61 protein-coding genes and 1 riboswitch (2 of these 62 cut by a window edge) are annotated in these 57,671 nt (G+C 34.6%); of the genes, 40 read left to right on the top strand and 21 right to left on the bottom strand.

The window, feature by feature from the left end; translation table 11 throughout:
- From glgB to ACSVDA_RS08795, 6 genes are all read left to right on the top strand, one after another.
- Nucleotides 1-851: the end of a 1,4-alpha-glucan branching protein GlgB gene (glgB, locus tag ACSVDA_RS08820; protein ID WP_485882503.1), read on the top strand. The gene continues 1,114 nt to the left of window position 1, outside the view; the window shows 851 of its 1,965 coding nt (coding positions 1,115-1,965); its start codon lies beyond the left edge, outside the window; its stop codon occupies nucleotides 849-851.
- Nucleotides 802-1,926, top strand: a complete 1,125-nt coding sequence (locus ACSVDA_RS08815; protein ID WP_485882484.1) for a glucose-1-phosphate adenylyltransferase — start codon at nucleotides 802-804, stop codon at nucleotides 1,924-1,926. Before glgB ends, ACSVDA_RS08815 begins: the two co-directional genes overlap by 50 nt.
- Before the next feature lie 85 nt (nucleotides 1,927-2,011).
- Nucleotides 2,012-3,037 (top strand): GlgC family sugar phosphate nucleotidyltransferase, encoded by a 1,026-nt coding sequence (locus ACSVDA_RS08810; RefSeq protein WP_485882482.1) that lies wholly within the window; start codon nucleotides 2,012-2,014, stop codon nucleotides 3,035-3,037.
- On the top strand, nucleotides 3,034-4,488 hold the full coding sequence (gene glgA, locus ACSVDA_RS08805) for a glycogen synthase GlgA (RefSeq protein WP_485882480.1): 1,455 nt from the start codon (nucleotides 3,034-3,036) through the stop codon (nucleotides 4,486-4,488). Before ACSVDA_RS08810 ends, glgA begins: the two co-directional genes overlap by 4 nt.
- Nucleotides 4,478-6,886, top strand: coding sequence for a glycogen/starch/alpha-glucan phosphorylase (locus tag ACSVDA_RS08800; protein ID WP_485882478.1), 2,409 nt, complete (start codon nucleotides 4,478-4,480; stop codon nucleotides 6,884-6,886). Before glgA ends, ACSVDA_RS08800 begins: the two co-directional genes overlap by 11 nt.
- A gap of 325 nt (nucleotides 6,887-7,211) precedes the next feature.
- Nucleotides 7,212-9,176, top strand: a complete 1,965-nt coding sequence (locus ACSVDA_RS08795) for a methyl-accepting chemotaxis protein (RefSeq protein ID WP_485882476.1) — start codon at nucleotides 7,212-7,214, stop codon at nucleotides 9,174-9,176.
- Nucleotides 9,177-9,282: 106 nt separating this feature from the next.
- Here the strand turns inward: ACSVDA_RS08795 and ACSVDA_RS08790 are convergent, their stop codons facing one another.
- Nucleotides 9,283-10,080, bottom strand: coding sequence for a TIGR00266 family protein (locus tag ACSVDA_RS08790; RefSeq protein ID WP_214483744.1), 798 nt, complete (start codon nucleotides 10,078-10,080; stop codon nucleotides 9,283-9,285).
- A 453-nt stretch (nucleotides 10,081-10,533) separates the two neighbouring features.
- Between ACSVDA_RS08790 and ACSVDA_RS08785 the strand changes: the two genes are divergently transcribed.
- Nucleotides 10,534-10,734 (top strand): cold-shock protein, encoded by a 201-nt coding sequence (locus ACSVDA_RS08785; RefSeq protein ID WP_320210957.1) that lies wholly within the window; start codon nucleotides 10,534-10,536, stop codon nucleotides 10,732-10,734.
- 147 nt (nucleotides 10,735-10,881) lie between these two features.
- On the opposite strand, the gene ACSVDA_RS08780 is transcribed toward ACSVDA_RS08785, so the two are convergent.
- Nucleotides 10,882-11,640 (bottom strand): yteA family sporulation protein, encoded by a 759-nt coding sequence (locus ACSVDA_RS08780; protein WP_485882501.1) that lies wholly within the window; start codon nucleotides 11,638-11,640, stop codon nucleotides 10,882-10,884.
- 351 nt (nucleotides 11,641-11,991) lie between these two features.
- Here ACSVDA_RS08780 and ACSVDA_RS08775 point away from each other — a divergent pair, with 351 nt between their 5' ends.
- On the top strand, nucleotides 11,992-12,630 hold the full coding sequence (locus ACSVDA_RS08775) for a DUF3885 domain-containing protein (protein ID WP_485882474.1): 639 nt from the start codon (nucleotides 11,992-11,994) through the stop codon (nucleotides 12,628-12,630).
- Between the two features lie 103 nt (nucleotides 12,631-12,733).
- Here ACSVDA_RS08775 and ACSVDA_RS08770 read toward each other — a convergent pair whose 3' ends face one another.
- Nucleotides 12,734-13,672: a 1,4-dihydroxy-2-naphthoate polyprenyltransferase gene (locus ACSVDA_RS08770; RefSeq protein ID WP_485882472.1), complete on the bottom strand. Its 939-nt coding sequence runs from the start codon at nucleotides 13,670-13,672 to the stop codon at nucleotides 12,734-12,736.
- A 530-nt stretch (nucleotides 13,673-14,202) separates the two neighbouring features.
- Between ACSVDA_RS08770 and ACSVDA_RS08765 the strand changes: the two genes are divergently transcribed.
- The 10 genes from ACSVDA_RS08765 to ACSVDA_RS08720 all read left to right on the top strand — a co-directional run bounded on the left by ACSVDA_RS08765 (nucleotide 14,203) and on the right by ACSVDA_RS08720 (nucleotide 23,679).
- Complete coding sequence (locus tag ACSVDA_RS08765; protein ID WP_485882471.1) at nucleotides 14,203-15,624, top strand: isochorismate synthase; 1,422 nt, start codon at nucleotides 14,203-14,205, stop codon at nucleotides 15,622-15,624.
- Entirely contained in the window at nucleotides 15,614-17,362 is a 1,749-nt protein-coding gene (menD, locus tag ACSVDA_RS08760; RefSeq protein ID WP_485882499.1) for a 2-succinyl-5-enolpyruvyl-6-hydroxy-3-cyclohexene-1-carboxylic-acid synthase, read from the top strand. Before ACSVDA_RS08765 ends, menD begins: the two co-directional genes overlap by 11 nt.
- Nucleotides 17,352-18,152 carry a 2-succinyl-6-hydroxy-2,4-cyclohexadiene-1-carboxylate synthase gene (gene menH / locus ACSVDA_RS08755; protein WP_485882470.1) on the top strand — a complete coding sequence of 267 codons (801 nt, stop codon included), beginning with the start codon at nucleotides 17,352-17,354 and terminating at the stop codon, nucleotides 18,150-18,152. The genes menD and menH overlap by 11 nt, the downstream gene beginning before the upstream one ends.
- Before the next feature lie 35 nt (nucleotides 18,153-18,187).
- Nucleotides 18,188-19,006: a 1,4-dihydroxy-2-naphthoyl-CoA synthase gene (gene menB / locus ACSVDA_RS08750; RefSeq protein WP_320210963.1), complete on the top strand. Its 819-nt coding sequence runs from the start codon at nucleotides 18,188-18,190 to the stop codon at nucleotides 19,004-19,006.
- Nucleotides 19,007-19,138: 132 nt separating this feature from the next.
- Nucleotides 19,139-20,617 (top strand): o-succinylbenzoate--CoA ligase, encoded by a 1,479-nt coding sequence (locus ACSVDA_RS08745; RefSeq protein WP_485882497.1) that lies wholly within the window; start codon nucleotides 19,139-19,141, stop codon nucleotides 20,615-20,617.
- Between the two features lie 36 nt (nucleotides 20,618-20,653).
- Entirely contained in the window at nucleotides 20,654-21,763 is a 1,110-nt protein-coding gene (menC, locus tag ACSVDA_RS08740; protein WP_485882495.1) for an o-succinylbenzoate synthase, read from the top strand.
- A gap of 93 nt (nucleotides 21,764-21,856) precedes the next feature.
- On the top strand, nucleotides 21,857-22,204 hold the full coding sequence (locus ACSVDA_RS08735; RefSeq protein WP_485882468.1) for a sulfurtransferase: 348 nt from the start codon (nucleotides 21,857-21,859) through the stop codon (nucleotides 22,202-22,204).
- A 25-nt stretch (nucleotides 22,205-22,229) separates the two neighbouring features.
- The gene (locus tag ACSVDA_RS08730; protein ID WP_214483736.1) at nucleotides 22,230-22,490 is read left to right on the top strand and encodes a metal-sensitive transcriptional regulator; all 261 of its coding nucleotides are present in this window, start codon (nucleotides 22,230-22,232) and stop codon (nucleotides 22,488-22,490) included.
- Nucleotides 22,491-22,678: 188 nt separating this feature from the next.
- A complete protein-coding gene (locus tag ACSVDA_RS08725) occupies nucleotides 22,679-22,993 on the top strand; it encodes a rhodanese-like domain-containing protein (protein WP_485882466.1) in 315 nt (104 codons plus the stop codon).
- Nucleotides 22,994-23,094: 101 nt separating this feature from the next.
- Nucleotides 23,095-23,679, top strand: coding sequence for a nitrous oxide reductase accessory protein NosL (locus ACSVDA_RS08720; protein ID WP_485882465.1), 585 nt, complete (start codon nucleotides 23,095-23,097; stop codon nucleotides 23,677-23,679).
- Nucleotides 23,680-24,250: 571 nt separating this feature from the next.
- On the opposite strand, the gene ACSVDA_RS08715 is transcribed toward ACSVDA_RS08720, so the two are convergent.
- The 4 genes from ACSVDA_RS08715 to nosD are packed head-to-tail and all read right to left on the bottom strand — an operon-like array spanning nucleotide 24,251 to nucleotide 27,597.
- Entirely contained in the window at nucleotides 24,251-24,982 is a 732-nt protein-coding gene (locus tag ACSVDA_RS08715; protein ID WP_485882463.1) for an ABC transporter ATP-binding protein, read from the bottom strand.
- Nucleotides 24,975-25,802, bottom strand: coding sequence for an ABC transporter permease (locus ACSVDA_RS08710; RefSeq protein WP_485882461.1), 828 nt, complete (start codon nucleotides 25,800-25,802; stop codon nucleotides 24,975-24,977). Before ACSVDA_RS08710 ends, ACSVDA_RS08715 begins: the two co-directional genes overlap by 8 nt.
- A 2-nt stretch (nucleotides 25,803-25,804) precedes the next feature.
- A complete protein-coding gene (locus ACSVDA_RS08705; RefSeq protein ID WP_485882459.1) occupies nucleotides 25,805-26,269 on the bottom strand; it encodes a nitrous oxide reductase accessory protein NosL in 465 nt (154 codons plus the stop codon).
- Nucleotides 26,270-26,271: 2 nt separating this feature from the next.
- On the bottom strand, nucleotides 26,272-27,597 hold the full coding sequence (gene nosD / locus ACSVDA_RS08700) for a nitrous oxide reductase family maturation protein NosD (protein ID WP_485882457.1): 1,326 nt from the start codon (nucleotides 27,595-27,597) through the stop codon (nucleotides 26,272-26,274).
- Between the two features lie 258 nt (nucleotides 27,598-27,855).
- Between nosD and ACSVDA_RS08695 the strand changes: the two genes are divergently transcribed.
- The 10 genes from ACSVDA_RS08695 to ACSVDA_RS08650 all read left to right on the top strand — a co-directional run bounded on the left by ACSVDA_RS08695 (nucleotide 27,856) and on the right by ACSVDA_RS08650 (nucleotide 36,209).
- Nucleotides 27,856-28,335 (top strand): DsrE/DsrF/DrsH-like family protein, encoded by a 480-nt coding sequence (locus tag ACSVDA_RS08695; RefSeq protein ID WP_320210971.1) that lies wholly within the window; start codon nucleotides 27,856-27,858, stop codon nucleotides 28,333-28,335.
- A gap of 159 nt (nucleotides 28,336-28,494) precedes the next feature.
- Nucleotides 28,495-28,722, top strand: coding sequence for a sulfurtransferase TusA family protein (locus ACSVDA_RS08690; RefSeq protein WP_485882455.1), 228 nt, complete (start codon nucleotides 28,495-28,497; stop codon nucleotides 28,720-28,722).
- 45 nt (nucleotides 28,723-28,767) lie between these two features.
- Entirely contained in the window at nucleotides 28,768-29,340 is a 573-nt protein-coding gene (locus ACSVDA_RS08685; protein WP_485882453.1) for a sulfurtransferase TusA family protein, read from the top strand.
- 17 nt (nucleotides 29,341-29,357) lie between these two features.
- Nucleotides 29,358-29,603, top strand: a complete 246-nt coding sequence (locus ACSVDA_RS08680) for a glutaredoxin family protein (protein ID WP_485882452.1) — start codon at nucleotides 29,358-29,360, stop codon at nucleotides 29,601-29,603.
- 36 nt (nucleotides 29,604-29,639) lie between these two features.
- Nucleotides 29,640-30,035, top strand: a complete 396-nt coding sequence (locus tag ACSVDA_RS08675; protein WP_320210973.1) for a DsrE/DsrF/DrsH-like family protein — start codon at nucleotides 29,640-29,642, stop codon at nucleotides 30,033-30,035.
- Between the two features lie 18 nt (nucleotides 30,036-30,053).
- Entirely contained in the window at nucleotides 30,054-31,187 is a 1,134-nt protein-coding gene (locus ACSVDA_RS08670; protein WP_485882450.1) for an MBL fold metallo-hydrolase, read from the top strand.
- A 417-nt stretch (nucleotides 31,188-31,604) separates the two neighbouring features.
- Complete coding sequence (locus tag ACSVDA_RS08665) at nucleotides 31,605-33,260, top strand: SulP family inorganic anion transporter (protein ID WP_485882448.1); 1,656 nt, start codon at nucleotides 31,605-31,607, stop codon at nucleotides 33,258-33,260.
- A 21-nt stretch (nucleotides 33,261-33,281) separates the two neighbouring features.
- On the top strand, nucleotides 33,282-33,827 hold the full coding sequence (locus ACSVDA_RS08660; RefSeq protein ID WP_410627683.1) for a carbonic anhydrase: 546 nt from the start codon (nucleotides 33,282-33,284) through the stop codon (nucleotides 33,825-33,827).
- 354 nt (nucleotides 33,828-34,181) lie between these two features.
- The gene (locus ACSVDA_RS08655) at nucleotides 34,182-34,535 is read left to right on the top strand and encodes a YidH family protein (RefSeq protein WP_485882447.1); all 354 of its coding nucleotides are present in this window, start codon (nucleotides 34,182-34,184) and stop codon (nucleotides 34,533-34,535) included.
- A 153-nt stretch (nucleotides 34,536-34,688) separates the two neighbouring features.
- Nucleotides 34,689-36,209: a cobyric acid synthase gene (locus ACSVDA_RS08650; protein WP_485882445.1), complete on the top strand. Its 1,521-nt coding sequence runs from the start codon at nucleotides 34,689-34,691 to the stop codon at nucleotides 36,207-36,209.
- Between the two features lie 229 nt (nucleotides 36,210-36,438).
- Here ACSVDA_RS08650 and ACSVDA_RS08645 read toward each other — a convergent pair whose 3' ends face one another.
- On the bottom strand, nucleotides 36,439-36,909 hold the full coding sequence (locus ACSVDA_RS08645; RefSeq protein ID WP_410627686.1) for an S-ribosylhomocysteine lyase: 471 nt from the start codon (nucleotides 36,907-36,909) through the stop codon (nucleotides 36,439-36,441).
- Nucleotides 36,910-37,253: 344 nt separating this feature from the next.
- On the opposite strand from ACSVDA_RS08645, the gene yidD reads away from it, so the two are divergent.
- The 3 genes from yidD to ACSVDA_RS08630 all read left to right on the top strand — a co-directional run bounded on the left by yidD (nucleotide 37,254) and on the right by ACSVDA_RS08630 (nucleotide 38,191).
- A complete protein-coding gene (gene yidD, locus ACSVDA_RS08640; RefSeq protein WP_485882444.1) occupies nucleotides 37,254-37,505 on the top strand; it encodes a membrane protein insertion efficiency factor YidD in 252 nt (83 codons plus the stop codon).
- A 254-nt stretch (nucleotides 37,506-37,759) separates the two neighbouring features.
- Nucleotides 37,760-37,912, top strand: a complete 153-nt coding sequence (locus ACSVDA_RS08635; RefSeq protein WP_320210980.1) for a DUF1540 domain-containing protein — start codon at nucleotides 37,760-37,762, stop codon at nucleotides 37,910-37,912.
- An 84-nt stretch (nucleotides 37,913-37,996) separates the two neighbouring features.
- Nucleotides 37,997-38,191 (top strand): hypothetical protein, encoded by a 195-nt coding sequence (locus ACSVDA_RS08630; protein WP_485882442.1) that lies wholly within the window; start codon nucleotides 37,997-37,999, stop codon nucleotides 38,189-38,191.
- Nucleotides 38,192-38,422: 231 nt separating this feature from the next.
- On the opposite strand, the gene ytzI is transcribed toward ACSVDA_RS08630, so the two are convergent.
- On the bottom strand, nucleotides 38,423-38,572 hold the full coding sequence (ytzI, locus tag ACSVDA_RS08625) for a YtzI protein (protein ID WP_485882441.1): 150 nt from the start codon (nucleotides 38,570-38,572) through the stop codon (nucleotides 38,423-38,425).
- A gap of 222 nt (nucleotides 38,573-38,794) precedes the next feature.
- The gene (locus ACSVDA_RS08620; RefSeq protein WP_214483716.1) at nucleotides 38,795-39,055 is read right to left on the bottom strand and encodes a DUF6154 family protein; all 261 of its coding nucleotides are present in this window, start codon (nucleotides 39,053-39,055) and stop codon (nucleotides 38,795-38,797) included.
- A 189-nt stretch (nucleotides 39,056-39,244) separates the two neighbouring features.
- Here ACSVDA_RS08620 and ACSVDA_RS08615 point away from each other — a divergent pair, with 189 nt between their 5' ends.
- Together ACSVDA_RS08615 and ACSVDA_RS08610 are read left to right on the top strand one after the other, a co-directional pair.
- On the top strand, nucleotides 39,245-39,643 hold the full coding sequence (locus ACSVDA_RS08615) for a phage holin family protein (RefSeq protein ID WP_214483715.1): 399 nt from the start codon (nucleotides 39,245-39,247) through the stop codon (nucleotides 39,641-39,643).
- Nucleotides 39,644-39,722: 79 nt separating this feature from the next.
- Entirely contained in the window at nucleotides 39,723-40,061 is a 339-nt protein-coding gene (locus ACSVDA_RS08610) for a hydrolase (RefSeq protein ID WP_485882438.1), read from the top strand.
- Nucleotides 40,062-40,244: 183 nt separating this feature from the next.
- On the opposite strand, the gene ACSVDA_RS08605 is transcribed toward ACSVDA_RS08610, so the two are convergent.
- Nucleotides 40,245-41,048, bottom strand: a complete 804-nt coding sequence (locus tag ACSVDA_RS08605; RefSeq protein ID WP_485882437.1) for a DUF6612 family protein — start codon at nucleotides 41,046-41,048, stop codon at nucleotides 40,245-40,247.
- Nucleotides 41,049-41,292: 244 nt separating this feature from the next.
- Here ACSVDA_RS08605 and ytkD point away from each other — a divergent pair, with 244 nt between their 5' ends.
- Nucleotides 41,293-41,769 (top strand): RNA deprotection pyrophosphohydrolase, encoded by a 477-nt coding sequence (gene ytkD, locus ACSVDA_RS08600; RefSeq protein ID WP_485882436.1) that lies wholly within the window; start codon nucleotides 41,293-41,295, stop codon nucleotides 41,767-41,769.
- A gap of 113 nt (nucleotides 41,770-41,882) precedes the next feature.
- Here ytkD and ACSVDA_RS08595 read toward each other — a convergent pair whose 3' ends face one another.
- Genes ACSVDA_RS08595 through ACSVDA_RS08585 form a run of 3 tightly spaced genes read right to left on the bottom strand, consistent with a single transcriptional unit; the run spans nucleotide 41,883 to nucleotide 44,452 of the window.
- Nucleotides 41,883-42,689 (bottom strand): ABC transporter permease, encoded by an 807-nt coding sequence (locus ACSVDA_RS08595; RefSeq protein ID WP_485882434.1) that lies wholly within the window; start codon nucleotides 42,687-42,689, stop codon nucleotides 41,883-41,885.
- Entirely contained in the window at nucleotides 42,667-43,446 is a 780-nt protein-coding gene (locus ACSVDA_RS08590) for an ABC transporter ATP-binding protein (RefSeq protein WP_485882433.1), read from the bottom strand. The genes ACSVDA_RS08595 and ACSVDA_RS08590 overlap by 23 nt, the downstream gene beginning before the upstream one ends.
- Before the next feature lie 13 nt (nucleotides 43,447-43,459).
- Nucleotides 43,460-44,452 (bottom strand): ABC transporter substrate-binding protein, encoded by a 993-nt coding sequence (locus tag ACSVDA_RS08585; RefSeq protein WP_485882431.1) that lies wholly within the window; start codon nucleotides 44,450-44,452, stop codon nucleotides 43,460-43,462.
- A gap of 389 nt (nucleotides 44,453-44,841) precedes the next feature.
- Here ACSVDA_RS08585 and ACSVDA_RS08580 point away from each other — a divergent pair, with 389 nt between their 5' ends.
- Both ACSVDA_RS08580 and ACSVDA_RS08575 read left to right on the top strand, forming a co-directional pair.
- Nucleotides 44,842-45,630 carry an alpha/beta hydrolase family protein gene (locus ACSVDA_RS08580; RefSeq protein WP_485882429.1) on the top strand — a complete coding sequence of 263 codons (789 nt, stop codon included), beginning with the start codon at nucleotides 44,842-44,844 and terminating at the stop codon, nucleotides 45,628-45,630.
- 53 nt (nucleotides 45,631-45,683) lie between these two features.
- Entirely contained in the window at nucleotides 45,684-45,926 is a 243-nt protein-coding gene (locus ACSVDA_RS08575) for a DUF2584 domain-containing protein (protein ID WP_485882427.1), read from the top strand.
- Between the two features lie 234 nt (nucleotides 45,927-46,160).
- Here ACSVDA_RS08575 and pckA read toward each other — a convergent pair whose 3' ends face one another.
- The gene (pckA, locus tag ACSVDA_RS08570; RefSeq protein WP_485882426.1) at nucleotides 46,161-47,756 is read right to left on the bottom strand and encodes a phosphoenolpyruvate carboxykinase (ATP); all 1,596 of its coding nucleotides are present in this window, start codon (nucleotides 47,754-47,756) and stop codon (nucleotides 46,161-46,163) included.
- A gap of 235 nt (nucleotides 47,757-47,991) precedes the next feature.
- Nucleotides 47,992-48,138: riboswitch (SAM riboswitch) on the top strand.
- A 164-nt stretch (nucleotides 48,139-48,302) separates the two neighbouring features.
- On the opposite strand from pckA, the gene metK reads away from it, so the two are divergent.
- Nucleotides 48,303-49,511, top strand: a complete 1,209-nt coding sequence (gene metK, locus ACSVDA_RS08565) for a methionine adenosyltransferase (RefSeq protein ID WP_320256617.1) — start codon at nucleotides 48,303-48,305, stop codon at nucleotides 49,509-49,511.
- A 192-nt stretch (nucleotides 49,512-49,703) separates the two neighbouring features.
- On the opposite strand, the gene ACSVDA_RS08560 is transcribed toward metK, so the two are convergent.
- Complete coding sequence (locus tag ACSVDA_RS08560) at nucleotides 49,704-49,910, bottom strand: hypothetical protein (RefSeq protein WP_410627704.1); 207 nt, start codon at nucleotides 49,908-49,910, stop codon at nucleotides 49,704-49,706.
- 436 nt (nucleotides 49,911-50,346) lie between these two features.
- On the opposite strand from ACSVDA_RS08560, the gene asnB reads away from it, so the two are divergent.
- Entirely contained in the window at nucleotides 50,347-52,242 is a 1,896-nt protein-coding gene (gene asnB / locus ACSVDA_RS08555) for an asparagine synthase (glutamine-hydrolyzing) (protein WP_485882424.1), read from the top strand.
- A gap of 291 nt (nucleotides 52,243-52,533) precedes the next feature.
- On the opposite strand, the gene ACSVDA_RS08550 is transcribed toward asnB, so the two are convergent.
- From ACSVDA_RS08550 to ACSVDA_RS08540, 3 genes are all read right to left on the bottom strand, one after another.
- The gene (locus ACSVDA_RS08550) at nucleotides 52,534-53,232 is read right to left on the bottom strand and encodes a C39 family peptidase (RefSeq protein WP_485882422.1); all 699 of its coding nucleotides are present in this window, start codon (nucleotides 53,230-53,232) and stop codon (nucleotides 52,534-52,536) included.
- A gap of 282 nt (nucleotides 53,233-53,514) precedes the next feature.
- Nucleotides 53,515-54,033: a gamma carbonic anhydrase gene (locus tag ACSVDA_RS08545; protein WP_485882493.1), complete on the bottom strand. Its 519-nt coding sequence runs from the start codon at nucleotides 54,031-54,033 to the stop codon at nucleotides 53,515-53,517.
- A 59-nt stretch (nucleotides 54,034-54,092) separates the two neighbouring features.
- Nucleotides 54,093-54,239: a hypothetical protein gene (locus ACSVDA_RS08540; protein WP_485882420.1), complete on the bottom strand. Its 147-nt coding sequence runs from the start codon at nucleotides 54,237-54,239 to the stop codon at nucleotides 54,093-54,095.
- 165 nt (nucleotides 54,240-54,404) lie between these two features.
- Between ACSVDA_RS08540 and ACSVDA_RS08535 the strand changes: the two genes are divergently transcribed.
- Together ACSVDA_RS08535 and ACSVDA_RS08530 are read left to right on the top strand one after the other, a co-directional pair.
- A complete protein-coding gene (locus ACSVDA_RS08535) occupies nucleotides 54,405-55,205 on the top strand; it encodes a lysophospholipase (protein ID WP_485882418.1) in 801 nt (266 codons plus the stop codon).
- A gap of 17 nt (nucleotides 55,206-55,222) precedes the next feature.
- Nucleotides 55,223-56,320, top strand: coding sequence for a tetraprenyl-beta-curcumene synthase family protein (locus ACSVDA_RS08530; protein WP_485882416.1), 1,098 nt, complete (start codon nucleotides 55,223-55,225; stop codon nucleotides 56,318-56,320).
- 77 nt (nucleotides 56,321-56,397) lie between these two features.
- Here ACSVDA_RS08530 and mnmM read toward each other — a convergent pair whose 3' ends face one another.
- The gene (gene mnmM / locus ACSVDA_RS08525) at nucleotides 56,398-56,970 is read right to left on the bottom strand and encodes a tRNA 5-(aminomethyl)-2-thiouridylate-methyltransferase MnmM (RefSeq protein WP_485882414.1); all 573 of its coding nucleotides are present in this window, start codon (nucleotides 56,968-56,970) and stop codon (nucleotides 56,398-56,400) included.
- A protein-coding gene (gene mnmL / locus ACSVDA_RS08520; protein ID WP_485882412.1) for a tRNA modification radical SAM protein MnmL/YtqA crosses the window boundary here: on the bottom strand, nucleotides 56,967-57,671 show its 3' portion. It continues 258 nt past the right edge of the window; 705 of the gene's 963 nt are visible here — the last part of the coding sequence; its start codon lies off the right edge, out of view; it ends in the stop codon at nucleotides 56,967-56,969. Before mnmL ends, mnmM begins: the two co-directional genes overlap by 4 nt.

Raw genomic sequence — 57,671 nt, 5'->3', positions numbered from 1 at the left:
AAAGTGTACCGGCAGGAGGGTTAGGATTTAGTTACAAATGGAATATGGGTTGGATGAATGATATCTTGACTTACATGAAGGCTGAATTCAGTGACCGGCAATATTTACATGACAAAGTAACGTTCTCACTTCTATATGCATTTTCAGAGAAATTTGTATTACCACTATCGCATGACGAGGTTGTTCATGGTAAGAAATCATTGTTAAGTAAAATGCCTGGTGACTATTGGCAGAAATTTGCCCAGCTTCGCCTTTTATACGGCTATTTAATAGCACACCCTGGAAAGAAATTGTTATTTATGGGTGGAGAATTTGGTCAATTTGATGAATGGAAAGATCAAGAACAATTAGATTGGAACTTGCAAGATTTTGTCATGCATCAAAAACTTCATGCATATGTTAAAGAGTTACTTAAAATTTATAAAAGAAATAAAGCTTTATATGAAATTGATGATACTCATGATGGTTTCGAATGGATTGATGTAAACAATCATGAGCAATCAATATTTTCATTTATTAGAAAAGGAAAAAATGAAGAGGACTTTTTAATTATCGTGTGTAATTTCACTGCTACAGTTTACCATGATTATATAGTTGGTGTTCCGGGCAAAGGTGAATATCGGGAAATTCTAAATAGTGACGAAATGGATTTTGGAGGTGCTGGAAATAGAAATAGCAAAAAAATAATTAGTAACGAAGGAACATATCATGGGAAGCCATATCACTTAGCAGTTACAATTCCTCCATTAGGAATATCGATTATACGTCCTATTAAAAAAAGAAAGGAGAGGAAGAGAACTGATGGGCAAAAAAAAATGCATAGCAATGATCTTGGCAGGAGGAAAAGGTAGCCGATTACGGTCATTAACAAAAGAGATAGCTAAACCAGCAGTGCCATTCGGAGGTAAATATCGAATTATTGACTTTGCGTTAAGTAATTGTACAAATTCAGGAATTGATACTGTTGGAATTCTTACTCAATATCAGCCATTAGAATTACATGATTACATTGGTATAGGTAGTGCTTGGGATCTTGATCGAAAAAATGGTGGCGTAACTTTATTACCTCCGTACATTGCGGAAGCAGGTATGAAATGGTATACGGGGACATCTTCAGCAATATACCAAAATATTAATTACATTAAACAATATAACCCTGAATATGTACTTATTTTGTCTGGAGATCATATTTATAAAATGGATTATGCGTATATGCTTGATTATCATATTCAAAAACAGGCAGACGTATCTATTTCTGTCATCGAAGTACCGTGGGAAGAAGCAAGCCGCTTTGGCATTATGAATACCGACGAAAGCATGAATATTACTGATTTTGAAGAGAAACCAGCAAATCCTAAAAACAACCTTGCTTCAATGGGGATTTATATTTTTAATACATCTATTTTACTTGATGTATTAGAAAGAGATGAACTTAATCCTGAATCAACGCATGATTTCGGCAAAGATATTATTCCTTTATTACTCGATGAACAAAAAAAATTAACCGCTTATCCTTTTCAAGGCTATTGGAAAGATGTGGGTACTGTTAATAGTTTATGGGAAGCCAATATGGACTTATTACACAATGATACAGACTTAAATATATATGATCATTCATGGCGAATTTATTCAGTAAATCCTAATCATCCTCCACAATATATAGCCCCAACTGGAGACATAAGAGAGTCCATTGTATGTGAAGGGTGTATCGTAGAAGGAGAGATTGATCAATCTGTTCTCTTCCAAGGTGTACATATTATGGAGGGAGCAGTTGTTAAAAATGCCGTTATTATGCCTGGTGCGACTATTGGTAAAAATGCTTATATAGATAACGCCATTATTTCTTCAGGAGTTAATATATGTGATGACATGATTATACGTAAAAAGGAAGAAAGTGATGAAATCATTTTGGTTAGTGAGGAATAATCTGCATTATAAGAACATATGAAAATTATATTACTTATTTCACATATGTTTGTTCATAAATGAACAAGGAAAGGATGGCGAATAAATGAATCAAACGATGCTTGGGATCATTGATGCAACACAAAGCTTTGACTCTATACAACAACTAACTATCAATCGATCAGTACCTGCAATCCCATTTGCTGGGAGATATAGATTAATTGATTTTGTACTTTCCAATATGGTGAACTCTGGAATTACTAGTGTCGCTATTTTTCCGAAAGATCAATATCGTTCACTTATGGATCATATTGAATATGGCCAGCAGTGGGATTTAAATCGTAAAAGGGATGGATTATTCTTTTTTCCTTCTGCGATTGGTTCACAGAGTGAGGAATTCAATGTTTTCCGGCAGTATAAGAACAACATCGATTATTTTCTTCGAAGCAAACAGCAATACGTATTAATCTCAAATTGTTATACAGTTTGCAATATTGACTATCAAGCTATTTTACAACAACATATAGAATCACAATGTGATATTACTGAAATTGCACATAACGGCAAACCTATGGGTATGTACATCTTTAATTTTTCTCTATTGTTTGACTTAATAACTAACTATGAAAAGTTTGGATATACGACGATTCAAGACGTGGTATTAGACCCTTCACATCATTTACAAATATGTAGATATGAATATGAGGGATATGTTGCAAAAATAAACACCATAAAAGATTACTATACACATAGTCTAGAATTATTAAAACCTCAAGTGTGGAAAGAGTTATTTAACCAAATTAATCCCATTTATACTAAAGTGAAAGATGAACCCCCTACAAAATATATGAATGGCTCGATGATAAAAAATTCATTTATTGCAAATGGATGTAAAATTGAAGGTGAAGTTGAAAATAGTATCATCTTTCGTTCGGTTAACATAAGTAAAGGGACAGTAGTAAAAGACAGTATTATTATGCAAAAGAGTCAAATAGGTGAAAATTGTGTATTAAACGGTGTCATTTTAGATAAAGATGTTAAAGTAGAAAATAATGTCATACTTACAGGTGATTACACGACACCATATATAGTTCCAAAGGGAACAATTCAAGGAGCGTTGATGAATACATGAAAGTTTTATTTGCTGTTTCAGAATGTGTACCATTTGCAAAAACAGGCGGACTAGGTGATGTAGCAGGAGCGTTACCGAAAGAACTTAAACAACTCGGTACAGATATTAGAGTGATCTTACCAAAATACGGAACGATTCCTGTCCAGTATAGAGATAAAATGAAAAAAGAAGCGAATATAACTGTTCAAGTCGGTTGGAGACAGCAGTATTGTGGAATTGAGTCATTAGAGCAAGATGGAGTCACATTTTATTTTATCGATAATGAATATTATTTTAAACGTGATTTTATCTTATATGGTCATTATGATGATGGTGAACGTTTTTCATTTTTTTGCCAGGCAGTATTAGCATCGTTACCCGTCTTAGACTTTAAGCCAGATGTCATACATGCTCATGATTGGCATACCGGAATGATTAGTTATTTGTTAAAAGAAAAGTATAGTAAAGTACCCTTTTATGAAAAAATAAAAACTGTTTTTACTATTCATAACCTTCAGTATCAAGGTGTATATCCGAAAGAAATTTTACCAGAATTATTCGGTTTAAATGAACAATCATTTGCATCAACTAGTCTGGAGTTTTATGGGAATGTAAACTTTATGAAAGCAGGCATAGTTACTTCAAATGTTGTTACAACGGTAAGTCCCACATACAAACATGAAGTTCAGACACCTTATTATGGTGAGAAATTAGATGGGGTTCTTAGAGATAGAAAACAGTCGCTCGTTGGAATACTAAATGGCATAGATGATCAATCGTATAACCCCAAAAATGACCCATATATTACTAAGAATTTCGATAGAACCTCTATAGATTCAAAAGTATTGAATAAACAACATCTACAAGAACATTTTTCATTACCAATTAGTAAAAAAACACCAATTATTGCAATGGTAACAAGGTTAACCCAACAAAAAGGTATTGATTTACTTATTAATATTTTCCATGAACTTATGCAAGAGGATATACAATTGATTGTCATTGGGTCTGGAGAACATCGATATGAATCATTCTTTAATGAAATGGTAAATCATTATCCAGAAAAGTGTAAAGCATACATCGGTTTTCACGAAGAGTTAGCCAGGATGATATATGCAGGAGCAGATCTTTTCCTCATGCCTTCCTTATTTGAACCGTGTGGATTAGGTCAATTAATAGCAATGAGATACGGTGTTATTCCTATTGTAAGAGAAACAGGTGGCTTAAATGATACGGTTGAATCATTTAATGAAGAGACAATGACTGGAAATGGTTTTACATTTACCAATTATAATGCTCACGATATGCTGTATACAATTAGAAGGGCATTATCCTATTATCATAAAACTAATTTGTGGAATAAGCTGATTATAGAAGTGATGAATCGTGATTTTAGTTGGGCACAATCAGCTTTTAAATACAATCAGCTGTATGCTGATTTGATGACTCGGAGTGGTAATCGTGTTCTCTAACAAGGAGACGTTCAAAGAAGCGTTTATCAAAAAGTATGAGACCTTATATGGAAAGGGGTTTCGTTATTCTACTATACGCGATCAGTATTTTACGCTAGGAAATATGGTAAGAGAACATATAAGTACTAAATGGATCGAAACAAATGAAAGAAACCGCCTGAATGAAAATAAACAGGTATATTATTTATCAATTGAATTTTTACTAGGAAGATTACTTGGTAATAATTTAATTAATTTAGAAATTAGAGAAGTTGTTGAGGAAGGATTAGCGGAACTTGGTATTAGTCTAACTGAAATTGAGGAAAGTGAAGCAGATGCTGGTCTAGGTAACGGAGGATTAGGACGTCTTGCAGCATGTTTTCTCGATTCATTAGCTTCTTTAAATCTTCCGGGACATGGATTTGGTATTAGATATAAGCATGGGTTGTTTGATCAAAAAATAGTTGATGGATATCAAGTGGAACTACCTGAACAATGGTTGCGACATGGAAACGTTTGGGAGGTTCGGAGACCAGATGAAGCAGTAGAGGTCCGGTTTTGGGGTGAGGTTGAAACAACTAATAAAAATAATTATTTATCATTTCGACATGTTGAAACGGAAATAGTGATGGCTGTGCCATACGATATACCAATTATAGGTTACGGCTTACATTCAGTTAATACGCTTCGAATTTGGAGCGCGGAAGTGTCTCCTCATGCTGTTCGTAAAAATATGATGGATTATAAAAGTGAAACTGAAGCAATTTCTGAATTTTTATATCCAGATGATACCCATGTTGAAGGAAAGTTACTAAGGCTAAAACAGCAGTACTTTCTAGTATCTTCTAGTCTACAAAGTATTGTTCGTTCATATAAGCTTAATCACAGTAGTTTAAGAGATTTTCACGAACATATTTCTATTCATATTAACGATACTCATCCTGTATTAGCTATTCCTGAATTAATGAGGATTTTACTTGATGAGGAGCGTATGAACTGGGATGAAGCATGGAATATAACTACAAATACAATTTCATATACGAATCATACAACATTAACAGAAGCACTGGAGAAATGGCCAATTGACATTTTTCAACCACTTCTTCCGAGAATTTATATGATAGTTGAAGAAATTAACGAGCGCTTTTGTAGAGACTTGTGGCAAAGGTATCCTAATGACTGGGAACGAATCGAAAGTATGGCTATTATTGCTCATGATGTTGTAAAGATGGCACATCTCGCTATTGTAGGCAGCCATAGTGTAAATGGGGTAGCTAAATTGCATTCTGAAATATTAAAGAAGCGAGAAATGAAGTTATTTCATGATGTTTTTACCGATAAATTTAATAACAAAACAAATGGCATAGCGCATAGAAGATGGTTATTAAAGGCAAACCCCCAGCTAACAATGCTATTAAATGAAACAATAGGAGATTCATGGATTTCAGAACCTGAAAAACTAATTGAAGTCCAAAAATATTGCGAGGACTCAATCTTTCAGAAACAGTTGTATCATGTGAAACAGGATAGAAAAAAAATACTAGCGCGCAGGATAAAGGATCAAACTGGCCTTGTCGTTGATACACATTCTATATTTGACGTTCAAGTTAAGAGACTTCATGCATATAAGAGGCAATTGTTAAATGTACTACACATTATGTACTTATATAACAGGCTTAAAGAAGATAGAAGTTTCATTGTTTTCCCAAGAACTTTTATCTTTGGTGCAAAAGCATCACCAGGATATTTTTATGCAAAAAAAATAATTAAATTAATAAATTCAGTTGCCGACATTGTAAATAATGATCCGGATATAAACGACATGATAAAGGTAGTTTTTTTAGAAAATTATAAGGTTTCACTTGCTGAAGAGATCTTTCCTGCTACAGATGTTAGTGAACAAATATCGACAGCGAGTAAGGAAGCCTCTGGAACAGGAAATATGAAATTTATGATGAATGGTGCTATTACGATTGGAACACTTGATGGAGCTAATGTAGAAATGAATGAGCGGATTGGTCAAGAAAATATGTTTACATTCGGCCTTTCGGCAAACGAAGTCATCCAATACTATGAACATGGAGGTTATCAATCTACTGAATACTACCATCATGACGAACGAATTAAACAAATAATTAATCAATTAATAAATGGTTTTTTCCCACATGTGTTAGATGAGTTTGAGGTCATTTATGACTCTTTACTTATGCAAAATGACCATTATTTTGTTCTTCGAGACTTTGATTCTTATGTTTGTACACAGGAGAAGATAGGAGTTTCCTATCAAATTAGGGACGAATGGTTAAAAAAGAGTGCTATAAATATTGCACATTCTGGCTATTTTTCTAGCGATAGAACGATACAACAATATGCAGACAGCGTTTGGAAAATAACTGCTGGTTTATTAGAAAAAAACTGATCTAATATTTATATGTTCATATTAAGGGTGGTGAACGATCATTTGAAAGCCACTCTCTTTTGAATTTTTTTACAGAGTTCAAACCCCGCCTCTTTAGGCGGGGTTTTGCAATTAGGTGGGAGTGATTCTGAACCTGCTTACCCAAAAAGTAAAGCTTACATAGGTTAAATATATTATTTCTATGGGTATAGTGTAATTTAATGTTTGTGTACATAATGAATTATGTTAAACTTTGAAAGGTGTGGAAAAAAAACAAAAATTATACAGCAGGATGGTGAAATAGAGATTGTTTACATCAATTAAGAGGAAGCTTCTAGTGTTATTTATGCTATTAATGATAGGTACGTTATTATTCGTTGCTTTGTTTTTGCAATATCAAACGGAGCAACAAATTGAAAAAGACGTCAAAACTCAGGCTGAAAACCTTGTGGAGCAAATAAATAACTACGTAGATTCATTTGTTGAGAAATATGCGATTAGCATTGAAGAGATTAGTAGAGAAAAAGACTTTGAGACATATGTATTAGCTATGTTATCTGACGATAAAAATGACATAAAGGAATTAGACCCTATTATTTTGGACAGATTTAATAATTACTTAGATCTTTATTCCGATGCGTATTTAATTTATGTTGCTGCTCGAAATGACACATTGAAAATCCAGCCACCAGTAGTAGATTTAGACGAGGACTTTAGTGTACTTGATAGACCTTGGTATACGTTAGCAGAGCAATCCCAGGATAAGGCTGTATGGACAGAACCTTACCTTAGTGAAGACGGTGAATATGTAGTCACAGTGTCAAAAGCAATCGTAATTGACAACGAGTTTAAAGGAGTCATTGCTACAGATCTTAAGCTTGAACAATTAGAATCAGTTATGCAAAATATTGATCTAACGAATAACGGTTACCCTTTTATACTTGATAAAAGTAAAAATGCCGTTGTGCATCCGACAGAGAGAGGGAACAACTTATCTGATCTTGATTTTATAGACAAGATGTACGGAGATAATGAACAGGGTTTTTTTCATTATGATTTCAAAGGTGAAGAGAAGGTACTTGCATTTGAAACAGTTGACCAAACGGGTTGGAAACTTGGGACGTCTTATACATATAAAGATTTAATGGCCAGTTCAAATAAATTGCGTAGTTGGATTATGGTTATTTCATTGACAGCTGTAGTGATATCTTTAATTATCATTTATATTGTAACAAATCGTATTTTAAATCCACTCATACATTTGAAGAAAGATGTAATGAAGGTGACAGCTGGGGATTTAACTGTAAAGGCACAACAAAAAACAAAAGATGAAATAGGTGATTTGACTATTCACTTTAATGACATGGTTAAAAATATGCACCACTTAATTATAGCTATTGAACAATCTAACGACCATGTATTTGAATCGGTTCAGGGATTAAGTGCTGTCTCAGAAGAAACAAATGCTTCAAGCGAAGAAATTGCCAAAGCGATAAATGAAATTGCAGTTGGTACAGCACGTTCAGCGGAGGATATAGAGAAATCCAATCAATTAATGGGTGTATTATCTTCTCAAATAAAGAATGTTACGTCTCTTACTGATAAGATGTCATTGCTATCGGTTGATGCCGAGAACGCCAATGAAAATGGATTTGAGAAAATTGAAGAATTAAAAACTATTTTTTCAAAGACTGAAGCGAATTTTAATACAGTTGATGAAATTATCGTTAATTTAGAACAAAAAATAACTGAAATTGAATCTGTTATGAAAGCTATTAATGACTTTTCTGAACAAACAAATTTATTGTCTTTAAATGCAAGTATTGAGGCTGCAAGAGCTGGGGAACATGGTAAAGGATTTGCAGTAGTAGCAAATGAGGTTCGGAAATTAGCAGAACAATCTACTGTTGCTACTGATCAGGTTCGAAGAACAATTCAAAGTATTCAATTAGAATCGAAGCGAACTGTAAATGAAATGGCGAATACAAAAAGATATTATAAAGAACAAGCTCTAGTCGTGAATGATACTGAACAAGCGTTTAATACAACTTCAAGAATTGTAAGTCAATTAAAGAGCTCAATAGATGATGTGCAAGAAGATATGATGAATATTCATAATCATCGTCAAGAAGTTTCGCAATCGATTGAAAATATTGCTGCAATGTCACAACAGGCAGTTGCTGCATGTGAAGAAGTGAGTGCTTCAACTGATGAGCAAACAATAGCATTTAATTCGGTTACAAAAGTAGCAGAAGATTTATTAGAGTCAAGTGAAGAATTAACAGATAGGATTAGCAGATTTAAAGTATAGGAAAGGAGTATATTTTATGTGACTTGGATGACTGGCAAGCGCTAAAGTATGGTAGCTTGCCGAGTCACCCTGATATTTTATATATAATTTTGACAGATTGTGCTTATTAGTTATCTCCGTCAAGGAAGTTACCTAAACCGCCTAAAATGCTACCTTCTCCTGTTGTTTTACCTGGAGTTTGAGGGGCACTAGCAAAAATACGATCAGCCAAGCGACTAAATGGCAATGATTGTACCCATACCGTGCCTGGACCTCTGACAGTAGCAAAGAATAAGCCTTCACCACCAAAAAAAGCTGTTTTTACTTTTCCAACAAACTCAATATCATAATCTACTTCTTTTGTCATGGCAACTAAACAGCCAGTATCAATACGCAACATCTCCCCAGGCTGAAGCTCGCGACGATGGATCGTACCACCAGCATGTAAGAATGCCATTCCATCTCCCTCTAGTTTTTGCATTATAAAGCCTTCGCCCCCAAAGAATCCTGCACCAAGCTTGCGCTGGAATTCAACTCCAACAGATACACCTTTAGCAGCACATAAAAAAGCATCTTTTTGGCAAATTACTTTACCATCTAAATCACTTAAGTCAATAGGAATAATTTTACCTGGATAAGGTGCAGCGAATGAAACGTGTTTTTTTTCGTTCCCTTCATTAGTAAATACAGTCATAAATAAACTTTCCCCAGTAATAACGCGTTTTCCTGCACCCATTAGTTTACCAAACAATCCAGATCCACCGCGCTTTGAACCATCCCCAAAGATTGTTTCCATTTCAATTCTATCTTCCATCATCATCATTGCACCTGCTTCTGCAATGGTACTTTCACCAGGGTCTAGTTCAATTTCTACAAATTGCATGTCGTCTCCGTATAATTTGTACTCAATTTCATGTGCGTTCACGATAATCACCTCAATAAATTTTGTATCATTACATATATTAAATTCGATGTAAATAATGAATCTCCCTGTCTATTGTATAAGATTGTTTCAATTTATCAAATAAAAAGTGATGTTTTAATGTAGCAATGTGAAGAGTTTTGTAATATTATGTATAGTCGTACAAATTTGTTTAATTAAGATAATCATTTTGTAGAAAAAACACTTAGGAAATATGCTAGAAACATGTAGAATATCAGTGTTTTATCGTGTTTGACTTAAGTTTAGATGGTATGCTATTGTAATCTTACTATTGATTATAAAAGGGCGAAAGTAAGGCTGACAATAGACTTTTAAAGAAGTGTGAGTTATATTCATTACACAATCTTGAAGTATTCTTTTTAACCATCATCTTTTGCAATCGGTAGGAATCTTGTTTTACACGATTTGAGTGTATATTTAGGAGGAAAAAGATTAATGCAAAACGGTACAGTAAAATGGTTTGATAAAGAAAAGGGTTATGGGTTTATTGCAGTTGATGACGGTGGAGATGTATTTGTACATTACAGTGCAATTGCAGGAGAAGGATTTAAAACTTTAGAAGAAGGCGAAAAAGTTAGTTTTGAGGTAGTTGAAGGAGCTCGCGGCCCACAAGCTTCAAACGTCGAAAAGCAATAGCATTTGCTTTCTTTTTGATTGACCTCTTTCTATAGAGGTTATTTTTTATTGCTAATGGTATATAGCTGTTATTTATTGGCATACATAAAAAAAGCCATTCTTGTTTCGACAAGTGGCTTTAAGTTCAGTATTTGGTAGGAAAGATATTTAATCTTCTAAAGATTCTTCTGTATACGGGTTTTTTTCGTACGGTAGTAAATCACCAAATGGTGTCATCATACCTTCCTCGTCTAGCAATTGTTCATATTTTTCATGCTGTATATTAGGATATACCTTTACATTTTTTCCTTCGATATCTGTTCCCGCAAAGTTCTCATAGTCCTCTACATAACCTAAGTTTTCATCCGATTCAATATACATATCATTATAGTGGTCTGGTGGATTAACGAGATCAGATGGTGATTCTGAAGTGCCAAAACGTGCTACTTCCTGCCATGAATCTTCAGCATCAAAACTTACAGCATCCTTATCATCATTATTAAACTTCCCATACGGAGGTAATAATACCCCCTCTTCAATAGGTCTGTTGTGAGATACAGCCTGATCAGGACTATGTTCTTTGCAATGTAATGCGGTAGGCAGAGCTTGTAAACGTTCAATCGGTATATCCTTTCCACAAACTATGCAAGTGCCATATGTTCCATTGTCTATTGCATCAAGAGCATTTTCGATGTCAGTTATTTCTTTTTCAACGTGTTCTAACAGTGATATATCCTTTTCACGTTCATATAACTCTGTCCCTAAGTCACCTGGATGGTTGTCATAGCTTGATAATTCACCAACTGAATCATGTGCGTCAGAAAGCTTCAGGTTAAAATGATTATTTGCTTCTAGTTGGGACTTAAGTTGGTTCCTAGTAGTAATCAAACTTGAACGGAAGGCTGAAGATTGGTCTTTTGTTAGCATAGCTAGTCTCCTTCCTGTATAGTCAATAATCGAAACGACAGTGCCTGCTTGGATATCCAAGGCATACTTTCAATGTCTAGCTCCAGTGTCAATCGCGTCGAGTTGTAGTTAATTGAGAAGCCTGCATTGGTGATAACAGGGCACTTACGTATTATTATGTCTAGCTCAACATCGTAGCCTCTTTAGGTTACTTGCCATACCATTTCAAAACAAAAGCTCATTCAAATGATTATGCCTTAAATGCTTGGCGAGACTAACCTAGTAGGCTCTACTTTTCTTATTGTTTACTTATTGCGGAAAAAAATGATTAAAAATTGTCTTTTTTGCAGATTAATTTTATGAGGTGTTGGAATGAAATTAAACGATTTTATGCAGGAAACATTCCCTAATTTAGAGCTAAGACCACCTTTGTTTTATAGTTGGGATACTGGTATACGGTTTGAACTTGGGGTAGACTGGAAAAAGGAGTATGATTATCTAAATAATCCATATGTATTGGGGTGCTATCAAAGAGCAATTACATTATTTGAAGCTCTACATTCTTCTACGGACGATATATTTGTAGTGATGGATGTAAATGATTTTAATCAAGGTAAAAACATTAAACGGCAATTAACAAACTTTTCACCCTATGTTAAGAAGTCGTTACTGTATACGTTAAAGCACCAAATAATACCCTATATTTTCCCTGAAGATGATGAAGAAGGAACATATAGAACACATAGATTTACTCTAAAGTGTAAATTTACAGAATTTAAATACAAACGTTTGTTAATGGCATTATGCAATCATGAATTAGGAATAAAACCAAGTATTTATCATAGGGTTTATTTCATAAATATTAACAAGAAAACGATCTATCACGTTTACGATGACAGAGGTTGTGATTTATTGGCAACTTCACCTGAAACTATAAGAGGTATGTATAACAGGTATAATAATTGGATTTTGGATTATGACAAACCTGAAATTAACAAGGTTTTTAATTGAAATAATGTGAGGGAAACACCGTAGCCGGTGTTTCCCTCACATATTTAAAATCAACTTAAAAACATGAATCGATGTGAGTAAAAAACACGACGATGTGCCGTGTTTAAAACCAGTAACTTAATAGTAAGCCAAGTGAGAGTAAAAAACCAAAATGAGTATTTGTTTTGGCTGTAGCCTTCATAGCGGGCATCATTTGTATCGGAATGTTTTTTCCAACGAAGCCCTTTGTAGCTTTAATTGCACTTGGAATACTTATCAATACTAACAAAACCCATGGTGAAGAAATATTAGCTAACACTAAGATAACAACCCAGCTATATGAGATGATAAACATACCAGCTAATAATTTTATTGCATTGGGTCTACCTAGAATAATAGCTAATGTATTTCGCCCATTTTCTTTATCACCATCTAAGTCACGAATATTATTTGCCAACAAAATAGCTCCAACTAATATTGAGACGGGTATAGATACAAGTATACTTGCTGTTGAAACCGTATCAGTTTGAATAAAATAGGAAAGTAAAATGATAATTAGCCCCATAAATGTGCCAGCAACTATTTCTCCAAAGGGTGTGTACGCAATCGGGATAGGCCCGCCTGTATAATAATATCCAGCTAGCATACAAATTGTCCCAATAAGTGCTAACCACCAGCTACTATTCAAGCATATATATATACCTAAAAATGTTGCGGTAGTAAATAAAAGAAAAGCGGCTATTAGGACAGTCTTTGGCTTTACTCCATCTCTTACTATTGCTCCTCCAATTCCGACTGACTCTTCATTGTCCAATCCCCGTTTAAAATCGAAATATTCATTAATCATATTTGTTGCTGCTTGAATGAGTATACAAGCAATTAACATGACTATAAATAGCGGCATATTTATCTGGGTTTGCTCTAAAGCAAGTGCTGTGCCGATAAATACAGGGACGAAGGCAGCAGTAAGTGTATGTGGTCTTGTTAAATTCCACCACACCTTCCATCCTTTATTTTGTTTGGGCATTATGGATTTTTGTTTCATATTTATTTGTGACTCCATAATTTCTCCTCCCCTCTTAAAGAGAAATTTAACATAAAAAAGGCTGTTTTCATATCGATTGTTGTTTATAAATTAAAGCACGAATAGAACGAGGATGTGGTGCTAAAGTTGTGTTAAAAAGTTCCAACTTCAAAAGACCTCATCTAGCTATGCTTTAGTAAAATAGCAACAATGTTAACGAAAAGAGCTATAAAAAATTATGAATACAAATTAAGTGTAGAAAAAGGGTAACACCCTGTCAATCATTTTAGGGGATTTTGACAAATACTTTTGCTGTTAACTTTTAGGTAAAGAAAATTGTATGTCATTTTAGTTTTCTTATTTTAAAAAGAGTAATATAATAATGAATGGATTCGTATAGAAAATTTGATATGAAGTATGAAGAAATGTAGCGGATATATCTTAGAAATTGCCAATATTGACAGTGTATATGACTAAGTGTATCTTAAAATGTGTGTTTGTTAAAGTAGAAAGAGAATTAAGCATTTATTATATATAAGAATAACGTTTCATCATTCGGGGGGATTATTGTGGTTGCAGTACAACAAACTGCTGCGTATGAACAACTATTACAAGGAATTAGTAGATCGAAAAAACATACAAAGCCTATACTAACAAGTATAGTAAAAAAAACTCCATATAAAGATCCCCTGTTATTTTATGAGGCTGCGAAACAATCCTATGAAGGAGAACGCTTTTTTTGGACAGACCCTAGTGATGAAATCATTTTAGTCGGGCTAGGTACCGTATTTTCAATAGTAGCCCAAGAGCATAGATTTGAGACTGTTGAAAAAGAATGGGAACGCTTTTTAACTAATTGTGTTAAGCAAGAACAAACTTGTCCGTTTGGGACTGGGCCCATTCTGTTAGGTGGTTTTTCCTTTGATCCACTAAAACAATCAACTTCTTTATGGAGTAAATATCCCCCTGCGAAATTTATATTGCCAGAGCTCATGCTCACGATAAATAAAGGGGATGCTTGGATAACTTCTAATATCATTTGTCAACACTCATCTGATCCTATAGAAATATTAAAGGATTTGGAAAATAAAATGGAACATATTCTACAAGCAGAATGGTCTTGGCAGCCTAATGATAAATGGAAACATTCATATCGTCAAACTGAAATTGAACCTGAACTTTGGATAGATTCTGTTGACAATGTAACCCAAGATATTAAACAAGGTGAGCTAGATAAAGTTGTGTTAGCAAGGGAGACAAGACTTCATTTTGACAGTAAAGTAAACCTGACGTCTGTACTAAATAATCTTCGAGCTGAGCAGCCTATGAGTTATATATTTGCTTTCGAAAGTGGTGAAGATTGTTTTATTGGTGCCTCTCCCGAAAGATTAATAAAAAAAGAAAATAGTAAGGTATTATCTACATGTTTAGCAGGCTCTATCAAAAGAGGGAAAACATTGAACGAGGATAAAATGCTCGGTAATTCCTTATTATGTGATAAAAAGAATTTACATGAACATGAGCTTGTCGTCCAAATGATCAAAAAAGCAATGTTAAATTTCTGTAATACAATAGAATCTCCTAGTCACCCAACATTGCTTAAAATGCGTCATATTCAGCATTTATATACACCTGTTATATGTACGGTAAAAGATCATATTTCGTTTTTATCTATGGTGGAAAAGCTTCACCCAACCCCTGCATTGGGAGGGTTTCCAACAGATAAAGCTATTAAGAAAATAAGAGAAGTTGAACAATTAGATAGAGGATGGTATGCAGCTCCTATCGGCTGGATTGACGCTAATAATAGTGGAGAATTTGCAGTAGCTATTCGATCAGCTCTTTTTCAGGGACAGGAAGCTTCGCTATTCGCTGGTTGTGGGATTGTAGCTGATTCCGATCCACAAAGTGAATATGAAGAAACTAAATTAAAACTGAAGCCTATGCTCTCAGCAATAGGGGGTATGAGTCATGAAGAAAATGAACAATAATAATTCTTTAACTGCTTTTGTGTTGGCTTTTGTAGATGAATTAATAAAAGTCAATGTCACAGATGTTGTGATTAGTCCTGGATCTCGTTCCACACCTATGGCTATGATAATGGCTGAGCACCCAATGATGAATGTTTATGTAAACATTGATGAGCGCTCAGCCGCTTTTTTTGCTTTAGGTATAGCTAAGTCGAAAAGAAAGCCAGTAGCCATATTATGTACATCAGGAACAGCAGCTGCTAATTATATGCCTGCCATTGTCGAGGCATATTATTCAAGAGTTCCCTTAATCGTACTTACAGCAGATCGACCACATGAATTACGTGATATCGGTGCACCACAAGCTATAAATCAAATTGGAATATTTGGAGAGTATACGAAATGGTTCGCTGAGATGGCAATACCTGAAGATACACCTGAAATGCTTAATTATGTAAGAACCTTTGCAAGTCGAGCATCAGGAACAGCTATGCAAGCTCCAAAAGGTCCTGTTCATTTAAATTTTCCATTTAGAGAACCGCTTGTACCTTTAATAGAAGCAATTGAACATAATGATCAAGACAGCTATGTGAATGTTACAATAGGCGCGCCTAGCTTAACAACAAATCAATACCACAGTTTTTACGATCGTATATCGAAGAAGAAGAAGGGGTTAATTATTTGTGGCGCCATTGATGATCCATCCTTTGCTGAAGCGGTAATAGAGTTAGCTGATAAATTGCAATATCCAATATTCGCTGACCCGTTGTCTCAACTTAGAAGTGGTCACCATACTAAAGAACTAATTATTGATAGTTATGATACGATCTTAAAAAATAAACAAATTCTTCAATTGTATAAACCTGAGGTTATTATTCGATTTGGTGAAATGCCAGTTTCAAAAGCATTAACATTATACATAAAACAGCTTGATCATATTGATCATATAGTCATTGATGGCGGAGGGGGCTGGAGAGAGCCAACTTTATCTGCTTCAGACATGATTCATTGTGATGAAGTGAATTTTTGTAGTGGGCTTAGTGATGTTATTAAAGAACTTAATAAAAAATCGCATTGGGTAACACAGTGGGTAGAAATGAATGCGATGATAAAATCAATATGGAATGGTTTAGAATATGAAGAGGACTTGTTTGAAGGAAAAGTATTTTCTGAATTAACAAAAACACTTCCTTATAACACTACATTATTTGTAGGAAATAGTATGCCAATAAGAGACCTAGACTCCTTTTTTCTTACAAATGATAAATCAATTAGAGTATTGGCAAACAGGGGAGCTAACGGAATAGATGGTATTGTTTCTACGGCACTCGGTGCTAGTATAAATTGCTCACCTCTAGTACTTGTCATTGGAGATCTGTCATTCTATCATGATTTAAATGGATTGTTGGCAGCGAAAATGCACAAACTTAATATGACAATTATTGTTATAAATAATGATGGTGGTGGTATTTTTTCATTTTTACCACAGGCTCAACACCAAAATCATTTTGAGACTTTATTTGGAACACCTTTGGGTCTTGATTATGAGTATGTTGTTAATATGTATGGTGGTGAATTTAACCGTGTTACTAAGTGGAACGACTTTCGAGAAAAGGTTCAACAGTCTATTCACGCTGATGGATTATCTGTTATTGAATTAACAACTGATAGAACTACGAATGTGGAAATGCATCGCTCCCTATGGAACATGGCAATCGCTGAAATTGATGCCTTTTTAGGTGTAGATGATGAAAATTGAATTAAACAATGTACTCTATAATATTGAAATTGTCGGTGAAGGTCCACCATTAATACTGTTACATGGCTTTACAGGCTCTATCAAGAGTTGGCAACCATTTATTCGTAAGTGGGGAGCTAAGTCAACTCTGTATTTAATAGATATAATAGGTCATGGAGATACAGTATCACCCTTAGATAGTAATAGATACAATATGGAATCTATTGTGTTAGATTTGGTTCAACTTCTAAACAATTTTCACATAACAAAAGCGAATGTTCTCGGCTATTCAATGGGTGGTAGAATTGCATTATCACTAGCAATGTTATACCCTGAACGAGTAGATAAGTTAATATTAGAGAGCAGTTCACCAGGCTTAGCAACAGAACAAGAACGACTACTCCGAAAACAGTCTGATGAACAATTAGCTGATGCGATCGAACAATATGGAATGGAATGGTTTGTAGATAAATGGACAAACCTCCCACTTTTTCATAATATGAAGCAACTACCTGTTCAAACCCAGGAGCTGATTCGTCAACAACGTCTAGAAAACAATCCAATTGGCTTAGCTAATAGCCTTAGAGGATTTGGAACAGGTGTTCAGTCATCATGGTGGGACAAATTGTCTTCGTTTCCTCATCAAACCTTATTAATAACAGGTATGGATGATACGAAGTTTCACAATATCGCGAAAAAAATGGTAAAATTATTACCATATGTTAAGTGGGAGAAAATTAATCTTGCTGGTCATACAATTCATGTGGAACAACCACGAATTTTTGGTAAAATAGTATATGAGTTTTTGTAAGCGTAAACTACATAAATATAAGGGGGATTACGTAAGTGGGAAGAGAGTGGGTTTCTGAGAGAAAGTACGAAGATATTTTATATGAGACTTATAATGGCATTGCAAAGGTAACGATTAATCGTCCTGAAGTACGCAATGCATTCCGTCCAAAAACTGTAATGGAGTTGATAGATGCTTTTGCATATGCTAGAGACGATGCTAACATTGGTGTCATTGTTTTAGCTGGTGCAGGTGACGAAGCGTTTTGCGCAGGTGGAGACCAAAAGGTTCGTGGGCATGGAGGCTATGTAGGTGAAGATGAAATTCCTCGTTTAAATGTATTAGACCTTCAGCGTTTAATTCGTGTCATTCCAAAGCCAGTAGTTGCGATGGTATCTGGATATGCAATTGGTGGAGGACATGTATTACATGTTGTGTGTGATTTGACAATTGCAGCAGAAAATGCTGTTTTTGGTCAAACAGGACCTAAAGTTGGTAGCTTTGACGCTGGCTATGGATCTGGCTACCTAGCTAGAATTGTTGGACATAAAAAAGCTCGTGAAATATGGTATTTATGTCGTCAATATAGTGCACAAGAAGCGATGGATATGGGATTAGTAAATACTGTTGTTCCTCTAGAACAACTTGAAGACGAAACGGTACAGTGGTGTGAAGAAATGCTTGAGAAAAGTCCAACAGCTCTTCGCTTCTTAAAAGCAGCATTTAATGCTGACACAGATGGCTTAGCAGGCATCCAGCAATTTGCAGGAGATGCAACTTTATTGTACTATACGACTGAAGAGGCAAAAGAAGGTCGTGACGCATTTAAAGAAAAACGTAGCCCTGACTTTAAACAGTTTCCACGTTTTCCTTAATATGAGCAATTAAATACGATTTTTAATCCTTTATAATAAATAGGATAAGTGTAAAAGACAGCTTGGTGGGTAACTTCATCAAGCTGTTTTACTATCGTTATAAGGACATCTTGTGAGGTGGTTTTCATGGGTATGCAACAAGTCATTCCAAACTTTTTACTACAACGGGCTAAATTAACTCCTAACCGTATTGCCTTTACTTATCATAAAGAGCAAATTACCTTTTTAAATTTACACGAACGGGCTATAACGAAGGCAAGAAAGTTACACTCTTTTGGTGTGAAAAAGGATGATACAGTAGCAATATTAATGAATAATAGTATAGAATTTATCGAAATCATCCATGCGTTAAAACATATTGGTGCCATTACTGTTTTCCTTAATACTCGGCTAACTGAGGCAGAAATTGCATGGCAAATTGTTGATGCTAGAGTAGATTATTTTATTACTGAGGATGCATTTTCTAACATTTCTAAAGGAATAGCTAATGAAAATCCTTTATTGAATATAGTAAGTGTGAAACAACTTGATCGTTTACAAGAAACGGAATTTTCGTTAATTGAAGAATTTCCTTTACATGAAATCGATACAATCATGTATACATCAGGAACGACTGGCAAACCGAAAGGTGTTATTCAAACATACGGTAATCATTGGTGGAGTGCTGTTGGCTCTGCTTTGAATTTAGGTTTACATGAGAAGGATCGTTGGTTGTTGGCGGTTCCTATATTTCATATAAGTGGATTATCAATTTTGATGAGGAGTGTTATATATGGAATGACTGTCATACTTCATGACCGGTTTATTCCATCACAAATAAATCAATCGATCATGCGTGATGGAGTAACAATTGTTTCTGTCGTAGCTGTTATGCTTCAAAAAATGATAGATGAGCTAGAAGATCATTCTTACCCGCCCTATTTTCGATGCATGTTAACAGGTGGTGGTCCTGTGCCAACACCATTACTTAAAAAGTGTAAGGAAAGAGCCATACCGGTTTTTCAAACATATGGTATGACCGAAACAGCATCGCAAATCGTTACACTCACACCTGAAGATAGCCTCAACAAGATCGGGTCGGCGGGAAAACCAATATTCCCTGCTCAAATACGAATTGAAAAAGACGGAGACATAGTTGCAGCAAACGAAATTGGTGAAATTGTTGTAAAAGGTCCAAATGTAACAAGCGGTTATTTATTTCAAGAAGAAATTACTAGAAAAGCACTTAATAACGATTGGTTTTATACAGGAGATATAGGCTATATTGATGATGATGGATTTTTGTATGTACTCGATCGACGATCTGACCTCATTATATCTGGTGGGGAAAATATCTATCCAGCAGAAATAGAATCCGTTCTACTTTCACATCAGGATATTGACGAAGCGGGAGTAATAGGAGTGTTTGATAAAACGTGGGGACAAGTACCTTGTGCTTTTATCAAATGTAAAAATGATGTAGATGTTTCAGAAAGTGAGCTTATTCAATATTGTTCCACAAGGCTTGCGAAGTATAAAGTTCCTAATAAAATTGTGTTTGTTCAGGAGCTACCAAGAAACGCAAGCAATAAACTATTACGTAGGAAACTATATGAGTATATAGAAAATTAATTATCGTGTGTGCTTAAGAGAGGGGGGAAGGAGAAGCTGGATATACATACTATTACGCTCCATGTAACTAAAATGAAATTAATATCCCCATTTGTGTCACGCTTGGAAACTGTTCAAAATAGGGAATCAGTATTAATTGAAATAAAAGATCGTGAAGGTTTCATTGGGTGGGGGGAAGTAGTTGCGTTCTCTTCACCATGGTATACAGAGGAAACGATTAAAACGTCGCTACATATGTTAGAAGATTTTTTAATTCCAAAGCTTTTTGCAGAGCCTATTACACATCCGTCCGATGTATTTGGTGTGTTATCTTATGTAAAACGAAATAGAATGGCCAAAGCAGGTTTGGAAACAGCAGTATGGGATTTATATGCGAAAAGGCAAAATGTTTCACTAGCTAGCCTGCTCGGCGGTAAGAAGAAGTCTGTTGATGCTGGGGTTGTAGTTGGGTTGGATAGCACGAAAAACATGCTGAAAACTATAGAAAGAAGATTAATAGAAGGGTACCAAAGAATAAAAATAAAAATTGCGCCTGGTGAAGATTTGGAAATTATTAAGGAGATTAAAAAAGAATTTCCTAAGATTCCTTTAATGGTAGACGCCAATTCAGCTTACAACCTAGCTGACATAGATCGATTAAAGGCTTTAGATGAATATGAATTATTGATGATTGAGCAGCCCCTTGCCTCTGATGATATTATCGACCATGCTAAAGTTCAACGTGTGCTCAAAACACCAATTTGTTTGGATGAGAGTATAACGTCATATGATGATGCCAGAAAAGCAATCGAGCTAGGCAGCTGTCAAATTATGAATGTGAAAATTGGTCGTGTAGGTGGTTTATATGAAGCTATCCGGATTCATGATATTTGTAAATTAAATAATATACCTGTGTGGTGTGGTGGCATGCTTGAAACAGGAATATCCAGGGCACATAATATAGCTTTAGCTTCTTTAGAAAACTTTTCTATTCCTGGAGATATTTCAGCTTCATCGAGGTATTGGGAACGAGATGTCATTATTCCTGAAGTTACTGTTAATCGCGGACAAGTGGATGTTCCAAATAAGCCAGGGATTGGTTTCGATATAAATTATAAGTTGCTTGAAGAAATTACGATAACTAAAAAGCAGTTCCTGAGGAAATAGTCTACAAACAGAAATCGTAATGTGAATCTCTTGACATTATACCCTCTCAGGTATAGAATGAGTATAATTTTATAAGAGTGAGGGGGATGATGATTGAATTATCTCTTAATAATTATACTGATTAGCTTAACTTATTTATTTTATACAAGATATTTCCCTATAATCGGTGTACGATGTGTAGATGTAAAGCGAAGCGATAACCATCAAGAAAAGTTTACATTAGTAGACATTAGAGATTATAATGTTTCGCATAAGTTACCATATAAAAATGCTGTTAACGTACCTATGGCTTACTTGAAGCGAAATTATAATGACTTACCTAAAAATGATGTTCATATTATCGCCTCAGACAAAATAGAAAAAAACATGGGTATCCGTTTTTTACGTAGTAAAGGATATAAAATAATTAGTTATACAATGACTGAATGCACTTGTAAATAATTATAAGTTTTTAGGTGGTGTAAAAATGGAATACAATAATCAAGTGAAAAATAGAGTAAAAAGAACTGAAGGGCAAATTAGAGGAGTCTTAAAAATGATGGAGGAAGACAAAGACTGTAAAGAGGTAATTACACAATTATCAGCAGCACGAGCTGCAATTGATCGTACAATTGGTGTAATCGTTAGCTCTAATTTAGTTGAGTGTGTCGAAAACGCTGATGAAAAGGGCTATAAAAAAGAAGAAATAGTGAAAGAAGCAGTAAATTTATTAGTTAAAAGTAGATAATTAATTTTTGAATGAGGACTCTTTGCTAAGATTTGCAATTGATATTGATGATACTATAAACAGTTGGATACGTGAAATATCTTAGTACAAATACCAATAATCTATGTGAGATAGTGTAAGTAAAAGGGTTTAGACCCTTTTTTTAGAACAAAATATACCCTTGTGGGTAAAAAGACTGGAGAATGAAGATGAAGCAGATAACTAGTATAGAAGTTGAGGAAACGTTAAGAAATGATGAAACCTTGAATATCATTGATGTTCGTGAAGTAGATGAGGTAAGGACAGGGATCATTCCAAATGCGATTCATATACCATTAGGTTTATTAGAATTTCGGTTACATGAATTAGACAAATCTAAGGAATATATAATAGTATGTCGCTCAGGAAATAGAAGTGGTCTTGCTACACGCTTCTTAGAAGGACAAGGTTTTAGAGCGATAAATATGATTGGGGGTATGCTCTCTTGGAAGGGAGAAATAGGATATCATGATTTAGTCGGATAAAAATGACAATATAGTGAAGAAAATACTTTTAAATAATTTTCTCATAGTTTCCTCACAATTAGTTGCTAAGCTAACTTAGAAAATATTAAGGGGGGATACATATGAGGAAATTTTTTATTTTCACGGTTTTTCTTACGATTAGTTTAGGAGCATTGGTAGGGTGTAGCAATACCGAAAATGGCACTGAGAAAGCTTCGGAAGCGGTTAGTGATGAGCTATCCTCACAACAAAATATTGATGCTCATGAAGTTGTTGCTGTTGAACCAACTGATGAACATAAGTGTGCGTTCTGTGATATGAAGGTATATGGAATGGAAGAAGAAATGGGGGTATTTACAGCACAAATTCAAATGGAAAATGGTGAGCATTATTTTTTTGATGATATTGGCTGTTTACTTAATTATGAAAGAGACAAGGATGAACAAGCAATTGCAAAATGGGTGAGAGATTACAATTCATCAGAGTGGATTGACCTGGATGGTTCAGTTCCGGTAAAAGCGGATATCATAACGCCTATGAAATATGGTTACGCACTATTTAGCTCAGAAAAAGCAGCTCAAACCTTTGTTGATGAGCGTAAAGACATCAATGCTGTTATCTCATCTTGGGATGAAATTGATCAGGTGTCTCATGAACGTTACATGAAAAAAATGGGGCAAAACGAAGAAGGCCATGATGGGAATTAAGCAGTAATAATAGATCATTACTTATACAAAACAATTGGTTGAAAAAAGATGATGCCGTATATAGCTATCCAGAACGTACGATTCGAAATAGATCCATGAAATTGTAATCCTTGTTAACGATGTAAAGCTGTTAATAACTTTAATTGATTTGTGTTTTTATACGTAGGTTCTTTTCGTAAATAAATAAATTGAAATTATCGAGGGTCATAATTTAAAAGTAGCAATGATGCTGAGAATGCGATTTGTGTAAGTGTTTATTTTTGAAACGAATAACAACATAGACACTAAATTAGCCTAGAGAAAAGACTGTACGAGATCATTAATTTGCTTGGAAACAATAATCTATGCAAAAAGAGCTTTACTAAAAACACCTTCCAATTTTTGAATTCTGGTCGGTGTTTTTTAGTATGGCTCTTTTCGTAAACATTGTTGCTATTGTTATCAAATTAGTCCAATAAAAAGTGGTTTTATAATGTTAGTCACTGTTGTACAGAAGAAAAGATGCCACGAACTCTACTTATGTACGTGTTTACTTTCTTAATACGAAAAGCAACAATCAATGTTGCGCTTATTATACACTGGAGTGAACTGAATGAAAGAAAACTTCTTCAAGAGATCGATACTCCCCATCTACACTACATAAATTGTGAATTGAATCATTGATTAGCATTTGACCTTGATTAATAAAAACAACTGTATCTGCAAGATCTTCAACAACTGAAAGGACATGAGATGAAAAAATGATCGTTTTGCCTTTCTCTTGTTCATGTTTGATAATTTGTTTAAAGCGACGTACCCAGTATGGGTCTAGTCCGTTAGTTGGTTCATCTAATACGAGTATAGGTGATTCAGATAACAAAGCTTGAGCGAGTGCAAGTCTTTGCTGCATTCCCTTTGAATATTCTTTTACTTTTTTATGTTGGTCGTTCTCTAACCCGACTATGCGAATAAGTTCTGTTACTTGTTTGAGTGGTAATTTATCTAGCTTTGCAAAAAAAGTGAGTACTTCATATCCTGTTAAAGTTTTAGGGAAAACGATGCTGTCCGGCATATAAGAAAACATTGATTTATAAAAGGTGTTTTTAGGTGAAACTTTATGTTTATTCAAATATATTTCTCCAGATGTGGGAGTAATAATGCCGATTAGCATCTTTATAATAGTGCTTTTCCCAGCACCATTACTGCCACAAAGAGCAAGACATGTTCCTTTTTGAACTGTAAAATCGATATTTTGTACTTGATTATTGTTACCATAAATTTTTGTTGCATTATGACATTCTATCACAATATCCAGTTCACTCATTTCTAATCCCCTTCTTCACAAATAGGTTTGCTAGTATTAATGGCGATATTATCCATAAGGTCGTTGCTGAAGAAAAAGCAATATTTCCTATCATTCCTTGTGCCCACACTGTGAAATCATACAATGTGGGTCCAAATATTTCTCCGCTATTCATCATCAATATTGTCCACACTCTAATAATTTCTACTGGATTGAATAATATAGATACCGTAATGATTGGTAAAACAAATGAACGATCAACAAATGTAATTAAACCTATAACGCCAAATTCATAAAACAGCACGAGTGTAGCCCAAACTACTAGACTAAATCCTAATGCTTGAAAACGATTAGTAGATACAACTCCGATGCATATTGCAATGGCTAAAAACATCATCGTTAATAGTAATGTAAAAAATACGAATAACAAAAATAATGTAGTTGTTATACTACCATGCTGTAATAATAGTATCACTCCAGCTAAGCCATATCCTAGGAAAATAACAGAAGCTAGAGCAATCAACATGCCAACATATTTCCCAATTAATATCTTTCGAGGCGGTAGAGCGTATGTTAATAACAAAGAAAAACCACCGTCTTCCTTTTCCCCAGCAATAAAAGAGCTCCCTGTTAATAGAGTGACTAAAGGAATAAGAAATAAAGACAGATTTAAAAGACTACCAGTCATTCTAGTAAAGCCATCGTAGCCCGCTTCGGTATTCATTCCACTAAAATAAACGATAGTAACTGCTAAGGTCGTAAATAACAAAGCAAAACTGGGGATCCATCTACTTCTCATCATAAGCTTTAATTCTTGTTTCGCTATAATCCATATGCTCATCATTAAAATCCGTCCCAATTATGATTGAGCAAATCAACATATTCTAGCAGCTCACCTTTTTTTTCTTCTTCAATATAAACCTCGGCTTGTTGTTTCGTGGCAAAAGATATAACTCCATAAGCCATGGGTGTCCAAAATTCTCGATGATAGGCAAAGTGAGCATCTTGTAATTCAATCCATTCGTTAGATTTAATATCGCGAACATATGATTTGTTGATTGCTGTATTATTTTCTTCACTTCTTTCTATGTATTCAATCATACAACCAATATCATCGAAAGTTAGTATTTCACCATTATCTAATATGACCTCTGTTGCATGATCTATATGTGCAACACTCATATTACAAATCGTACAAATATCTATATCTGGATTAATTTCTCGTGGTTCATAAGCAATCTCTTTACTACAAGATGATAATAGGATTGTAATCATTATTGTAGAAAGCAGTACATAATTTCGTTGCATCACTACATCCTCCCAAAATAAAATATAAAGCTACTTATAAGTAGAAATAATATTGCAATAAAGCCAATGGCTATATTTCTTTCATGCATTTCAGTGGTGTCGGTCGAAATAGAAATTGGTTCCACAAGTGGAAATGGATCAACAATGTTTGCAACGCTTAATGATGGTACCATTGATTCAACGGTAGTCCACATTTTAATAGCAGGACTTTCAAAATAGAACTGAATATAAGGCTCTTTACTTAGTATTTCGTTATACATTGAACCTGTTTTATATGGTAGTTCTCCTATGCCATCCCCGCTTAAATCAAATGAGCGATAATCATCCCAATAGTTGTTGTAAAATCCCTTTTCTTCTGTGATCAATTTGATTTGAGCTACGTTTCCCATAAAGTTATTGTTAGTAATCCTACAATCTTCATTGTTAGCTAAAATACTTATACCTACATGATTTCCTGCAACGACATTATGATTGACTTCACATTGACGTGCATTTTGTAGAGCTATACCGTTACTATTTTGTATTATTTTGTTGTCCATTAAGGTAATATTTTCGGAATCATAAATAAGTGCTCCGTACCCATGATAGCTAAGTTGCTTTGCAAAAGTATTGGCATATATGTGAATTCTTTCGGATGCCATAATCATTAATCCATTAATGTTGGACACTAAATAATTCCCCTGTACAATCCCACCTTCACCATACATAAAATGTACAGCATAACGTGATTGAGTGATTTCATTATTAATAACTTTACTATTTGTTGCAAAATCGATATACACGCCATCTTGGACTTTGTTAATTGTATTTTCTTTCACAACATTGTTATTACCAGAAAACAGGTGAACACCGTTACCACGTTTTGCAAAATGTACAGGGTAGCTCGTGATAAAATTATTAACAATGAGGTTGTCATTTCCTTCAACGTAAATACCAAAATGAACATCAGTAAATGTATTAGATTTAATTTTCACGTTAGAGGACTTGACGAAGATACCTGCATCATTGGCATCTCTTCCGCTTTGAGTAATGTGAAAACCTTCTACAATAACCTCTGGTGATTTGATTGTAATAACTGAACCACTGTTATTTCCGTGTAGGACTACCCCTTCTTCAGCAATTAAGTAAATAGGTTTTTCGATAAAGATGTTTTCCACGTATACTCCTTTTGTTATAACGACTTTTCCTCCTTCTGGTGCTTTGTTTATAACCTGTTGAATAGAAGTACCAGGCATTACGACCAATAATTGGTCCTGTTGAGCGTTTGACTCAATTGGAAACATAGTAAAATTAATAAACAATGTGAAGGTAATCACTTTTTTTATCATTGATCTCCACCTTAGAACACTTTTTTATCGGTAGTATACTTAAGAATTGTGAAAAAACAAGAAAGTTTCAGTGACATACCGTTGACAAATACGTGTTTTTAAAAAAAATTCATAAATAAGATTTATTTGTTGATAAAAAATAAAATATATAATAAAATACTCATAGGGGTAAAGGTAATAAGTCGAAACGTTAAATATGCTATCTAAATTTTTTTGCTAGATAATATACCCTTAGGGGTAAAAGAGAGGGGTGAAGCAATGGGAGAAGTAAAAAAGACAACAATTGTCTTATTCAGTGGTGATTATGATAAGGCAATGGCAGCTTATATTATTGCGAATGGTGCCGCAGCATATGATCATGAAGTTACTATTTTTCATACTTTTTGGGGCTTAAATGCTTTAAGAAAGGATCAGTCAGTTCATGTGAAAAAAGGCTTTGTTGAAAAAATGTTTGGCAAAATGATGCCTAGAGGTGCAGATAGAATGGGACTATCCAGGATGAACTTTGGAGGAATGGGTCCAAAACTAATAAAAAATATTATTAAAAAGCATAATGCTGTGCCTGTTCCGCAGTTGATAGATATGGCGAAGGAGCAAGAAATAAAACTGGTAGCTTGTCAAATGACTGTAGACTTATTAGGGCTTAAAAAGGAAGAAATTATCGATGGCGTAGAGTTTGCTGGAGTTGGAGCTTATTTAGCGGATGCAGAGGATGGAAATGTGAACCTGTTTATCTGAGCCTATTTGCGTATATTGCTCGTAGTTCTAGCCGTTTGTAACAGCTGAGTTAATACCCCGAATTTATATTGAAAAAACTATTTAATTACACATGATCATATTGAATATAAAAATTTTATATATAGAAATACCCTAATGGGTATATAAGGAGGAGACAAATTGATTTCAAATAAAGTACTAGACACAAAAGGCTTATCATGTCCAATGCCGATTGTAAAAACAAAGAGAGCAATTAATGAAATGATTTCAGGTGAAATTCTAGAAATACACGCTACTGACAAAGGTGCAACAAAAGATCTTACAGCATGGGCGAATGCTACAGGCCATGAATTGTTGAAAGCGACTGAAGAAAACAACGTTTTTAAATTTTGGATTAAAAAAGGGTAGATGTGAGTAAGTGATTCAGAAATTATTATTTTGGAGGTATTTCAAGTGAACTCGATTAAAACAGATCATGTTTTAGATGCAAAAAATTTATCATGTCCAATGCCTATCGTGAAAACAAAAAAAGCAATGAATGACATACAGCCAGGTCAAGTACTAGAAATTCAAGCAACAGATAAAGGCTCTACAGCAGACCTTAAGGCTTGGTCAGAAAATACAGGAAATCAATATTTAGGAACGATAGAAGAAGGGGCCATCATAAGACACTATTTACGTAAATCTGCTGATGAAGAATTAGTTGAAACAAAGCATCCCATTGTAATAAACAATGAAGAGTTATTAACAAAAATAAATACAGCTGAGGATATTGTAATCCTGGACGTAAGAGAACCATCTGAATTTGTCTTTAATCATATTCCAGGTTCAGTATCAATTCCGTTTGGTGAATTAGCAAGCCGCATTCATGAAGTAAATGAAGATGATGATATTTATGTAATATGTCGAACTGGAAGTAGGAGTGATTTAGCAGCACAGCAATTAACAAAAAAAGGATTTAAAGAAGTTACTAATGTCGTTCCTGGTATGAGTACGTGGAAGGGTGAAACTACTAAATTAATTTAATGAAAGGGGGGGTGGTCATGGCAAATGTAACTGTCTATACGACATCTACATGTCCTTATTGTACTAAAATGAAGAATTTTTTAGCCTATAAAGGAATTCCATATCAAGAGGTTAACCTTGAGAGTAATCAACAAGCAGTAGAAAAAATTCTTGCTGCAACTGGACATATGGGTGTTCCTCAAACAGAAGTAAATGGAAAATGGGTATTAGGATACGATCCAAACAAATTGATGGAATTGGTAGAACCTTTAATAAACAATTAATAAACAAATTTAATAAATGATACGGAGGAGAAAAAGATGTCAAACAAAGTAGCAATCATCGCATCCAATGGAGGATTATTTGATGCTTATAAAGTGTTTAATATAGCCACTGCTTCAGCTGCAACTGACGCAGAGGTTGGTATTTTCTTCACCTTTGAAGGGCTTAACTTGATTCACAAGGAAGCACATAAGAATCTTCCGCTTCCACAAGGCAAGGAGCATTTTCAAGAAGGTTTTACAGCTGCTAAAGTACCACCGATTGCAGAGTTAGTTCAAATGGCAACAGATTTAGGTGTGAAAATGATTGCTTGTCAAATGACAATGGATGTTATGCAATTACAAAAAGAGGATTTTGTTGAAGGTATTGATGTCGGCGGTGCGGTGACGTTTTTAGATTTTGCTAAGGATGCAAATGTATCACTAACATTTTAATGAAAGAAGGGAAAATACATGAGTGTAAGAGAAATTACAAGCGTTGAAATATTAGAGAATATTCTTGAACGAGAACAAGTATTTATTCTTGACGTGCGAAATGAGAGCGACTTTAAAGATTGGAAAATTGAAGGGGTGAACATTGACCATTTAAACATACCTTATTTTGAACTGTTAGATGGTGTTGAAGATATAATTGAGCAATTACCAAAAGATAAAGAAATACTTGTTGTTTGTGCCAAAGAGGGATCTTCGAAAATGGTAGCTGAAATGCTCAGTGAGGAAGGGTTAGCTGCTTCTTATTTAAAAGGTGGTATGAAGTCGTGGAGTGAATATTTGTATAAAACAGAAGTTTATCGTGATAAAGATATGAAAGTATATCAGTTTATTAGAGTTGGTAAAGGGTGTCTATCATATATGATCGTTTCTGGAGAAGAAGTGTTAATTGTAGATCCTGCACGTTTTACTAATATTTATAAACAAATAGCGGATGATGAAGGGGCTACAATTACGCATGTTGTTGACTCTCACCTCCATGCTGACCATATATCAGGTGGACGCCAACTTGCAGAAGAAACAGGTGCTAAATACTATGTCATGAAAAGTGAAGGCGCAGTGTTCGATCATGAACCGTTTGAGGAGCACGAAATAATTGAGTTTGAAAAAGTTACTCTTGAAGTCATTGCTATTAAAACGCCTGGACATACCCCGGGGAGTGTTTCTTTCTTTGTCAATGACAAGTTACTCTTTTCAGGAGATACAATTTTTGTAAGTGGATTAGGACGACCAGATTTAGGTGGTAAGGTAAGAGAATGGGCGAAGGACTTATATACGACTGTATACGATAAAGTAGCTAAAATTGCTGATGATGTAATTGTACTACCAGCACATTATGCTGACTTTGATGATGAAGTCAATCAACAAGGTTATATAGGTGAGAAATTAGGAACCATTCGCGAGCAAAATGAAGTGATGTTAAATCAAAAAGAAGATGACTTTGTTGAATTTGTAGCACAATCTGCAAGTACAGAAACTCCACCAAACTTTGAAGAAATCATAGCGATTAATCGTGGAGTTGAGGAAGTATCAGTAGAGAAGCAACAAGAATTAGAAATTGGACCTAATCGCTGTGCAGTTCATCATACACATTAATAAGTAATAAAAGGTTATTTTTGTATGGATAGTTGTTTTTCAAAGGCGCTATTCTTATACTTTGTTGCTTTTTTCACTTAAATTGGAGCCACTGATGTGTATTTTATGATTTTTATAGTCTTAGATCTATTCGTGTCTTGCTTTATTACGAAAAGCAACAATTAATGCGAAAATAGTCTTTTCGAAATGCACACAAAGAGAGTACGAGGCAACTTTTCTTTTTCAAGGGGATAAAGCGCCCCTTTTACTGTTGTAATTCAGTTTCAAATAGCATCAGAATTAACAAAAGAGAATTTATAATAAGATAAATTTTTTGGACAATGTTCATGTAAGTGACATTGTCCGAAACACCCTTTTGTTACACCCAAATTAAACATTTTATACAATAATTATGATAAAATGAAGGAATGATTAAAGATGTTAAAGAACCTTATCCCTGCTGTTGATTGGATGAAGAGTTATAAAGGGTCATATCTTAAGGGAGATTTATCTGCTGGTCTTATCGTTGCTATCATGTTAATTCCTCAAGGTATGGCATATGCAATGCTCGCAGGCTTACCTCCTGTGATAGGACTTTATGCCTCTACTATCCCCTTAATCATTTATGCTTTATTTGGATCTTCAAAACAATTAGCAGTAGGCCCTGTAGCAATGGTGTCTTTACTTGTATTTTCAGGTGTATCAACATTGGCTGAACCAGGATCAAGTGAATACTTGTCTTATGCATTATTGCTCTCACTCATGGTTGGGGTAATTCAGTTCGGAATGGGTATATTTCGACTCGGGTTCATCGTTAACTTTTTGTCACATGCAGTTATTAGTGGATTTACATCTGCAGCAGCACTAATTATAGGTTTAAGTCAGCTAAAGCATTTATTAGGAGTTGATATCGCAAGGGGAAGTGTATTCGAAGTATTATATGGTGCAATTGTTCAAATTGGAAATGTCAATTTTATCACTTTAGCAATAGGGGCATTAAGCATTGCGATTTTACTTTACTTTAAGAAAAACTATCCTCGTTTCCCTGCAGCATTAATTGTTGTAGTCGGTGGATCATTACTTGTATACTTCTTAAACCTTCAAGAGTTAGGTGTAAGTATTGTTGGAGAAGTCCCTAGAGGGATACCATCAATATCATTACCTGCATTTGACATCGGCTCGATCACAAGCTTGCTTCCGATTGCTTTGACTATTTCATTTGTTGGTTTTATGGAATCAATTGCAGTTGCAAAAGCAATTGCAGCGAAGGAAAATGATAAAATAAACTCTAATCAAGAATTATCAGGTTTAGGACTAGCTAATATTGTCGGTTCTTTCTTTTCAGCATACCCAGTGACGGGTGGATTTTCGAGATCAGCAGTTAACTATCAAGCAGGTGCTAAAACTGGATTAGCTTCAATCATTACCGCGGTTTTAATTATTATCTCATTGTTATTTTTTACACCATTATTTTACTATTTGCCTAACGTCGTGTTAGCGGCGATTATTATGGTAGCTGTCTTTGGCTTAATTGATGTGAAAGAAGCAGTGCATTTGTTTAAAATAAAAAAGGTAGACGGTTGGACACTTATCGTATCCTTTATAGCTACATTAGTTACAAGTATCGAAGAAGGTATTTTAATTGGTATTGCTTTTTCACTACTTGTGTTTATTTGGAGAAGCGCATATCCTCATGTTGCACAATTAGGGTATATTGAACAAGAAAATGTATTCAGAAATATTAAACGGTATGAAAACGCAAAAACGTTCAAAGACACCATTATTTTTCGAATAGATGCTTCATTATATTTTGCAAATATGGGTTTCTTCGAAGAACAACTAAGAAAAGAAATTGCAGACCATCCCACTACGACAAAGATCGTCTTAGATTTTTCAAGTGTCAATGCGATAGATGCTGTTTCAATTGATGAACTTGAAAAGATCATTGACGACTACAAACAAGCGAATATAGAAATATTAATTGCTGGCATGAAGGGTCCAGTAAAAGACTTAGTGAAACGAGCAGATTGGGAGAACAAATATGGAAACAATATTAATTATCTTTCATTACAGCATGCGTTAGATCTGCAATAAGAACATTACAGGAGGCTTATAATGGACATTCAAAAACAAAATGAACTATTTGTTAAGGAAACTTTATCTGAAAATAAACTATATTTCTCAGAGCTTTCAAAAGGACAAAGCCCTGAATATTTCGTGTTAAGTTGTTGCGATTCAAGAGTCAGTCCTTCAGTGATAAGCCAAATGCCATTAGGTACAATGTTTGTTCATCGTAATATTGCCAATCAAGTAAATAAAGACGATGAGAGTTTTTCGGCGAGTTTATACTATGCTCTTCATCATCTGAAAGTAAAAAAAATAATTATTGAGGGTCATACAAATTGTGGTGGTGTTGCAGCTGCATGTAATAATAATCAAGAACCAGAGCTCCAATACTGGGTTAATAGTATTAAGGAAAACTTACCGTTAGAAGACCGATCAGAGAGTTTATCCTTAGACGATATGTCTAGAGTCAATGTCATAAAGCAAATTGAAAAGCTAAAAAGTCATCCAGTCTATAAAAAGTATGGTGAAGGGATACAAATCTTAGGCTTTTTATTTCATTTAGATTCTGGAAGACTAGAACAGTTAGAGAATTAACTTTAAAAATGGGACTTTTGATAACACAAACGTCTCATTTTTTAATTTAGACTCTTTTCGTAAACAATGTTACCATTGAGATTATTTTGGGACAGCAATTTATGCAATTGACGTCATATAACATAAGAAAAGATGCCACGATCGCTTGGCTTATGCGTATTTTAGAATAGCAACAAACGATACGAAAACAGCCTATTGTAAACAATGTTGTTGCTGAAACTGATGTAGGAAAGCAAAAGAATTCATGCAATTGGCCTTATGTTAAATGAGCAAAGGTGCCACGACCGCTAGGTGTATACGTATTTTATTTCTTAGAACGAAAAGAAACATCGATAATTTAAGAAGGTGAATTTTATGAAGGAAACGACTGATTCAAAATATATACAACAACACTTAGCTAATGAAAGAACGTATTTAGCTTGGATTAGAACTGCAATAGCTATTATTGGAGTGGGTTTTCTCATTGCAAATTTACATTTTACATTTCCACGAACGATGACAAAATCTGTAAGTGTCATTGCAAATATCGTTGAAATACTCTCTGTAATATTGGGGATAGCTACAATCATTTTTTCTACAAGGAACTATTTACAAAAACAACATGATATAAATGAAGGGTCATTTCAATCACCAAAGGTATTCATTTTCTTTTTATCTTCATTTTTTATTGTCATCATTATAATTTTTACAATTTATTTCTTGTTGTAATCACGATCTCTTGGGCTTTGATATGAACATTGAAAAAATTGTTGAAGGTAGTAATTTTTCATAAATTCACGAAATATTGAGTTTGTTTGTATCAGAACACAACATTTTATATGAGCTAAAATGATAATAATTTATTAAATTGAGGGGATAACAGTGGGAAAAGGATTTCCAATTATGATTCAGGGTACACATTCAGATAGTGGGAAAAGTGTAATTGCGACAGCATTTTGTCGGATATTTGCTAATGCTGGATATAAAACAGCACCTTTTAAATCACAAAATATGGCTTTGAACTCCTATATTACACAAGATGGTAAAGAAATAGGGAGAGCTCAAGGTGTTCAAGCTGAAGCTGCTCGTGTTCTACCAACTACTGATATGAACCCCATATTAATTAAACCAACTGGAGATAGCCAATCTCAAATTGTTGTGCATGGTAAGCCTATGAAAAATATGAAGGCTAGTGAGTATCGGCAAGATTTCTTTGCACAAGGCCTACAGATTATTACTGATTCATTTGAGAAGCTTGCTGAAGAATATGACCGCATCGTGATTGAGGGAGCAGGAAGCCCAGCAGAAATAAATTTAAATGACCGAGAGCTTGTTAATATGCGGGTAGCTAAAATGGCTAACGCTCCTGTAATTTTGGTTGGCGATATTGACAAAGGAGGGGTATTTGCAAGCTTGGTTGGTACATTACAGTTACTTACACAAGAAGAGCGTGACCGAGTGGTAGGCGTAATAATTAATAAATTTCGTGGAGATATAAACTTATTAACATCAGGGCTAACATGGTTCGAAGGTTATACGGGTAAAAAAGTATTAGGTGTGGTCCCTTATATTCCAAACCTTCATATAGATGCCGAAGATTCTGTTGTTTTAGATACATACAATAGGTCTCAAAATGGTGTAAAGGATATTGATATTGCTGTCATAAGGTATCCGTTTATCTCAAATTTTACAGATATAGACCCTTTTCATATTGAAGAAGATTGCCATGTAAGATTTGTCTCAAACATAGAGGAGTTGGGCAAGCCAGATTTAGTTATTTTGCCTGGAAGTAAAAATACAATTGATGATTGTACATTTTTGCATAATAGTGGATTGACAGAGGGGATTCAGTACCTCCATAAAGAAGAAAATACGCTTATTTTTGGCATTTGCGGTGGCTATCAAATGCTAGGTGAAATGATTGAAGATCCATTTTCAATTGAAACATCACAAGTTAGTTGTCATGGGCTAGGTATTTTACCTATTCGAACGACAATTACAAAAGAAAAGAAGACGACTCTTTCTGAAGGATATGTGGAATTTGAAGATGAGCAAGTATTTGTAACAGGCTATGAAATACACATGGGAGTTACTAACAACCTTAACCAATGTAATCCGTTTGTTATTACAGGCCAACATACAGATGGATGTGTAAAAGGCAAGTATGATGTCATTGGGACATATTTTCATGGCATTATGCATAATGATTTATTTCGAACAAAGCTATTGAATCACCTTAGAGTTAAGAAAGGCTTGTCGCCCGTTACATTACGTCCATCATTTAATGGGTTAAGGGAGGAAAGCTTTGAAAAATTAGCTGAAATCGTTGAACAACATCTTGATCTTGACACTATTCAAACAGAAATGAAGAAATTCAGTAACAACTTTAGTGGAATGAAGTAATTTGTCTTTTATAAGAGGTAGACCCCACAACATATAGAACTTATTTATACTATATGGAGTGAGGTCAACCCTTTGTTATATTTGGTTTTGTGGAATTGATTGTTATTTATCATACTAAGAAAAAAACTGTATATACAGTTAGTACGATGTTGACTCTTTTATGAGCACGTCGATTTTATCTAGCTGAGTTTTTCGGTGATAATAGCATACAGTCATTCATATGAACATGTTAAAATACTTGATGGAGGTCTTCCTTAGTTTGTTCTAACCAAAAACGCATAAGGCGTTTAGCACCTTCAAGGTCATGTAGCTTCGCTTGACCACATTGTTTTTCGTTCGCAGCTGGAATTTCAGTGATTTCTACAGCCTCTTTAAATGTATCTTCTAACAAATCAATAATTTCACTTACAGATGGTTCTCCACTAACAACTAGATAGAAGCCAGTTTGACATCCCATAGGAGACACATCAATGATATCAAAGTGGTTGTATCTTTCAGCATATTTACGAATATTAAAAGCTAATAAATGTTCAAGTGTATGAATGGCGTCAGGGTTCATAGCCTGTTTATTTGGCTGACAAAAGCGAATATCAAATTTATTGACTATACCGTCGCTTCCTACTTTGTGAACGCCACAATGTCTTACAAAAGGCGCTTTTACAATACAATGATCTAATTCAAAACTTTCAACAGATGGCATGGATAACCACTCCTATATAAAATGTCATTTTTTCTTTTTTTATTATACATGTCCAAGCACAAATTTTCACTTATCATGATTGTGGAATGAATTTCGATAAACATAATATTTTCTATACAGCTAAAAATAGTATATCATTTATTAAGGCTGTTTTCGCATTAATTGTTGCTTTTTCTTAATAAGAGCTAAACACGTATACAACTAATCTTTGGAACATCTTTTCTTCTTCGAAGACTATAAAAACCATATAATATACATCAGTTACTCATATGTAAAGTAATAAAAAGTCACAAGTTTACTTAATGACCTTTATTAAAGGTATTATAAAGTTAGGGTGAGTCACTTTGCTTAAAAAAATATTTATTGGATTTATTCGTTTTTATCAACTTGTCATATCGCCTTTAAAACCACCGACATGTCGTTTTTATCCAACCTGCTCTCACTATGGACTTGAAGCTATTAAGCGCTTTGGACCGTTAAAGGGTGGCTGGTTAACAATGAAACGTATCGTAAAATGCCATCCTTTTCATCCAGGTGGCATTGATCTAGTACCAGAAAAAAATTCATCAATACATTCATCAAAAATTGAGAAGTAGGATACTTACCGACACAGTTCTCATACATTGTTGTTTTGTGTACTAAAGATACATGGACTTCGTTATGGGTTCTTTTCTTCTCTTTTAATTAAACCGATTTAACAGCTCGTGTTAGTGAAAAAAAGAAATTATGTTAATTTATTCAAGTTAGTTTAAAAAATATAAAGGGCTCATTTTACAATTTTTATATAGTATGAAAAATTCCTAAAAACAAATGATATATTATGTATCATTTTTTAGGGGGTAAGTTAACTATGGCAAAAGATGTTTTATGTGAGGTAAATAATTGTCATTATTGGAAACAGGGAAACAAATGCAATGCACAGGAAATATATGTAATTAGTCACAGTGGTACTTCTGCAAATAGCACAGAAGAGACAGACTGTCGAACATTCACACCAAGTTAATCATTTTTCGAAAGGAAAATAAGCATGGCGCAGACTCTTCATCGGGTCTGCCCTATTTATTTATTCACTAAGGAGAGATAAATGATGGTTATGAATAAAGAAAGTCTAATTAAGGCGTTTAAAGAAGAAGCTAAGTATGCTAATCAATTAACATTTCCGTCGTGTGTTGATTCATTTGCTAATATTTGGGAACATGAATTTGGATCGTTGGACGGTCTACCGAGCGATGTAGATGATTTAATCGCTCATCGTGCAGTTGAACTGGGGTTAATGGAGTGAGGTTTACATATCGTTAAAAGTTTAACATAACTTAATATCAAAGGAGAGGCTTGCATTCTCTCCGCTCGAAAAATTTATAGTGATTTTGTTTTATTGTGCTATGTCCCACCTTTTCCAAGGTGGGTTTTTTGCAATTTAGTTACTAAACTTCAACTGTTTCATCAATAACAATAATGAATAGCAAGGCTTGTACACAATATTTGTAATTTATGTAAATATAGCAGTTGTTAGTTAAGACGTTTTATCTTTGGTTTCGATATTGGGATTTTCTTGTAAATTGTCAACTGTATGCTCATATTGATATGCTTTTGAGGTTGTCATTAATGTTATAAAAAGAACACCAAGGACGATAATAATTGATATTATTAAAACTGCAAGCAAAATTTACCCTCCTTCATGAATACTCATAATGACCGAATATGTTGTTTATAAAAGGCTATTTTCGCATAGTTTGTTTGTGTATGAAAAATAAACACGTATAAACCTAGATCGTGTCATTTTCTCATAAAACGATGACTATTGAGTAAATCGCTTTATCTTTTAGTTTAGGAACTGTTACGACAAAGTTAACGAAAAGAGTCTTATGAAATGAAGGAGAGAAAATCAATGAAGATTTCGTAATTCAGAAATGGATGAACGTCTATTATTGCCTACTCCATCTCGCGCTATTTTCCCTTTTAGCTTTTCAGTGATATATAAGCTAACTAAACCAACTAATTCATAATCACTTAGTTCCTCAACCATTGACAAGATATCATTTCGATCTAATTGCTCTAGCAGTGCCAATGTTAGAATTTCAGCATCTTCTTCGTCACCTGTTAATTTATGACGATACATATCATAAAGTTCGTCGACTAACTTCATTCTTCTCACTCCAATATATTGATTATCCTATAGTCTATGACTGTCAAACAAAATAAATTCATAATAATTAGGTTACAATGTCCACTTTATAAGGCATTCACTCAATCAATATGTTAAGTTTCTCATAACTTGAAGTAAGGGAAAAGCTTAATTTCACTTGTTAACCAGTTATCCAAAGAAAGGAAGGTAATGTTGGAAAAATATATTTTTATCGTGGCTTTTTCATTTTTATGTTCCACAGTGACATTCCTATTCGGTGGTTGGGACAAATTAATGGTAATTTTACTCGTATTTGTAATCATTGATTATGTAACCGGAATGATTTCTGCAACTATAGAGGGTTCTTTGTCCAGCAGAATAGGGTTTAAAGGAATTATGCAAAAGATATTTATATTTGCATTAGTTGCAATTGCTCATTTAATAGACCTCATTCTAGGAGAATATCATTTTTTACGTGATACCACAATCTTTTTTTATCTTTCTAATGAATTGCTATCGATTATTGAAAATGCAGGAAGGGCTGGAGTACCTGTTCCTAAAGTTCTTACTCGAGCCATTAAATTGTTAAGAGATCGCAATAATCAGTAAGCAAGAGAGATATATTATGTGTATATTTTACTCTTGATAGAAAAACCTATATTTAAGCATATATAGGAGTTGAATAATTATGAGTAAAGAGAAGGAAGCTTATTATATCTCTTTAGGAAGTGGAGAAATTTCGAGATTAAGTACAGCATCTCCTTGGAATTATAAAGTATTTGCAACAGACGAAGAAATTACAACATTACGTGAATATTTTGACCAAAATTATTCAACAGAATGGCAAAATTTTTTTAGGGCACATATCCCGTATATTCAATATCATGATGATGAACAAAATGACGCCTATGATGAAACGCTTGAGAAAATACTCCAATTAATTTACCAATTAGGGGATAGAACAACTAGAGAATTTATTGAAGAGCAAGGGTTGTTACATGATGTATTTTTCAATGAAAAAACATAAAATGTATTACTTGTATAATTTACACAGTGAGTAAAGGAGTGGAGATGTGTGCTGAAACTCATAGTACAATAGATGGGTTTGGTACGTGAAATTTTAAGGTAGATTATTTGGTCGAATGATAAATTTATGAGAAAGCGTTATAAATAGAAAGGTCACTCTTAATTATGAGTGACCTCAATATGATTATAGAGGACTTTCAGTTGCTGTGTTTATAACTTCTTCAGGAACAGAAATTTCACTGACTTCATTAAAATTAGAGTATTTACCTGTCATTTCTTGGTAGAATCCGAAAGTCTCTCCCTCCATTGTCATCGTTGAATCCATAATCATTGAAATATTTTTTGGATAGTAAGTCTCTTTATCAACAGTTATCTCATATTTTAATGTTGAAATAGTCATATTTTCCATTAAATGGTCAATATTATTAGCCATTCCAGCACTTGTGAGTTGATCCTGTGGAATCATTGAAGTAATTAACTCTTTCATTTTTTCATCTGTAGAAGTGAGTTTAAAGATGTATTGGTCATCTTCTTCGATAAGTTCAAAATCATCAACAAACTTTTCCATTTGCTTCAGAGAATTTATTGGAGATTGCTGATTTTTAGACATTTGCATAATTTGTTCAAATTGCTCACTAGGGAGTTTTTGCCACATATTACTCATTGAATCATACATGAAAAATCCTTCTTCAGTAAAATACGACTCTGTATCTACATTGATTGCATCACCCATAGATATAGACATCTGTTGATACATCGTTAATGGTTCTTGCACCATATCTAGATAAATTTCCATATTTTGGGGTATACTCTCTGTTCCCACTTCAATTGTTTGATCCATTACCATATCAACTGAAAAACTACTTAGATCTTGAGCAGCTTCCATTGATTTGTTAAACAAATCATTTACATCAGCATCTGATGAAGAACAAGCTGCGAGTAGTAATACAAAAGATACTGCAAACATAGTAGTTATTAGCTTTTTCAATATAGTTCCTCCTCGTAAAGTGTATACTATGTATACGATTTAACATAAAGGAAGTTTCACAAACCTTATTTTATATATATATTAGTAGAAAAATTTGGAAGATTTGTTTGATTCGTTCCTCAATATGTATTATAACAAGTGTACTTTTAATTGAAAATATAAATTTACAAATCTTACTAGTCGTGATAAATTTAATAAATTATGTTAATATTTTTATAACTAAACAGTTGGAGCGAGAAGTGCAATGGAAATACATTTTAAGGACTATTATTTTAATGATGTTTACCTCTCATTTGACAATCATCCATTTTCTTTATCTCCTAAGCATGTGTGGGTCATATGTAGGTTTTACAATCAATGGCTTGTAACAAATCATGCTACCCGAGGCCTAGAATTCCCTGGTGGTAATGTCGAAGAAGGAGAAACTTCAGAACAAGCAGCAATTCGTGAAGTGAAGGAGGAAACAGGTGGTAACATTATTGATCTTCGGTATATAGGTCAATATATGGTGATGGGAAAAGAGAAGAAGATTATAAAAAATATCTATTTTGCAAATATCAACTCAATTGAGGAACAATCAACTTACTACGAAACAAAGGGGCCTGTTTTACTCGATCATCTGCCTGAAAATATTGCTTATAATGATTCTTATAGCTTTATTATGAAGGATGGGGTGCTTCAAAATAGTCTTAGCCGAATAAGAGAATTAATGAATGAATAAACAATAAGCTCGCAACAAGGTCTATATATCTTCAGGTCCTTGTGCGAGCTTTAAATGTTTTTAGTTTTCAATTAGCAAGGCTGGTGTACATTTCTTTTGCCCTTTAGCTCCATTTATACATCTTTGATCAGTTTTCTTTCTAGGTATTCAACGCCATGGTACATAATTGTAGCAAAAACTGCAATAATTAATAAACTCAGGAGAACGAGTGTGAAGTTAAATACTTGAAAACCATAAATAATCATGTACCCAAGTCCTTTACCAGATACTAAAAATTCACCTACGATTACACCAACCCATGAAAGTCCTACATTGACTTTAAGTGTCGAAATAATCGTTGGAAATGAAGAAGGAAGTACTGCTTCAAAAAATGATTGTCTTTTGGAAGCTCCAAATGAGTGTAATACTTTTAAATAATTTGGATCTAACTCTTTAAAAGAGGTGTAAACAACAATCGTTGTAATAATTACTGATATGATAGTTCCCATAGCGATAATGGAAGTAAATCCAGGTCCTAAGGCAACGATTAATATAGGTCCTAGTGCAACCTTCGGCATCGCATTTAAAATAACAAGGTAAGGGTCTAGTATGTTGGAAAGGCGCGGTGACCACCATAAAAGTGCAGCCAAGATGGTTCCTAATAAGGTGCCTAAAATAAAGCCAAGCACGGTTTCGAATAATGTGACACCTATATGAACAAATATTGAGCCATCTGCTACTTTTTCAATTAATAATTTTGTGATTTTTGAAGGAGAACTGAATAATAGTGGATCTATCAACTTAAAGTAGCTAGCTATTTCCCAACTTGAAAAAAATGCAATAAAAATGAGCATTTGATAAATTCTTACTACGCGTTTCTCTTTTTTTAGCTGATACAAGTATTGGCCATGAAGATCGCTATATTTTGTTTGAGGTGTCAAGTTTATCCAACTCCTTCCAGACCTTCTGGAAAAGATCAGCATATATGGGATGTTGCCTTGCATTAAATGGAGGTAGTTCACTTAAGGTGTTTGGAATAACGAATGTTTCGGATATTCTACCTGGATTTGTATCCAGTAATATAATGCGGTCGCTCATTGCAATTGCTTCTCCAATATCATGTGTTACAAGTAGTGTAGTTTTTTTGTATTCCTTTAAAGTGTTTGATACGAGATCTTCTAATTTAAGTTTCGTTTGAAAGTCAAGTGCAGAAAAAGGTTCATCTAGTAAAAAAATTTGTGGGTCAGTAACTAAAGTTCTCACTAGCGCTGCTCTTTGACGCATCCCCCCAGAGAGTTGTCTTGGGTACAGCTTTTCGGTTCCCTCTAACCCAATTTCTTGTAATAGCTGAATAGCTTTCTCTTTTGTTCTATCACATAATTTATGATTGAGTTTTAAACCTAATAAAATATTTTCTTCAATCGTTCTCCAAGGGAATAAATAATCTTGCTGTAGCATGTAGCCGACAGTATGAGTTGATGCTGTCACTTTTGTGTCTTTTAGAAGAACATCACCTTTAGTAGGCTGTAAAAGTCCAGCAATAATGGAAAGTAACGTTGTCTTCCCACAGCCGCTTGGTCCAATAAATGAAATAAATTCCCCTTCGTTAATTGCTAGGTTAATATTCTCGAGTGCGGTAGTTGCTGATGATTTAGAAAAATATGTGTGATGAATATTGTTTATTAATAAAAAACTCATGAATCATCACCTCTTATTTGGACATCACCTTTTCGGCAATATCAGTGTTGACTAATGTTTCATGATCTACTCGTAAAGGTAGTTCACCAGCTTCGTCCATGATGTCTTGAAGGTTATTCCATTCAGTTGCATCTAAGATTGGATTGGTAGCATAGGAGCCTTGACTCTTGTATCGATCAACTACTGTTTCAATTAATTCTATTGATGTATCCTCAAAAAAGGTATGAATTGATTGTGCAATTTCTGCTGCATCATGAGAGTCAACCCATTGTTGCGCTTGATATATCGCTCGGGTAAATTTTTCTATTGCATCAATATTTTCTTCCATAAAGCTACTTTTTGCCATAAAGGTAGTATATGGAACATATCCAGACTCCTTGCCAAATGATGCAATAATATATCCTGTTCCTTCTTGTTCAAATATACTTGCTGTTGGTTCGAAAAGCTGCACATAATCTCCTGTTCCAGCTGCAAATGCGCTTGCAATATTAGCAAATTCAATATTTTGAATTAAATCTAAATCTTTGTGTGGATCAATACCTTGATTCTTTAATACGAACTCTCCAACCATTTGTGGCATACCACCTTTGCGTTGACCGAGGAAAGTACTTCCTTTCAGTTGGTCCCAGGAAAAGTTATCGATGTTATTGCGTGAAACTAAAAAAGTCCCATCGGTTTGAGTTAATTGAGCAAAATTTATTACAGGATCATTAGCATCTTGAGCATGGACGTATATTGTCGTTTCTGAGCCAACTAATGCAATGTCGGCGCCGTCAGATAGCAAAGTTGTCATCGTTTTATCGCCACCCCATGTCGTTGTCAACTCTACTTCCAGCCCTTCCTTTTCAAAGAACCCTTCAGAAAATGCAACATACTGTGGGGCAAAAAATATTGAATGGGTTACTTCAGCAACACGTAATTTTTGTATTTGTTGTTCATTACACCCAGACAATGGTATGAAGATTAGAAATGCTACAAGAAATATAAAGCTAATTTTTTTCTTCATCGCCAGTTCCTCCTATATACTTTTCTAAGCTAAGATAGTTTATGAAGCACCATTCGAAAAGGTGAACGCCTATGAATATCACTTCAATACTTACACTGTTTGAATGTAGAGTAGTTGACATGTGAAAATAGTATGTAGAGAATTTAACATAGAAGCTCATAATAACTTTAGTTACTTATTTTGATTGTTTCCCCAGGGATTGTTGTTTTTCGCCCTAAGAGATAAATTGTTCTACAACTATCCTTCTTGTTATCATCGTAAATCTCAATTAACCTAGATGTTCAGAATTAGTAACAATCGTTGCTTAATTAATACATTGTGTGTATCACAGCATAAACAACATAAATACTCTGCCACGCTATATTCTGAAGTAGAAGGAGGAGATCAGCTTGGAATGTAGAGATGGACATATTATTGAAAGACAACGGTTACCTTCGCCTAATCCAAATATTCTTTTATATGAATTAACATATTTAAGTAACGATTTGAAAGTAAAGGGATTATTAGCCGAACCGAAAAACGTAGGTAAGCATGATGGTTTTTTATATTTAAGAGGCGGAATAAAAAATGTTGGTAAAGTTCGTGTTGGGCGCATCGTCCAATTTGCTTCAGAAGGTTTTGTAGTGATGGCGCCTTTTTACCGTGGGAATCAAGGCGGAGAAGGTAATGAAGACTTTGCTGGTAATGATAGGCATGATGCCGTTGCAAGTTACCGAGTACTAGAGCAGCTTGATAGCGTTCATGAAGATAGGATTCATGTGTTTGGTTTTTCACGTGGAGGTGTCATGGCACTTTTCACAGGGATTATAGAACACAATGTAAAATCAGTTGTAACTTGGGGTGGTGTTTCTGATATGACACTTACATATAACGAGAGAATTGATCTACGACGCATGCTTAAAAGAGTTATTGGAGGAACACCTAATAAATATCCAAATAGATACAAAATACGTACACCTCTTTATATGCTAGAACAATTACATGCACCTATTTTAATTATCCATGGTAAAAACGATAGCAATGTGACCATACAACATGCATATAGACTTGAACATAGACTGAAAGAGCTTAATAAAAGCGTAACTACATGGTATTTTGACGAATATACTCATTACTTTCCTCCTGCTGAAAATAGAAAAATTGTAAAAAGACTTACTGAGTGGATGAAAAATCAATAAACACCATGATAAAATAGTCATAAAAGGATAACTATGTTAAAGGAGCGTTTAAAATGGGTATGCCTCTTGAATTAAATACAATGATTGTTACGAAGGGAAAAGAAAAAAGGTTAGGAGAAAATATTTTCACTCTAGAAAAAACAGGTTACCGTCTATATCCACTCGATATCCCGTTAGAGGTAAAGAGAACTATAGGGGGAGATCTAAGTGGAGAAGGGGTAATTGATAAGGTGGAATTAGAAAATAATAAAACTGTGATCACTTACCGACTGATTTCTTTACATTCAACAAACTAAGGGATTGGGATACTTTATCCGGCAAAATCAAAGCCTTTTTACATTTTGAGGTTGATGTACAACATATAACAGTAAGAATACAGCAATCCTAGTCGAATGATTACAATAATACTAACCTTAGTAAAGAGTAAAAGGGTCAGACCCATTTCTATTGATGGGGTCAGACCCTTTATTGTTATCATTATTCTAAGTATCGTGCATGATGAAAGTGAAATTAGAGTAGTAAGTAATTAGTTAGTTAGCTATTAATGGAGGTCCACCTAATTGTCCTATCTTCTCATCAATATTATTAAACTTTTTGAAGTTTTCCTGGAATTTTGCTGCTAGTTCAGTTGCTTTATCAACGTATTCTTGTTTGTTTGCCCATGTTTTTATTGGCTGTAGTACATCATCAGGTACACCAGGAACATGTAATGGTATTTTTAAACCAAATATACGTTCTTTTATTGTTTCAACGTTGGTTAATTCTCCTTCTAAAGCAGAACGTACCATTGAACGAGTAAATTCAAGCTTCATTCGGTTACCTACACCATATTCTCCACCAGTCCAGCCCGTATTCACAAGATATACTTGAGCACCATGTTCATCAATCTTATCACCTAACATTTTTGCATACCGAGTTGCTGGCAATGGTAAGAATGGTGAACCAAAGCAAGTTGAAAATGTAGCTTGTGGAGAAGTGATTCCTCGTTCTGTTCCAGCAAGCTTACTCGTATATCCACTTAGAAAATGGTACATTGCTTGTTCCTTCGATAGTTTACTAATAGGAGGTAAAACACCGAAGGCATCAGCTGTTAAAAAAATGATCGTATTAGGATGACTTGCAATGCTAGGAAAAATGATATTATCGATTGCCTGTATAGGGTAAGCAGCTCGAGTGTTTTCTGTAAGAGAAGAATTGTCATAATCAGGATTTCTTGAGCAATCATCAACGATGACATTTTCTAGTACTGAACCGAATCGAATAGCATCGTAAATTTGTGGTTCTTTCTCTCGGGATAAGTTTATACACTTGGCGTAACAGCCACCCTCTATATTAAACACTCCATTTGCTGACCATCCATGTTCATCGTCCCCTATTAACCGTCTGTTCGCATCGGCTGAAAGGGTTGTTTTACCCGTTCCTGACAACCCGAAGAATAAAGCGACATCTCCTTCTTGACCAATATTGGCTGAACAATGCATGGATAAAATCTCTTTTTCAGGGAGAACATAGTTCATAACAGAAAATATGGATTTTTTCATCTCGCCTGCATACTCTGTTCCACCTATGAGCACTGTGCGTTTTTCAAATGAAATAATAATAAATGTTTCCGATCTCGTTCCATCAATTGCAGGATCTGCTTTGAAATTTGGTGCAGAAATGACAGTGAAGTCAGCGATATGCGATTGTAATTCCTCCTCAGTAGGACGAATAAATAGCTGATGTGCAAATAAATTGTGCCATGCATATTCATTAATCACTTGAATAGGAAGTTGATATTTTTTATCAGCACCTGCGAACCCATTAAATACATAAATTTCATCTTTGTTAGCTAAATAATCGAGTACTTTATTATATAGATTGTCAAAAGATTCCTGTGAAATAGGCTGATTTACTGTTCCCCAATCTATTTTACCTTTTGTAGATGGTTCATCTACAATATATTTATCTTTAGGTGATCGTCCAGTATATTTTCCTGTTGTAGATAGTATGGCACCTGAAGAAGTTAAAGTGCCTTCTTTTCTATTTAACACACTTTCAACGAGAGTAGGGACGGATAAATTGTGTAATGTATTTTTACGAGCTAGTAAACTTGATAATTCGCATGATACACTAACAGAATTCATGATCAAAACCTTCCTTTACGTTTTAATAATGTCGTTAACAATTCATAACTTAAAAATAGTATAACACATTAACTCAAATAGTCTATACTATTTATAATTATTTTATACTGGATTCAACATAATCGTACCATTCTTTGTAAAAGATACATAACGAAAATTTAATGAACAATTCAGCTCTTAACTATGTTGACATGTAACTGTTTACTACGTTAATATATTGTGTTGAACGGATACTCTCTTATCCCGAGCTGGTGGAGGGACAGGCCCTATGAAGCCCAGCAACCATCACTATATTTTTCAGATTATGAGAAAATAATCTGCTTTGTTCTTAATGTGATAAGGTGCTAACCTGGTGCAAGGCACTTGTCTTGAACGATAAGAGTGAAAGGCGTGAATCGAGTATGTCAAACCTTTCCTCATGATTTGTAGGAGAGGTTTTATTTATTTCCAGTAAAAAGTTTGAAATTTTGGAAAGTAATATGGGAATGAGTTCCGTTTCAAAATATAACTATATGAAGTGGTTGCTTCATAAAGGAGGATAAAGCTATGACAAAAAAACGTCACTTATTTACTTCTGAATCTGTAACTGAAGGTCACCCTGATAAAATTTGTGACCAAATATCAGATTCCATTCTTGATGCTATCTTAACAAATGATCCTAACGCTCGTGTTGCATGCGAAACGACCGTGACAACAGGGATGGCCTTGGTTGCTGGGGAAATTACTACATCGACGTATGTTGATATTCCTAAGATCGTACGTGAAACTGTACGGAGCATTGGCTACACACGTGCAAAATATGGTTTTGATTCAGAAACCTGTGCGGTATTAACATCTATTGATGAGCAGTCTCCTGACATTGCAATGGGTGTTGATCAAGCACTTGAAGCTCGTGAAGGGTCAATGACAGATGAAGAGATAGATGCGATAGGAGCTGGTGACCAGGGCTTAATGTTCGGATATGCTTGTAATGAAACAAAAGAATTAATGCCGTTACCAATCTCATTAGCTCATAAATTAGCACAACGCTTAACAAAGGTAAGAAAAGAAGAAATTCTTCCATACTTACGACCTGATGGTAAGACCCAAGTAACTGTTGAGTATGATGAAAATGATAAACCTGTTCGCATAGATACGATTGTAATTTCTACTCAACATCACCCTGAGATCACATTAGAACAAATTCAACGAAATATTAAGGAGCATGTTATAAACCATGTTGTTCCTAAAGAATTGATTGATGCTGATACAAAATACTTTATAAATCCTACAGGTCGATTTGTAATAGGTGGCCCACAAGGAGACGCTGGATTAACAGGGCGCAAAATAATTGTTGATACGTATGGAGGATATGCCCGTCACGGTGGGGGAGCATTCTCTGGTAAGGATCCTACAAAAGTTGATCGATCAGCTGCATATGCTGCACGTTATGTTGCCAAGAATTTGGTGGCAGCTGGCTTAGCTGATAAGTTGGAAGTTCAGTTAGCGTATGCAATCGGCGTTGCACAGCCTGTATCCATTTCAGTTAATACATTCGAAACAGGTAAGGTTGCTGATGAAGTGTTAGTTGACCTCATTCGTAATAATTTTGATTTACGTCCAGCAGGGATTATAAATATGCTTGACTTACGACGTCCAATTTATAAGCAAACAGCAGCATATGGTCATTTTGGACGCACTGATGTTGATCTTACGTGGGAACGTACTGATAAAGCAGAAGTGTTAAAAGAACAAGCATTATCTCGAAGTAATTAATAAAGGTTGTTTTTGCATTGATTGTTGCTTTTCATATTAAGGAATCATTATTGCTGTTCTATTTTAATGATAATAGCTACAAAATATACGAAAATTACCTTAATAAATAACTAGGGCATATCCCACATACAACATATTCTGTATGTGAGATATGCCCTTACTATGAATGACAATATTTTTTATAGGTAATAACTAAGATGGACTCTTAACTTCTGCCACATTAGGAAATATCGTTTTAACACTATCAGCAAAAGGACAGTAGTATACGAATATCTCATAGCCATTAATATCTATTATTCGTTTGCCAAAAGGAAACAAAGACAAGTTCTGAATTTCAAGTTCTAGGTTAGGAAAATTTTCGTTAATGAATTTTAGTACCTCATGTTCACGGTAGTCCACAAGTAACCCTCCTGATTTTTCAGAATTTTACAAACTATTTCTCTACTCTAATAAAAAATTCCTTTATAAATGAAAGAAAATAATTCATACTAAGCGAAATATAGGAGAGTTAAATTTTTGCCGCTGGCTGTTTTGACATTGATCGTTGTTTTTTCTTCTAAGATTTTAGGATGTATATATCTAGTGTTCGAGGCATTTTTTCTTCTGTACAACGATGACTAACATATAAAAACAACTTTTTATGGAACTAGTTTGGTACAAACAACAGAGTTTACAAAAAAAGCATTTAGTAAACATAGCAACAAAGTTAACGAAAAGAGCCTTTCTGATTAGACAAAAAGGAAAATTGTGTATACTACTAACACTGCTCAATTCACTAGCTAAATATGATATAATTCTTAAATATATAAATACGAATTAGTAGGTGACTTACATAATGTGTGGATTCATTGGCTGTGTAAACAATACAGCAAATCATCAACGTAACGAAAATGACAAAGCTTTGTTTGAAAATATGAATAATATTATTACTCATAGAGGACCAGACGATGAAGGGTTTTATTTCGATGAACATATACAGCTAGGTTTTAGACGTTTAAGTATTATTGATCTTGAAGGGGGACATCAGCCTCTTACTTATGAAAATGAACGTTATTGGATAATCTTTAACGGTGAAATATATAATTATGTAGAGCTTCGTGAATCTTTAGTCAAGGAAGGCTTTCATTTTAATACGAGCTCTGATACAGAAGTTATATTAGCTCTTTATAGCCACGAAAAGGAAAAAGCTGTAGAAAAGCTAAGAGGAATGTTTGCATTCGTAATTTGGGATAAAGAGACGAAAACTTTATTTGGGGCACGGGATCAATTTGGAATTAAACCGTTTTTCTATATGGAGCAGGGTGATTTAACATATTTTGCATCAGAAAAAAAGAGTATTTTGGCAGCGCTGAAGAACGGCTTAATAAACTATGAGGCATTGCAAAACTATTTAACGTATCAATATGTACCTGAACCGGAAACGATGTCATATGGCATTCGTAAATTGGAGCCTGGGCACTACTTTACAAAAAAAATTGGTGAGCCTATGAATATCTCACAATATTGGAAAGCCAGTTTTCATACGATGCATAAGTCAGAGGATAAGCTCATCAAGGAAATTCGTGATGTATTATACGATTCAGTGAAAATACATATGCGTAGTGATGTGCCTGTTGGATCCTTTCTTTCAGGCGGAATCGATTCTTCGATTATCGCATCAATAGCAAAGGAATTTCACCCTAATATTAAAACTTTTTCTGTAGGCTTTGAACGTGATGGTTTCAGTGAAATAGATGTAGCGAAAGAGACAGCTGCAAAGCTTGGTTTAGAAAATATAAGCTATGTTATTTCTCCAGAAGAGTATATGCAAGAGCTTCCAAAAATTATTTGGCATATGGACGACCCGCTTGCTGACCCTGCAGCAGTTCCGTTATATTTTGTTGCTAGAGAGGCTAGAAAACATGTTACTGTTGTATTATCTGGAGAAGGTGCAGATGAATTGTTTGGTGGATATAACATTTATCGTGAGCCACAATCTTTAGAAATGTTAAGTAACTTACCTAACTTTGCAAAATCTGCTCTTGCTAAAATTGCTACAATGTTACCAGACGGTGTGAAAGGAAAAAGCTTTATTGAGCGAGGTGTAACACCAATGGAGGAACGGTACATTGGTAATGCAAAAATGTTTGAAGAAGCGGATAAACGTAAGCTTTTACGCGACTATAAAACACAACTAGACTACCGAAAAATTACAGCACCATTTTATGAGGATATCCAAGGTTATGAACCTGTAAACAAAATGCAGTACATTGATATTCATACGTGGTTGCGTGGTGATATTTTATTAAAGGCAGATAAAATGACGATGGCTCATTCACTTGAATTACGTGTTCCCTTTTTAGATAAAGAAGTTTTCAAAGTGGCTTCAAAAATTTCACCAGAAATGAAAACATCTCAAAATACAACGAAGTATATTTTACGCAAAGCTGTTGAAGGAATTGTACCAGCTCACGTGCTACAAAGAAAGAAGCTAGGTTTTCCAGTACCAATTCGTCACTGGCTGAAAGATGAGATGTACGATTGGGTAAAACAGATCATTCAAACTAGTGAAACAGATCATATCTTTAATAAAGAGGTACTTTTATCACTATTAGATGATCATTGTGCTAATAAAGGTGATTATAGTAGGAAGATTTGGACAGTTGTTATATTTATGATTTGGCATCAAGTGTATATTGAAAAGAAGTTTGATTTCGAGTCAATGTATGAGAGAGCAAATGAAACAGCTTAAACTATAAGATAAGTGCAAGTGTCTTGCACCCTCATGAGAAGCGCTAGAGTTGATTCACTCTAAGGCGCTTTTTGTCTTTGGAAAAAATGGCGCAGTGACGTTAATGGATAACCCCATAAGCACTTAATAGAGCTTAATAAAAATTTGTCCTTTCAATTTTTGTTACCATTATCACATATATAGAAGAGTTAGAAGTCCTTTTATGTCGAAGAAAAAAGATACTCCAAGCGTAGTCATTGTTATTATTTTGCAAGAATGCGAAAACAGACATGCATGTAAAAAGCCAGGTCATTACTCCATGTAGGTAATGGCCTGACTCCCCATTTGCTGCCAAGCGGCGATGAAATGGTCTCTAGGAACTTTTTTGTTTTTTTCGCCAGTAAGAGGGTCATTAAAATAGATGAACTCTGAATCGTATCCTGTAATTAGAACTGAGTGTTCAAAATAAGTAATTTTTATTTTTCCATTTGGAGTTTCCCAGTGTTCAAATTTGTCATTAGATAATTTTTGAAATGTAGTATTAGTAATCACCCATACAGGTGATCCAATTGATAAATACATTTCAATTTCTTTGAAGTCACGATCAGTTAGATCAATGATCTTTGAAGGTAAATATTGCTCAGCAAGCTGTTTTATTGGTTTAACATACACACCATATCCTCTATTATTACGAGAATACATATCTCCTACAAACCCATTGTTTGGATGTCCGTAAGAAATAATACCATTTTCCTTTTTGTATGGTGTTGGATCTTTTGCTACCTTTTCAGCTAATTCCATTTTATCAACAACGACACCCGCATATTGTAAAAACATTGCTAATGCTGTTACTTCACAACCACGAGGAAGTTCAGGAAGTTGTGAAAGAGCTGGTGCTTGTAATAGTACAGAATTTTTGATTTTTATCATCGTATTTTGTATGATTTCAACATCATTTTCAGGTGCTTGAGCTTCTACCGAAGTATGATTTGCTTCTCTCAATGTCGACACAGGTAGTTTTTTTATGAGCAAAATAATACATAATATGAAAAGAACGAGTATACAGGATATCATTGTTTTCCATGCTTTTTTTTGAGTTTTGTAAAGGTATAAAAGATACCCGATTATGATAATAATTAGTAGCCAAAATAAAAATACCATTTTTTCTCCTCAAATATTATATAATACAAGTCTATTGTAGCTATTGTAATTCTATTGTTGAATTTATGATTTTCTGCTAGAATATCCCAACTTCAAACAGAATAAATATTTCAACTTTAGCTGCTCTGCATATTATTGATTATCTTGTAGATTCTTATAATATTGGCCCTTTTCTACATATTCACTGCGAATTCTGCGCATTTCTTTTAGATCATCTTCAGTTAATTTCCTAATAACTTTTGCAGGACGTCCAAAGGCTAATGTATAAGGTGGAATAGTCTTACCTTGTGGTACAAGGCTTCCCGCTCCAATAAATGCGCCTTCCCCAATCTCTGCCCCATCAAGAACAATTGAGCCCATACCAATTAATGCTTTTTTACGAATAATCGAACTATGGAGAATCACTTGATGGCCAACTGTCACATCATCTTCTATAATCAAAGGCTTATTGGGACTTTGATGTAAAACAGAGTTATCTTGAATATTAACACGGTTGCCTAAAATAGTTGGTGCTACATCTCCACGAATGACAGTATTAAACCAAATTGAACACTCATCACCTATAGATACATCACCAGTGATTGTAACGTAATCAGCAATAAATGCAGTATTTGCTATTGTAGGGGTTACACTTTTGTACGGATAGATCATGTTCACAATCCCTTTCATTATTAGTAATATACGTATTTCTAGTTGTCCAGCTGCGCCTCCTAGCCTCTCGAGTCGTTTCGCCAATGGCCACAAAGGCAAAAAAGCGCCTTCATGGCCATTGACTCCAACGCTTTTCGAGGCTGTACAAGTCGGCTTCGCATTTCTAGCAGTCCAGCTTCAGTGCCTATCTCCTCGAGTCGCTTCACCAATAAACCCGAAGGCAAAAAGCGCCTTCATGGTCATTGACTCCAACGCTTGTTGGGGCTGTACAAGTCGGCTTCGCATTTCTTACTAAGTATAGTTTTAAATAAGTGTAACAAATTATTAACACATTCGAAATGAATTTATTATACGATTAAGGGGGGATCATAATGAGATTATGGCATGCTGAACAGCCTCTAGGGGTGATCGTAATCATTCATGGTGCATGTGAGCATATAGGGAGGTATAAGTGGCTTCTAGAGATGTGGAGGTCGATCGGTATGCATGTTGCTATGGGGGATTTACCTGGACAAGGTACGTCAAGAAGAAGACATCGTGGTCATATTGATTCTTTTGATGATTATATAGAGGAAATAGAAATGTGGGTGCAAGAAGCACTTACATTTAACCTCCCTGTTTTTATATTAGGTCATAGTATGGGTGGACTTGTTGCAATTAGAGCCATGCAGGAAAAACAATTACCTATTCATGGTTTAATGCTCTCTTCTCCTTGCTTAGGGCTAGTGGAACATCCTCCAAAGGGTTTGGAGTGGGTCTCAAAGGGGTTAAATTACCTATTTCCTGAAAAACTGTTTGAAGCAAAGTTATCTGCTGAAATAGCTACTCGTAATAAAGATATTCAAGAGCAGGATAATAATGATTCATTGTACGTTACAAAAGTGTCGGTTCGTTGGTATCATGAATTATTGAAGGCCATGAAACTAGCTTATCGAAACATTCATAAACTACCTGATATACCGTTGTTGCTAATGCAAGGTGGTAGCGATAAAATTGTTGATAAAGTTGTTGTAAAAGAGTGGTTTGATCACGTAAAATGTACAGATAAAACATATAAAGAGTGGATTGGTTTATACCATGAAATTTTTAATGAGCCAGAACGTGAAAATGTGTTTAACTACGCAAAAAGTTTTGTTGAAAAAGAAATTAAGCTATATGAAAACTTGAATTGATACATAGAGGTGATTTTTTGAAAATACCAAGTGAACCAGTAGGCTTGATGAAAAAAGTGTATAAAGAGGTATTACCTACTGTACATCATTATTTAGCATATTGGCGACACAAAGCGGAAAATATACCGAATAAAGAGCTTAGAAAGCAGGCAATTGCTAGCATAAATGACAAGACATTTCATTGTGAAGGTGGATCTATTTTGGCACTGCTTGCGAAAGAGCACCTGGATGATTGTATAGAATTTATTGTCGCATATCAAACGATCAGCGATTATTTAGATAATTTATGCGATCGCAGTACATCACTTGATCCAAATGATTTTCGTGCCTTACATAATTCAATGCCGCATGCACTTACAATTCACAGTGAGAAGGAAAATTATTATAGATACCGTGATGAACAAGCTGATGGTGGATATTTACATGATTTAGTAACTACTTGTCAAAGAATTTTACAAAAGAGTAAGCATTATGAACAGATTGCTCCTTATTTACTAGAGTTATCTCTTTACTATTGTGATCTACAAGTCCATAAACATGTAACTGTCGAAGAACGGGTACCACGTTTGGAAAAGTGGTTTGAAGATTATGAAGCGCAGTTACCACAAATGGAGTGGTACGAATTTTCAGCTTGTTCAGGATCTACATTAGGAATCTTTTGTTTAGTTGCCTATTCCTTTAATGACAATTTTGAAGAAGGTATGGCGCAGAAAATTCGTAATAGTTATTTTCCATATATTCAAGGTCTGCACATACTACTGGATTATTTCATTGACCAGGAAGAAGATCGACAAGGTGGAGATTTGAATTTTTGTTTTTATTATAGGAATCAGGAACAAATGATTCAGAGATTTATCCATTTTGTTGAAGAGGCAGACAAAAATACAGCTGGGTTACCTGACGAGAAGTTCCATCGTCTAATTAACAGAGGGTTATTAGGCATTTATTTATCAGATGAAAAGGTTAGTAAACAAAAGGATGTTAAGCAAGCAGCTAAGAAGATTATTAAGCTTGGCGGATCAATATCAAAGTTTTTTTATTTTAATGGTCGTGCATATCGAAGGCTACAACGTTGGAAACCAAATTTGAATGTGGCAACAGCCAAACCGAATTAGGGTAAACCATTTTGTAATGTAATTCGGATAAAGAATTTCTTACAATAACATGACTAAAGCCCAATTTATATTGGGCTTTAGCGTTTTTCAATTGCAATAATAAAAGGTGGATTATTAACTTGATTAATAAACTTATATTGTAATACACTGGCATTCTTTTGATTGAGAGTGGAAGCATAATGTAATATTTCATCACGCTCAATTTTTCCTTCAGGGTGCCCAGAATATATAACAATTATAATAATTCCTCCTATCGCCAAAACCGATAACAACTGTTCTAGAGCATGAAGAGTACTAGTGGGCTTTGTTACAATTTCCTTATTTCCTCCAGGCAAATATCCTAAATTAAATACAGCTGCTTTTATACGACCGTGTAGCTGATTTGGGATCGTATCGATGATTGTATCATGACTAGCCTCATATAGTGTAACTCTGTTATAAACATCATGATTTTCTAACAGCTTAGTTGTATTTAAAATTGCTTGTTCTTGAATATCAAACCCATAGACATGTCCAGATTCTCCGACAAGCTGGGATAGAAATAATGTATCATTACCATTTCCAACTGTGGCATCGATTGCGAGATCACCTTTAGATAATGTTGCTTGTAATAATGTTCTCATATACGGTAAGACACGTTCTAATTTCATTTAATGCTCACCTTGTTTACTGCGTGCTTACCTTGATAGCTGTCACGACGCTTTAGTTCCGCATCAATTGCATTAAGAACTTCCCACTTATTCACACTCCACATTGGACCAACCATTAAATCGATTGGACCATCACCGGTAATACGGTGAATGACCATTTCAGGTGGTAAAATTTCCAACTGGTCACATACTAAATTAACATAATCCTCGAATGATAAAAATTCAAGTAAGCCCTTTTCGTATTGTTTGACCATAGGTGTCCCTTTTAACAAGTGCAATAGATGAATTTTCATGCCTTGAACGTCCAATCCAGCAACAAATTTAGCCGTTTCCATCATCATTTCGTTTGTTTCTTGAGGTAAGCCGTTAATAATATGAGAGCAAATATTAATATTGTGCTTTCTAAGCTTCTGTACGCCCTCAACATAGCAAGCTAAATCATGTGCTCGATTAATAAGATCGGCTGTACGTTGGTGCATCGTCTGTAATCCTAGCTCCACCCATAAATATGTTTTCTCATTTAATTCTGCTAAATATTCTACTACATCATCAGGCAAGCAATCAGGTCTTGTTGCAATTGATAGTCCAACAACCCCATCTAAATTTAACACAGATTCGAATTTTTCCCTTAAGACATCAACAGGGGCATGTGTATTCGTATATGCTTGGAAATAAGCTAAATATTTTCCATCTTTCCATTT

It is taken from the genome of Cytobacillus sp. Hm23 (assembly GCF_051842895.1).
Classification (GTDB): Bacteria; Bacillota; Bacilli; order Bacillales; family SM2101; genus Nanhaiella.
This window is presented reverse-complemented; position numbering and strand designations above follow the sequence as displayed.

Excerpts from the sequence above, each read along its gene's own strand:
- ACSVDA_RS08815 (WP_485882484.1), top strand. The coding sequence starts at position 802 with ATGGGCAAAAAAAAATGCATAGCAATGATCTTGGCAGGAGGAAAAGGT.
- ACSVDA_RS08810 (WP_485882482.1), top strand. The coding sequence starts at position 2,012 with ATGAATCAAACGATGCTTGGGATCATTGATGCAACACAAAGCTTTGAC.
- glgA (WP_485882480.1), top strand. The coding sequence starts at position 3,034 with ATGAAAGTTTTATTTGCTGTTTCAGAATGTGTACCATTTGCAAAAACA.
- ACSVDA_RS08795 (WP_485882476.1), top strand. The coding sequence starts at position 7,212 with ATGCTATTAATGATAGGTACGTTATTATTCGTTGCTTTGTTTTTGCAA.
- ACSVDA_RS08785 (WP_320210957.1), top strand. The coding sequence starts at position 10,534 with ATGCAAAACGGTACAGTAAAATGGTTTGATAAAGAAAAGGGTTATGGG.
- ACSVDA_RS08780 (WP_485882501.1), bottom strand. The coding sequence starts at position 11,640 with ATGCTAACAAAAGACCAATCTTCAGCCTTCCGTTCAAGTTTGATTACT.
- ACSVDA_RS08775 (WP_485882474.1), top strand. The coding sequence starts at position 11,992 with ATGAAATTAAACGATTTTATGCAGGAAACATTCCCTAATTTAGAGCTA.
- ACSVDA_RS08770 (WP_485882472.1), bottom strand. The coding sequence starts at position 13,672 with ATGGAGTCACAAATAAATATGAAACAAAAATCCATAATGCCCAAACAA.
- menD (WP_485882499.1), top strand. The coding sequence starts at position 15,614 with ATGAACAATAATAATTCTTTAACTGCTTTTGTGTTGGCTTTTGTAGAT.
- menH (WP_485882470.1), top strand. The coding sequence starts at position 17,352 with ATGAAAATTGAATTAAACAATGTACTCTATAATATTGAAATTGTCGGT.
- ACSVDA_RS08745 (WP_485882497.1), top strand. The coding sequence starts at position 19,139 with ATGCAACAAGTCATTCCAAACTTTTTACTACAACGGGCTAAATTAACT.
- ACSVDA_RS08730 (WP_214483736.1), top strand. The coding sequence starts at position 22,230 with ATGGAATACAATAATCAAGTGAAAAATAGAGTAAAAAGAACTGAAGGG.
- ACSVDA_RS08725 (WP_485882466.1), top strand. The coding sequence starts at position 22,679 with ATGAAGCAGATAACTAGTATAGAAGTTGAGGAAACGTTAAGAAATGAT.
- ACSVDA_RS08720 (WP_485882465.1), top strand. The coding sequence starts at position 23,095 with ATGAGGAAATTTTTTATTTTCACGGTTTTTCTTACGATTAGTTTAGGA.
- ACSVDA_RS08715 (WP_485882463.1), bottom strand. The coding sequence starts at position 24,982 with ATGAGTGAACTGGATATTGTGATAGAATGTCATAATGCAACAAAAATT.
- ACSVDA_RS08710 (WP_485882461.1), bottom strand. The coding sequence starts at position 25,802 with ATGAGCATATGGATTATAGCGAAACAAGAATTAAAGCTTATGATGAGA.
- ACSVDA_RS08705 (WP_485882459.1), bottom strand. The coding sequence starts at position 26,269 with ATGCAACGAAATTATGTACTGCTTTCTACAATAATGATTACAATCCTA.
- nosD (WP_485882457.1), bottom strand. The coding sequence starts at position 27,597 with ATGATAAAAAAAGTGATTACCTTCACATTGTTTATTAATTTTACTATG.
- ACSVDA_RS08695 (WP_320210971.1), top strand. The coding sequence starts at position 27,856 with ATGGGAGAAGTAAAAAAGACAACAATTGTCTTATTCAGTGGTGATTAT.
- ACSVDA_RS08680 (WP_485882452.1), top strand. The coding sequence starts at position 29,358 with ATGGCAAATGTAACTGTCTATACGACATCTACATGTCCTTATTGTACT.
- ACSVDA_RS08675 (WP_320210973.1), top strand. The coding sequence starts at position 29,640 with ATGTCAAACAAAGTAGCAATCATCGCATCCAATGGAGGATTATTTGAT.
- ACSVDA_RS08670 (WP_485882450.1), top strand. The coding sequence starts at position 30,054 with ATGAGTGTAAGAGAAATTACAAGCGTTGAAATATTAGAGAATATTCTT.
- ACSVDA_RS08665 (WP_485882448.1), top strand. The coding sequence starts at position 31,605 with ATGTTAAAGAACCTTATCCCTGCTGTTGATTGGATGAAGAGTTATAAA.
- ACSVDA_RS08660 (WP_410627683.1), top strand. The coding sequence starts at position 33,282 with ATGGACATTCAAAAACAAAATGAACTATTTGTTAAGGAAACTTTATCT.
- ACSVDA_RS08655 (WP_485882447.1), top strand. The coding sequence starts at position 34,182 with ATGAAGGAAACGACTGATTCAAAATATATACAACAACACTTAGCTAAT.
- ACSVDA_RS08645 (WP_410627686.1), bottom strand. The coding sequence starts at position 36,909 with ATGCCATCTGTTGAAAGTTTTGAATTAGATCATTGTATTGTAAAAGCG.
- ACSVDA_RS08635 (WP_320210980.1), top strand. The coding sequence starts at position 37,760 with ATGGCAAAAGATGTTTTATGTGAGGTAAATAATTGTCATTATTGGAAA.
- ACSVDA_RS08630 (WP_485882442.1), top strand. The coding sequence starts at position 37,997 with ATGGTTATGAATAAAGAAAGTCTAATTAAGGCGTTTAAAGAAGAAGCT.
- ACSVDA_RS08620 (WP_214483716.1), bottom strand. The coding sequence starts at position 39,055 with ATGAAGTTAGTCGACGAACTTTATGATATGTATCGTCATAAATTAACA.
- ACSVDA_RS08615 (WP_214483715.1), top strand. The coding sequence starts at position 39,245 with ATGTTGGAAAAATATATTTTTATCGTGGCTTTTTCATTTTTATGTTCC.
- ACSVDA_RS08610 (WP_485882438.1), top strand. The coding sequence starts at position 39,723 with ATGAGTAAAGAGAAGGAAGCTTATTATATCTCTTTAGGAAGTGGAGAA.
- ytkD (WP_485882436.1), top strand. The coding sequence starts at position 41,293 with ATGGAAATACATTTTAAGGACTATTATTTTAATGATGTTTACCTCTCA.
- ACSVDA_RS08590 (WP_485882433.1), bottom strand. The coding sequence starts at position 43,446 with ATGAGTTTTTTATTAATAAACAATATTCATCACACATATTTTTCTAAA.
- ACSVDA_RS08585 (WP_485882431.1), bottom strand. The coding sequence starts at position 44,452 with ATGAAGAAAAAAATTAGCTTTATATTTCTTGTAGCATTTCTAATCTTC.
- ACSVDA_RS08575 (WP_485882427.1), top strand. The coding sequence starts at position 45,684 with ATGGGTATGCCTCTTGAATTAAATACAATGATTGTTACGAAGGGAAAA.
- pckA (WP_485882426.1), bottom strand. The coding sequence starts at position 47,756 with ATGAATTCTGTTAGTGTATCATGCGAATTATCAAGTTTACTAGCTCGT.
- metK (WP_320256617.1), top strand. The coding sequence starts at position 48,303 with ATGACAAAAAAACGTCACTTATTTACTTCTGAATCTGTAACTGAAGGT.
- asnB (WP_485882424.1), top strand. The coding sequence starts at position 50,347 with ATGTGTGGATTCATTGGCTGTGTAAACAATACAGCAAATCATCAACGT.
- ACSVDA_RS08545 (WP_485882493.1), bottom strand. The coding sequence starts at position 54,033 with ATGATCTATCCGTACAAAAGTGTAACCCCTACAATAGCAAATACTGCA.
- ACSVDA_RS08535 (WP_485882418.1), top strand. The coding sequence starts at position 54,405 with ATGAGATTATGGCATGCTGAACAGCCTCTAGGGGTGATCGTAATCATT.
- mnmM (WP_485882414.1), bottom strand. The coding sequence starts at position 56,970 with ATGAAATTAGAACGTGTCTTACCGTATATGAGAACATTATTACAAGCA.